At 51.0% G+C, this 57,671-nt stretch carries 53 protein-coding genes (2 of these 53 cut by a window edge); 30 read left to right on the forward strand and 23 right to left on the reverse strand.

What is annotated here, in order from left to right; all coding sequences use genetic code 11:
* A protein-coding gene (locus HGO41_RS17630; protein WP_013577609.1) for a hypothetical protein crosses the window boundary here: on the forward strand, window positions 1-586 show its 3' portion. 344 nt of this gene lie to the left of the window's left edge; the window shows 586 of its 930 coding nt (coding positions 345-930); its start codon lies off the left edge, out of view; the stop codon is at window positions 584-586.
* A 67-nt stretch (window positions 587-653) separates the two neighbouring features.
* Here the strand turns inward: HGO41_RS17630 and tdh are convergent, their stop codons facing one another.
* Together tdh and kbl are read right to left on the reverse strand one after the other, a co-directional pair.
* Window positions 654-1,676: an L-threonine 3-dehydrogenase gene (tdh, locus tag HGO41_RS17635; protein ID WP_013577610.1), complete on the reverse strand. Its 1,023-nt coding sequence runs from the start codon at window positions 1,674-1,676 to the stop codon at window positions 654-656.
* 9 nt (window positions 1,677-1,685) lie between these two features.
* Window positions 1,686-2,882: a glycine C-acetyltransferase gene (gene kbl, locus HGO41_RS17640; protein WP_013577611.1), complete on the reverse strand. Its 1,197-nt coding sequence runs from the start codon at window positions 2,880-2,882 to the stop codon at window positions 1,686-1,688.
* Between the two features lie 242 nt (window positions 2,883-3,124).
* Between kbl and rfaD the strand changes: the two genes are divergently transcribed.
* The 12 genes from rfaD (at window position 3,125) to coaD (ending at window position 15,609) form a co-directional block, all read left to right on the forward strand.
* Window positions 3,125-4,057, forward strand: coding sequence for an ADP-glyceromanno-heptose 6-epimerase (gene rfaD, locus HGO41_RS17645; protein WP_013577612.1), 933 nt, complete (start codon window positions 3,125-3,127; stop codon window positions 4,055-4,057).
* A gap of 30 nt (window positions 4,058-4,087) precedes the next feature.
* Window positions 4,088-5,137, forward strand: coding sequence for an ADP-heptose--LPS heptosyltransferase RfaF (rfaF, locus tag HGO41_RS17650; protein WP_037035337.1), 1,050 nt, complete (start codon window positions 4,088-4,090; stop codon window positions 5,135-5,137).
* Complete coding sequence (gene rfaC / locus HGO41_RS17655) at window positions 5,137-6,120, forward strand: lipopolysaccharide heptosyltransferase RfaC (protein ID WP_121020207.1); 984 nt, start codon at window positions 5,137-5,139, stop codon at window positions 6,118-6,120. Before rfaF ends, rfaC begins: the two co-directional genes overlap by 1 nt.
* A 2-nt stretch (window positions 6,121-6,122) precedes the next feature.
* Window positions 6,123-7,220: a glycosyltransferase family 9 protein gene (locus HGO41_RS17660; protein ID WP_126125269.1), complete on the forward strand. Its 1,098-nt coding sequence runs from the start codon at window positions 6,123-6,125 to the stop codon at window positions 7,218-7,220.
* Window positions 7,213-8,217, forward strand: coding sequence for a glycosyltransferase family 8 protein (locus HGO41_RS17665; RefSeq protein ID WP_112152578.1), 1,005 nt, complete (start codon window positions 7,213-7,215; stop codon window positions 8,215-8,217). The genes HGO41_RS17660 and HGO41_RS17665 overlap by 8 nt, the downstream gene beginning before the upstream one ends.
* On the forward strand, window positions 8,214-9,500 hold the full coding sequence (locus HGO41_RS17670; RefSeq protein WP_166861439.1) for an O-antigen ligase family protein: 1,287 nt from the start codon (window positions 8,214-8,216) through the stop codon (window positions 9,498-9,500). The genes HGO41_RS17665 and HGO41_RS17670 overlap by 4 nt, the downstream gene beginning before the upstream one ends.
* A 69-nt stretch (window positions 9,501-9,569) precedes the next feature.
* On the forward strand, window positions 9,570-10,577 hold the full coding sequence (locus HGO41_RS17675; protein ID WP_013577618.1) for a glycosyltransferase: 1,008 nt from the start codon (window positions 9,570-9,572) through the stop codon (window positions 10,575-10,577).
* A 160-nt stretch (window positions 10,578-10,737) separates the two neighbouring features.
* Window positions 10,738-11,820: a putative lipopolysaccharide heptosyltransferase III gene (rfaQ, locus tag HGO41_RS17680; protein ID WP_013577619.1), complete on the forward strand. Its 1,083-nt coding sequence runs from the start codon at window positions 10,738-10,740 to the stop codon at window positions 11,818-11,820.
* Window positions 11,813-12,958: a glycosyltransferase family 4 protein gene (locus HGO41_RS17685; RefSeq protein ID WP_119262201.1), complete on the forward strand. Its 1,146-nt coding sequence runs from the start codon at window positions 11,813-11,815 to the stop codon at window positions 12,956-12,958. The genes rfaQ and HGO41_RS17685 overlap by 8 nt, the downstream gene beginning before the upstream one ends.
* Window positions 12,959-13,078: 120 nt before the next feature.
* Complete coding sequence (waaA, locus tag HGO41_RS17690; protein ID WP_013577621.1) at window positions 13,079-14,353, forward strand: lipid IV(A) 3-deoxy-D-manno-octulosonic acid transferase; 1,275 nt, start codon at window positions 13,079-13,081, stop codon at window positions 14,351-14,353.
* On the forward strand, window positions 14,353-15,120 hold the full coding sequence (locus tag HGO41_RS17695; RefSeq protein WP_037035350.1) for a glycosyltransferase family 2 protein: 768 nt from the start codon (window positions 14,353-14,355) through the stop codon (window positions 15,118-15,120). Before waaA ends, HGO41_RS17695 begins: the two co-directional genes overlap by 1 nt.
* Before the next feature lie 6 nt (window positions 15,121-15,126).
* Window positions 15,127-15,609: a pantetheine-phosphate adenylyltransferase gene (gene coaD / locus HGO41_RS17700; RefSeq protein WP_013577623.1), complete on the forward strand. Its 483-nt coding sequence runs from the start codon at window positions 15,127-15,129 to the stop codon at window positions 15,607-15,609.
* Between the two features lie 8 nt (window positions 15,610-15,617).
* Here coaD and mutM read toward each other — a convergent pair whose 3' ends face one another.
* The 4 genes from mutM to radC all read right to left on the reverse strand — a co-directional run bounded on the left by mutM (window position 15,618) and on the right by radC (window position 17,930).
* Window positions 15,618-16,427, reverse strand: coding sequence for a bifunctional DNA-formamidopyrimidine glycosylase/DNA-(apurinic or apyrimidinic site) lyase (gene mutM, locus HGO41_RS17705; protein ID WP_250981271.1), 810 nt, complete (start codon window positions 16,425-16,427; stop codon window positions 15,618-15,620).
* Between the two features lie 140 nt (window positions 16,428-16,567).
* The gene (rpmG, locus tag HGO41_RS17710) at window positions 16,568-16,735 is read right to left on the reverse strand and encodes a 50S ribosomal protein L33 (protein WP_004392084.1); all 168 of its coding nucleotides are present in this window, start codon (window positions 16,733-16,735) and stop codon (window positions 16,568-16,570) included.
* A gap of 11 nt (window positions 16,736-16,746) precedes the next feature.
* The gene (rpmB, locus tag HGO41_RS17715; protein WP_004931195.1) at window positions 16,747-16,983 is read right to left on the reverse strand and encodes a 50S ribosomal protein L28; all 237 of its coding nucleotides are present in this window, start codon (window positions 16,981-16,983) and stop codon (window positions 16,747-16,749) included.
* 266 nt (window positions 16,984-17,249) lie between these two features.
* The gene (radC, locus tag HGO41_RS17720) at window positions 17,250-17,930 is read right to left on the reverse strand and encodes a RadC family protein (RefSeq protein WP_013577625.1); all 681 of its coding nucleotides are present in this window, start codon (window positions 17,928-17,930) and stop codon (window positions 17,250-17,252) included.
* Between the two features lie 184 nt (window positions 17,931-18,114).
* Here radC and coaBC point away from each other — a divergent pair, with 184 nt between their 5' ends.
* The 3 genes from coaBC (at window position 18,115) to slmA (ending at window position 20,536) form a co-directional block, all read left to right on the forward strand.
* Complete coding sequence (gene coaBC, locus HGO41_RS17725) at window positions 18,115-19,332, forward strand: bifunctional phosphopantothenoylcysteine decarboxylase/phosphopantothenate--cysteine ligase CoaBC (protein ID WP_013577626.1); 1,218 nt, start codon at window positions 18,115-18,117, stop codon at window positions 19,330-19,332.
* Window positions 19,310-19,768 carry a dUTP diphosphatase gene (gene dut / locus HGO41_RS17730; protein ID WP_013577627.1) on the forward strand — a complete coding sequence of 153 codons (459 nt, stop codon included), beginning with the start codon at window positions 19,310-19,312 and terminating at the stop codon, window positions 19,766-19,768. Before coaBC ends, dut begins: the two co-directional genes overlap by 23 nt.
* A gap of 171 nt (window positions 19,769-19,939) precedes the next feature.
* A complete protein-coding gene (gene slmA / locus HGO41_RS17735; RefSeq protein ID WP_013577628.1) occupies window positions 19,940-20,536 on the forward strand; it encodes a nucleoid occlusion factor SlmA in 597 nt (198 codons plus the stop codon).
* Between the two features lie 54 nt (window positions 20,537-20,590).
* Here slmA and HGO41_RS17740 read toward each other — a convergent pair whose 3' ends face one another.
* The 4 genes from HGO41_RS17740 to rph all read right to left on the reverse strand — a co-directional run bounded on the left by HGO41_RS17740 (window position 20,591) and on the right by rph (window position 24,794).
* Complete coding sequence (locus tag HGO41_RS17740) at window positions 20,591-21,127, reverse strand: GDYXXLXY domain-containing protein (RefSeq protein ID WP_112152587.1); 537 nt, start codon at window positions 21,125-21,127, stop codon at window positions 20,591-20,593.
* The gene (locus HGO41_RS17745; RefSeq protein ID WP_250981272.1) at window positions 21,114-23,321 is read right to left on the reverse strand and encodes a DUF2157 domain-containing protein; all 2,208 of its coding nucleotides are present in this window, start codon (window positions 23,319-23,321) and stop codon (window positions 21,114-21,116) included. The genes HGO41_RS17740 and HGO41_RS17745 overlap by 14 nt, the downstream gene beginning before the upstream one ends.
* A 31-nt stretch (window positions 23,322-23,352) precedes the next feature.
* Window positions 23,353-23,994, reverse strand: coding sequence for an orotate phosphoribosyltransferase (gene pyrE / locus HGO41_RS17750; RefSeq protein ID WP_037035354.1), 642 nt, complete (start codon window positions 23,992-23,994; stop codon window positions 23,353-23,355).
* A gap of 83 nt (window positions 23,995-24,077) precedes the next feature.
* On the reverse strand, window positions 24,078-24,794 hold the full coding sequence (gene rph, locus HGO41_RS17755; RefSeq protein ID WP_013577632.1) for a ribonuclease PH: 717 nt from the start codon (window positions 24,792-24,794) through the stop codon (window positions 24,078-24,080).
* A 248-nt stretch (window positions 24,795-25,042) separates the two neighbouring features.
* Between rph and HGO41_RS17760 the strand changes: the two genes are divergently transcribed.
* Complete coding sequence (locus HGO41_RS17760; RefSeq protein WP_013577633.1) at window positions 25,043-25,906, forward strand: YicC/YloC family endoribonuclease; 864 nt, start codon at window positions 25,043-25,045, stop codon at window positions 25,904-25,906.
* A 79-nt stretch (window positions 25,907-25,985) separates the two neighbouring features.
* On the opposite strand, the gene fabF is transcribed toward HGO41_RS17760, so the two are convergent.
* Both fabF and HGO41_RS17770 read right to left on the reverse strand, forming a co-directional pair.
* Complete coding sequence (fabF, locus tag HGO41_RS17765; protein ID WP_013577634.1) at window positions 25,986-27,260, reverse strand: beta-ketoacyl-ACP synthase II; 1,275 nt, start codon at window positions 27,258-27,260, stop codon at window positions 25,986-25,988.
* Between the two features lie 145 nt (window positions 27,261-27,405).
* Window positions 27,406-28,026, reverse strand: coding sequence for a TetR/AcrR family transcriptional regulator (locus HGO41_RS17770; RefSeq protein ID WP_013577635.1), 621 nt, complete (start codon window positions 28,024-28,026; stop codon window positions 27,406-27,408).
* Window positions 28,027-28,369: 343 nt separating this feature from the next.
* Here HGO41_RS17770 and HGO41_RS17775 point away from each other — a divergent pair, with 343 nt between their 5' ends.
* Window positions 28,370-28,987, forward strand: coding sequence for a trimeric intracellular cation channel family protein (locus HGO41_RS17775; RefSeq protein WP_013577636.1), 618 nt, complete (start codon window positions 28,370-28,372; stop codon window positions 28,985-28,987).
* A 20-nt stretch (window positions 28,988-29,007) separates the two neighbouring features.
* Here HGO41_RS17775 and ligB read toward each other — a convergent pair whose 3' ends face one another.
* Window positions 29,008-30,705: an NAD-dependent DNA ligase LigB gene (ligB, locus tag HGO41_RS17780; RefSeq protein ID WP_217192455.1), complete on the reverse strand. Its 1,698-nt coding sequence runs from the start codon at window positions 30,703-30,705 to the stop codon at window positions 29,008-29,010.
* 278 nt (window positions 30,706-30,983) lie between these two features.
* On the opposite strand from ligB, the gene gmk reads away from it, so the two are divergent.
* The 6 genes from gmk (at window position 30,984) to HGO41_RS17810 (ending at window position 38,404) form a co-directional block, all read left to right on the forward strand.
* A complete protein-coding gene (gmk, locus tag HGO41_RS17785; protein WP_013577638.1) occupies window positions 30,984-31,607 on the forward strand; it encodes a guanylate kinase in 624 nt (207 codons plus the stop codon).
* Window positions 31,608-31,661: 54 nt separating this feature from the next.
* On the forward strand, window positions 31,662-31,937 hold the full coding sequence (rpoZ, locus tag HGO41_RS17790; RefSeq protein WP_013577639.1) for a DNA-directed RNA polymerase subunit omega: 276 nt from the start codon (window positions 31,662-31,664) through the stop codon (window positions 31,935-31,937).
* Between the two features lie 19 nt (window positions 31,938-31,956).
* Window positions 31,957-34,065, forward strand: coding sequence for a bifunctional GTP diphosphokinase/guanosine-3',5'-bis pyrophosphate 3'-pyrophosphohydrolase (gene spoT / locus HGO41_RS17795; protein WP_013577640.1), 2,109 nt, complete (start codon window positions 31,957-31,959; stop codon window positions 34,063-34,065).
* Between the two features lie 5 nt (window positions 34,066-34,070).
* The gene (trmH, locus tag HGO41_RS17800) at window positions 34,071-34,769 is read left to right on the forward strand and encodes a tRNA (guanosine(18)-2'-O)-methyltransferase TrmH (RefSeq protein ID WP_013577641.1); all 699 of its coding nucleotides are present in this window, start codon (window positions 34,071-34,073) and stop codon (window positions 34,767-34,769) included.
* Complete coding sequence (recG, locus tag HGO41_RS17805; RefSeq protein WP_013577642.1) at window positions 34,766-36,847, forward strand: ATP-dependent DNA helicase RecG; 2,082 nt, start codon at window positions 34,766-34,768, stop codon at window positions 36,845-36,847. Before trmH ends, recG begins: the two co-directional genes overlap by 4 nt.
* A 231-nt stretch (window positions 36,848-37,078) precedes the next feature.
* Entirely contained in the window at window positions 37,079-38,404 is a 1,326-nt protein-coding gene (locus HGO41_RS17810; RefSeq protein ID WP_013577643.1) for a PTS cellobiose transporter subunit IIC, read from the forward strand.
* A gap of 54 nt (window positions 38,405-38,458) precedes the next feature.
* Here HGO41_RS17810 and gltS read toward each other — a convergent pair whose 3' ends face one another.
* Window positions 38,459-39,670, reverse strand: a complete 1,212-nt coding sequence (gene gltS / locus HGO41_RS17815) for a sodium/glutamate symporter (RefSeq protein WP_250981273.1) — start codon at window positions 39,668-39,670, stop codon at window positions 38,459-38,461.
* 238 nt (window positions 39,671-39,908) lie between these two features.
* Between gltS and HGO41_RS17820 the strand changes: the two genes are divergently transcribed.
* Window positions 39,909-41,300, forward strand: a complete 1,392-nt coding sequence (locus tag HGO41_RS17820; RefSeq protein ID WP_250981274.1) for a nucleobase:cation symporter-2 family protein — start codon at window positions 39,909-39,911, stop codon at window positions 41,298-41,300.
* 153 nt (window positions 41,301-41,453) lie between these two features.
* On the forward strand, window positions 41,454-43,148 hold the full coding sequence (locus HGO41_RS17825; RefSeq protein WP_112197357.1) for an AsmA family protein: 1,695 nt from the start codon (window positions 41,454-41,456) through the stop codon (window positions 43,146-43,148).
* Window positions 43,149-43,215: 67 nt separating this feature from the next.
* Here HGO41_RS17825 and fabY read toward each other — a convergent pair whose 3' ends face one another.
* The 5 genes from fabY to typA form a co-directional block, all read right to left on the reverse strand.
* The gene (fabY, locus tag HGO41_RS17830; protein ID WP_013577647.1) at window positions 43,216-44,148 is read right to left on the reverse strand and encodes a fatty acid biosynthesis protein FabY; all 933 of its coding nucleotides are present in this window, start codon (window positions 44,146-44,148) and stop codon (window positions 43,216-43,218) included.
* A 33-nt stretch (window positions 44,149-44,181) separates the two neighbouring features.
* The gene (gene dtd, locus HGO41_RS17835) at window positions 44,182-44,619 is read right to left on the reverse strand and encodes a D-aminoacyl-tRNA deacylase (protein ID WP_015699247.1); all 438 of its coding nucleotides are present in this window, start codon (window positions 44,617-44,619) and stop codon (window positions 44,182-44,184) included.
* Window positions 44,620-44,637: 18 nt separating this feature from the next.
* Window positions 44,638-45,507, reverse strand: coding sequence for a virulence factor BrkB family protein (locus HGO41_RS17840; RefSeq protein WP_013577649.1), 870 nt, complete (start codon window positions 45,505-45,507; stop codon window positions 44,638-44,640).
* An 11-nt stretch (window positions 45,508-45,518) separates the two neighbouring features.
* On the reverse strand, window positions 45,519-46,106 hold the full coding sequence (gene yihX, locus HGO41_RS17845; RefSeq protein ID WP_013577650.1) for a glucose-1-phosphatase: 588 nt from the start codon (window positions 46,104-46,106) through the stop codon (window positions 45,519-45,521).
* A gap of 164 nt (window positions 46,107-46,270) precedes the next feature.
* On the reverse strand, window positions 46,271-48,094 hold the full coding sequence (typA, locus tag HGO41_RS17850; protein WP_013577651.1) for a ribosome-dependent GTPase TypA: 1,824 nt from the start codon (window positions 48,092-48,094) through the stop codon (window positions 46,271-46,273).
* Between the two features lie 471 nt (window positions 48,095-48,565).
* Here typA and glnA point away from each other — a divergent pair, with 471 nt between their 5' ends.
* From glnA to glnG, 3 genes are all read left to right on the forward strand, one after another.
* Complete coding sequence (gene glnA / locus HGO41_RS17855) at window positions 48,566-49,975, forward strand: glutamate--ammonia ligase (protein ID WP_013577652.1); 1,410 nt, start codon at window positions 48,566-48,568, stop codon at window positions 49,973-49,975.
* A gap of 252 nt (window positions 49,976-50,227) precedes the next feature.
* The gene (gene glnL, locus HGO41_RS17860) at window positions 50,228-51,277 is read left to right on the forward strand and encodes a nitrogen regulation protein NR(II) (RefSeq protein ID WP_013577653.1); all 1,050 of its coding nucleotides are present in this window, start codon (window positions 50,228-50,230) and stop codon (window positions 51,275-51,277) included.
* 7 nt (window positions 51,278-51,284) lie between these two features.
* The gene (gene glnG, locus HGO41_RS17865) at window positions 51,285-52,697 is read left to right on the forward strand and encodes a nitrogen regulation protein NR(I) (RefSeq protein ID WP_013577654.1); all 1,413 of its coding nucleotides are present in this window, start codon (window positions 51,285-51,287) and stop codon (window positions 52,695-52,697) included.
* A 64-nt stretch (window positions 52,698-52,761) separates the two neighbouring features.
* On the opposite strand, the gene hemN is transcribed toward glnG, so the two are convergent.
* Both hemN and yihI read right to left on the reverse strand, forming a co-directional pair.
* Complete coding sequence (gene hemN, locus HGO41_RS17870) at window positions 52,762-54,135, reverse strand: oxygen-independent coproporphyrinogen III oxidase (RefSeq protein ID WP_013577655.1); 1,374 nt, start codon at window positions 54,133-54,135, stop codon at window positions 52,762-52,764.
* A 187-nt stretch (window positions 54,136-54,322) separates the two neighbouring features.
* Entirely contained in the window at window positions 54,323-54,874 is a 552-nt protein-coding gene (gene yihI, locus HGO41_RS17875; RefSeq protein ID WP_013577656.1) for a Der GTPase-activating protein YihI, read from the reverse strand.
* A 579-nt stretch (window positions 54,875-55,453) separates the two neighbouring features.
* Between yihI and yihA the strand changes: the two genes are divergently transcribed.
* The gene (gene yihA, locus HGO41_RS17880; protein ID WP_013577657.1) at window positions 55,454-56,104 is read left to right on the forward strand and encodes a ribosome biogenesis GTP-binding protein YihA/YsxC; all 651 of its coding nucleotides are present in this window, start codon (window positions 55,454-55,456) and stop codon (window positions 56,102-56,104) included.
* Between the two features lie 138 nt (window positions 56,105-56,242).
* Here yihA and spfP read toward each other — a convergent pair whose 3' ends face one another.
* Together spfP and polA are read right to left on the reverse strand one after the other, a co-directional pair.
* Window positions 56,243-56,290 (reverse strand): small protein SpfP, encoded by a 48-nt coding sequence (gene spfP, locus HGO41_RS25940; protein ID WP_071892919.1) that lies wholly within the window; start codon window positions 56,288-56,290, stop codon window positions 56,243-56,245.
* Window positions 56,291-56,454: 164 nt separating this feature from the next.
* On the reverse strand, window positions 56,455-57,671 hold the 3' portion of the coding sequence (gene polA, locus HGO41_RS17885) for a DNA polymerase I (protein ID WP_217243656.1). The gene runs 1,588 nt beyond the window's last position; 1,217 of the gene's 2,805 nt are visible here — the last part of the coding sequence; the start codon falls outside the window, past its right edge; the stop codon is at window positions 56,455-56,457.

Here is a 57,671-nt window from a genome sequence, read left to right on the forward strand (position 1 = left end):
GCAGGCCAGAACTGACGGTATTTTGATGATCGATTCCGATCTTAATTTGCTTAAAATGCCGGAAATTCAGTTACATGAAAATCATATTTATTCAAGTTTCCGTCAGGGCAAGATGATTGCCAAACTGGACGGTTGTGATCCTGAGATCATCCCGGCGTATTACAAAAACAGCGTGCGTCCTTATATTGTCGATCACGTGAACGGCGCTTTTTTAGCCGCCACGCGTAAAACCTGGGAGCGTTTGTGCCCGCTGTGGATTATGTTTTTCATCGATACATGGAACATTCTGCCAGACAACCAGCCCCCGACAGATCAACTGCCTCTGGCGGCCATGCTGGATACGCTGGACATCAAAAGCGTCAATCTGGGCGACTGGATGAACTGGCCGGTATCGAAAAAAATTGGCGGCACACCGTCGGTTATCCCTAAAGAAGTGATCGGCGCTCATGGCGGCTTCCCGCTGACAGAATGGCAAAAGTATCTGGCTTCACCGGATAATGAACTGTTATTCAAAGGTCAGGATTACACCCGTAAAGTGCGTTATCTGACGGATGACGAGAAACAAATGGCCGGTCCTGCGGCGTAAAGACTGCGCCCGCTATCAGCAAAAGCCCGCTATTTTCAGCGGGCTTTTGCATTTTCAGAGCGCCAGATTACCAGTTAAGTATCACTTTGCCGGAATGCCCGGAGCGCATCGCATCAAACCCTTTCTGGAATTCATCAATCGGAAAATGGTGCGTAATCAGAGGTGTAAGATCTAATCCTGACTGGATCAGGGCGGCCATTTTGTACCAGGTTTCGAACATTTCCCTTCCGTAAATCCCTTTAATAAACAGTCCTTTGAAAATCACCTGATTCCAGTCGATTGCCATCTCGGTCGATGGAATGCCCAGCATCGCAATCCGGCCGCCATGGTTCATGGCGTTAAGCATGCTGCGAAATGCCGCAGGTGCACCAGACATTTCCAGCCCGACGTCAAACCCTTCCGTCATGCCCAGCTCATCCATCACATTCTGCAAGCTTTGCTGGCTGACATTCACCGCCCGCGTCACACCCATTTTGCGCGCGAGTTCCAGACGGTATTCGTTCATATCCGTGATCACCACATGGCGGGCACCGACATGTTTGCAAATGGCTGCCGCCATGATGCCAATCGGCCCGGCACCGCTGATCAGAACATCCTCGCCGACCAGATCAAACGACAATGCGGTATGCACAGCATTACCAAAGGGATCAAAAATGGCAGCCAGATCATCAGAAATATTGTCCGGGATTTTAAACGCATTAAAAGCAGGTAATACCAGATACTCAGCAAAAGCGCCCGGACGGTTTACCCCCACGCCCTGTGCGTTGCGGCACAAATGCGTACGTCCTCCCCGGCAATTACGGCAGTGTCCGCAGGTAATATGCCCCTCGCCCGACACCCGGTCACCGATACTGAAACCTTTAACTTCCTGCCCGATGCCCACCACTTCGCCGACATATTCGTGTCCGACCACCATTGGTACGGGAATGGTTTTTTGTGACCATTCGTCCCAGTTGTAGATGTGCACATCGGTTCCGCAAATGGCGGTTTTACGGATTTTGATCAGCAAATCGTTGTGCCCTAATTCCGGCACGGCCACATCCGTCATCCAGATGCCTTCTTCACGTTTGAGTTTTGCTAAAGCTTTCATCGACATTCCTCAGGCGATCACGCCAAGTTTTTTGCCAATACGGGTGAAGGCTTCAACGGCCTTTTCGATTTGTTCCGTGCTGTGCGCTGCTGACATTTGAGTACGGATGCGCGCCTGCCCCTGAGGCACCACCGGGTAAAAGAAGCCGGTGACGTAAATCCCTTCCTGCTGCAAAAGCGACGCAAACTCCTGAGCCAGACGAGCCTCGCCAAGCATCACCGGGATAATGGCGTGATCAGCCCCCGCCAGCGTGAAACCCGCGGCGGTCATTTTCTCGCGGAACAATTTTGAATTGCTGAGCAAACGCTCACGCAGTTCGCTGCCTTCTTCGAGCATGGAAAGCACTTTCAGGGAGGCAGAAACAATCGACGGTGCCAGGGAATTAGAGAAGAGATAGGGCCGCGAACGCTGACGCAACCAGTCGATCACTTCCTGACGCGCAGCGGTATAACCGCCGGAAGCCCCGCCCAGCGCTTTGCCAAGCGTGCCAGTGATGATGTCCACGCGCCCCATCACATCGCAATATTCGTGCGTTCCCCGCCCTTCGGCACCGACAAAACCTACCGCATGGGAATCATCGACCATCACCAGCGCGTCGAACCGTTCGGCCAGGTCGCACACGCCCTTCAGGTTGGCTATCACGCCATCCATTGAAAATACGCCGTCAGTTGCCACCAGAATATGACGGGCACCCTCATCTTTTGCCTGCTGCAAACGGGTTTCCAGTTCAGACATATCGTTGTTGGCATACCGATAACGTTTCGCTTTGCATAAGCGAACACCATCGATTATTGAGGCATGATTCAGCGCATCCGAAATGATGGCGTCTTCTTCACCCAGCAGTGTTTCAAATAACCCACCGTTGGCATCAAAGCAGGAGGAATAGAGGATCGCATCGTCCATACCGAGAAAGTCAGCCAGACGATGTTCAAGTTCTTTGTGCGTATCTTGTGTGCCGCAGATAAAGCGGACCGAAGCCATGCCGAAACCGTGGCTGTCGAGACCGGCTTTTGCAGCACGGATCAGTTCGGGATGATTCGCCAGGCCAAGGTAGTTGTTGGCGCAAAAATTGATGACCGGACGGCCGCCAGCGACGGAGACTTCAGCCTGCTGGGGCGTGGTGAGAATGCGTTCTTCTTTAAACAGCCCTTCAACCCGGGCCTGCTCCAGCTGATCTTCCAGCTGGCGATAAAACGAAACAGACATACAGTATTCTCCTGAAATGACTCATTCACGGAATACCTTACTAATCTGCATATAAAATAACGATGGAAGTGCTCACAATATCTTTGTTTTGCAGCATAGTTCACGCCTTACGCTCTGAAACATAAGAATCCCTGTTATCGGACACCTTCCCAATGTGAGCTTCATAATGAAGTGTTATGATATTACCCAATATACAGGCTGTGCATGGTGCGCAGTTCTTCAAATGATTAAAGGTGAATCCCATGATAATCGTCACTGGCGGCGCTGGTTTTATCGGCAGCAATATTATTAAATCGCTCAATGATATGGGATACCGCGATATTCTGGTGGTGGATAATCTGAAAGATGGCACCAAGTTCGTCAATCTGGTGGATCTGGATATTGCGGATTATTGCGACAAAGAAGATTTTATCGCCAGCATCGTGGCCGGCGACGATCTGGGTGATATCGACGCCATTTTCCACGAAGGCGCATGCTCTTCCACTACCGAGTGGGACGGCAAGTACATGATGGATAACAACTATCAGTACTCTAAAGATGTCCTGCATTATTGTTTAGATCGCAGCATTCCCTTCCTTTATGCGTCTTCCGCAGCCACTTATGGTAGCCAGAGCACCAGCTTTGTTGAAGAGCGTAAATACGAGCAACCGCTGAACGTCTATGGTTACTCTAAGTTCCTGTTTGACCAGTATGTTCGCGAAATTCTGCCGCACGCTGAATCTCAAATTTGTGGTTTCCGTTATTTCAACGTTTACGGACCGCGTGAAGGCCATAAAGGCAGCATGGCGAGCGTAGCGTTCCATCTGAATAATCAGATCAAGGCCGGGGAGAACCCAAAACTGTTCTCGGGCAGCGAAGGCTTCAAACGCGATTTTATCTACGTGGGTGATGTGGCAGCCGTGAACCTGTGGTTCTGGCAAAACGGTGTTTCGGGCATTTTTAACTGCGGTACCGGACGTTCGGAATCCTTCCAGGCTGTGGCAGATGCTGTCGTGGCATACCACAAGTCGGGCGATATCGAATACATTCCATTCCCGGAAAAACTCAAAGGCCGTTACCAGTCCTTCACACAGGCCGACATGACAGCCCTGCGTAACGCCGGTTACGACAAACCGTTCAAAACGGTTGCCGAAGGTGTTACGGAATACATGAGCTGGCTTAACCGCACAGTTTAAGCCCTGCACATTGAGGAATGGATTAACGGTATGAAAATACTGGTAATTGGGCCGTCATGGGTCGGTGACATGATGATGTCACAAAGTCTTTATCGCACCCTGAAAGCTGCGCACCCCGACGCTCAGATTGACGTGATGGCACCTGCATGGTGCCGTCCTTTACTTGATCGCATGCCGGAAGTACATCAGGCGCTGGCCATGCCGCTGGGCCACGGTGCGCTGGAATTGGGCGAACGTCGTCGTCTGGGTATTTCATTGCGCAATGAGAAATATCAGCGTGCATTCGTTCTGCCTAACTCGTTTAAATCGGCGCTGGTTCCTTTCTTTGCCCGTATTCCGCAACGCACCGGCTGGCGTGGCGAAATGCGCTATGGTCTGCTCAATGATTTGCGGGTGCTGGATAAACCCGCTTTTCCACTGATGGTTCAGCGTTATGCTGCTCTGGGCTACGATGCCCGGCAAATCAAAACTGCCGCTGATCTTCCACAACCCATTCTCTGGCCGAAATTAGAGGTCGGCGACGCTGAAGTCACCGCGGTTAAAACCTCATTCTCTGTGGATAACACCCGGCCGCTGATTGGTTTCTGCCCTGGCGCAGAGTTTGGTCCGGCAAAGCGCTGGCCTCATTATCACTACGCGGTGTTGGCTGAAAAACTGATCAGCGAAGGCTATCAGGTGGTGCTCTTTGGCTCTGCAAAAGATAACGCAGCAGGTGAACAAATCCGCCTGGCACTGACAGAAAGCGCGCAACCTTTCTGTCTCAATCTGGCGGGGAAAACCTCATTGGATCAGGCGGTGGTGATGATTGCCGCCTGTCATGCGGTCGTCAGTAATGATTCAGGCCTGATGCACGTTGCCGCCGCGCTGGATAAACCGCTGATAGCACTTTACGGGCCCAGCAGCCCGGACTTCACACCGCCCCTCAGCCATCAGGCAAAAGTTATACGTCTGATCACTGGCTATCATAAAGTCCGTAAAGGCGATGCTGAAGAAGGCTATCACCAAAGTTTAATTGATATTCAACCCGGACAAGTTTATCAGGAACTCACCCAGTTGCTGAGCGCAAGGAAGGAGCTTTAATGCGGGTTCTCATTGTCAAAACGTCGTCCATGGGCGACGTTCTGCATACCCTTCCGGCGTTGACGGATGCTATGCAGGCCATTGCCGGGATCCGCTTTGACTGGGTCGTGGAAGAAGGATTTAGCCAGATCCCCGGCTGGCATCCTGCCGTTGATCGCGTGATACCTGTCGCCATCCGCCGCTGGCGTAAAAACTGGTTCGGCTCTGAAACCCGTCAGCAACGCTGCGACTTCAAACGCGAAGTTCAGTCTCAAACCTATGATGCGATCATTGATGCTCAGGGTCTGATTAAAAGCGCGGCACTGATCACCCGTGTCGCAAAAGGTGAAAAACACGGTCAGGATTGTAAAAGTGCCCGTGAACCATTCGCCAGCTGGTTCTACAATCAGCGTCATGAAATCGATAAAAAGCAGCACGCGGTAGAGCGTACCCGGGAATTGTTTGCGAAAAGCCTGGGCTATGAAAAGCCATCAGGCCAGGGAGATTATGCTATTGCAGCACGTTTCCTCTCCCATCTTCCTGCCGACGCGGGCCGGTATCTGGTGTTTCTTCATGCCACCACCCGCGCCGATAAACATTGGCCGGAAGAACACTGGCGTGAGCTGATCAGCATGTTCGGCGGGCAAGATATCCGCATCAAACTTCCGTGGGGGGCAGACCATGAACATCAGCGCGCATTGCGTCTGGCGGAAGGTTTCCCTTATGTCGAGGTGTTGCCTAAGTTGAGTCTGGAAAAAGTTGCTGAGGTTTTAGCCGGTGCGAAAGCGGTCATTTCTGTTGATACGGGGCTGAGCCATCTGACTGCCGCGCTGGATCGTCCAAATATCACGCTTTACGGACCGACCGATCCGGGATTGATTGGCGGGTATGGAAAGAATCAGTTTATCCTCAAAGCCGGGAACAATTCACTGGAAAACTTACCAGCCAAAACCGTCTTTGAGCGTCTGAGTGATCTGACCGCTGCGAAAGAGGAAGTGAACTGACCATGAGCTACGTGATTATTTTCATCTTGCTGTGGCCGTTCAAAATGCTGATGAAGCCTTTTCATCAGGGCAAAGGACGAAATCTGGTCATACAAACCGCCAAAATTGGTGATTTCGTCAATATCACGCCTTTACTGAAGCATTTAAAAAAATCAGATGTCTTGATCAGTAAAACGGTTTTGCCTTTGGCTGCACACGATTCGACGATCGATTCTATTTATCTCATTGAAGATTACAAAAAATCTTTAGTCAGTAAAATTGGTCTCGCCTTTCGCCTGCTCAACCGCTACGACAATATTTATCTGCTGCAACCTAACAGCGTTAACGGCTTCTATGCCGCCTTCTGTAATGCGAAGCATAAAGCCTTTCTGATCGCTTATACCCGCAAGTGGTATCACGGAATTTTTTATCAGACGGCCGACGTTGTTCGTTTGCATCAGAAAACCGATTTTACGCTGGAAAGTTATCTTAAGCTGGCAGACCCCAGCCTCAGTGCAGAAAGCTATACTAAACATGCCACCCTTCCCTTGTGGATACCTGAAAAAACCTTGCCGGAGCTGGCGGCAAGCAAGCAGGTCAAAATTGGTATCAGCATTTCGGCAGGCAATAAAGCTAAAACAATTCCGACAGCGGTATGGATTAAAATCCTTAATACCCTGGCTGGCCTTCCTTGTCAGTTTTATGTTTTTGGCCCGGAGAATGAGCAGAAATACCTTGATCAGTTGCTGGAAAAACTCAGTGCTCGCGAAAACATCATTAACCTGATCGGTAAGCTAAAATTGCATGAAGTCCCACATGCCATTTCTCAGATGGATATGTATATCGCCTCAGATTCTGGAAACGTGTATATCGCAGATGCGGTGAATATCCCAGTGGTATGTTTAGCGGGTCCTTGTGCCTTAACCGAGCAGCATCCAACCTATGCGCCACTCATCCTGACGCCTGAAGATAAAAAACTCGCGCCTGAATCTTTTATTTTCTCAGCACCTTATCAATTCCGGCACAGTGCTGAAGAACTTTTTTCACTCAGTGATGCTCAACTGGAGAAAATACGTTCATTTGTTATAAGCAAAACAAGTCAGGTACAACACTATGTCTGACCATGAATATATGAGCTATCTCGAGCATAAAGAAGAGCTCGTGAATAATTTAGGGGATTCATCACTCCCTGTGGTCCATATCGCATTCGGAATAAATAATGCCTATGCCCGTGGTATGGGGGTCACTGTCTTTTCTGTTCTGAAAAACAATCCTGACTTAGCTTTTCATATTCATATATTTGGCAGTGCGCTCGATGAAATATCAAAATCCCGGCTGCTTGAGCTGGCGGCAAATCATCCGCTGGCCATCACCTGTTACGTTTTTAAAGAATCTGCGTTCACTGCTTTACCGCTGATGGGGCGCTATCCTCAGGCTATTTATTATCGGTTATTCACTCCCTACATCCTTTCTGGCGTCACATCAAAATTACTCTACCTTGACGCGGACACATTATGTTTAGGCAGTTATAAAGAACTGAGCGAGATGGATATCAGCCCTTATACGCTGGCAGCCGTCAATGATACGCAACGGGCAAGAAATAAACTTTGTTCACAGTTAAGTCTGACAAAGGGAAATTATTTCAACTCAGGATTCTTATACATCAATATCCCTCAATGGCTTGAGAAAAATACAACTGAGCGGATCATCCGGACACTTAGCCTTCAGGAAAGTGAATTTAAATTCCCTGACCAGGACGCACTTAATATTGTCCTGGAACAGGAAGTTCTGCTGCTTCCTAAAAGATATAATTTTGTGTGTGACATCATTTTAAATAAAGTGGGAAAGAGAGTTGATATCCCGAAAGATACCATCCTGATTCATTATACGGGTAAATGTAAACCCTGGCACCTTTGGGGAATGGGAGAACTGGCCGATATTTATGATCAATATTATGCGCAATCCCCATGGCACGCAGTCCCACATGACGTGCCGGTTTCCTATAAAGAGATGAAACGCTATGCCCAGGCACTCTGGCATAAGGGTCGCTACCTGACCAGCTTGCGCTGGATGACCAAATATATGAATAATAAGATTTTCAGGAAAAGCTCTTTATGAAAAGTAATCTGATGGCACAGATAAAAAAATCGTCTTTTGACGATAAACTTGCATCTTTACTATTCTTATTGATTACCATTTCCATTTCTTTCTTTATGTACTCTGGTGAAATAACCCGGAATTTCTTTTATATCGCAACGTATATTGCTGTCCTGTATTTCATCTACGTCACCCTGCGTGTTGATAAGAAAATTAAATTCTACCCGGTTGCCTGCACAATTCTACTTCTGGGTATCAGCAAGTTGCTTTGGGTTATGCTCACCGTAAACCATCAATATCCGCTCATTGCCTATCATTACCAAATTAGCGGTAAGAGACTCATATTAGCTTCATTTATTCTGTATGCCATTGAACATAACATTCACAAATGGAAAATCCCTGCACTGACAGTGCGCACGGGGATAGCTATTATGACGATTCTTTTTATCGTTATATCCGTCATACGAATCATTGTTTATTTAAAGACAGGCGAAAGAATGAAAATAAATTCTGACGCTCCGACTTCCGGCGCCTATACATTTACTATTTTTTCTTTGCTGGTGATGTACAGTCTTAAATATCATGCGTTAAAGCATTACAGGCTCATTTGTCTGATTGTGATGACGCTGACTTTTGCGGTTCTCGCTGCCACAGAAACCCGCTCTGCAATAATACTCTTTATACTTATTAGTGCAGGCAGCATTATTTACGATTTCACCAAAAGCTCGCATACGTCTAAAATTATCTACGGTTTTGCCATTGCGGTCTTAATTATTGCCGCAGTGACTTCTGGTCATCCTTATTACAATAAAGTCCTCACCCGCTTCGATAATCTCCAAAACGAGGTTACCTCTTACAATGACGGGGAGCGTAATACTTCAGTCGGTGCGCGTTTCTCAATGTGGCGAGCCGGAGTGGATGCTTTCAAACATCACCCGTTTGGTCAGTCCGCCGACAGCCGCAATACACTTGCCACCACGTTCATCGATGAGCATGAAGGCGGAAACCCGGAAGCGTTACGCAATCTTCAGTTCCATTTGCACAATGATATTATCGATACAATGTCATTACAGGGAATTTTAGGCGCATTGATTATGGTACTTTTCTTCGCCGTATTATTGCTCTATCCCTTCAGGCTGGTGCCCAAGGGTTACGAATTTTTATTACTGTCGGTCCCGGTAATTTACTTCAGCATGGGTGATACCCAGTTTTACAATCGCGAATCACCGTATTTTATTGTGCTGGTATTTGCCTACCTGATGATGCTCAGGATGAGGCCACATCCCCCGATAGAAAAACAATGATTTTTTCCGGGCTGTGAAACTTACACCGGCCCGGTTGATTGCCCTCCTTATCAGTGGAAATTGTGTGATATGCCCCTTACAACGACATCCGACAACATTAAGCTCAGCGCGATTATCCCTCTGTATAACGCAGGGGAAATGTTCCGAAACTTTATGGATTCGCTCGTCGCCCAGACGCTGACAAACTTCGAGATCATTATCGTCAATGATGGTTCGACAGACGGTTCCGAGTGCGTTGCGCAAGAATATGCTGAGAAATACCCGCATATTCGCGTCATTCATCAGGCTAACGGCGGCGTATCGCGTGCGCGTAATGCTGGCCTGGATATCGCCAAAGGTCAGTACGTCACTTTTCCGGATGCCGATGACATACTCTATCCGAACATGTACCAAACGCTGATTGAACTGTGTGAACAGGATGATCTGGATGTCGCACAATGCAATGGTGAACGTTATTTTGTCGGCTCAGAAAAAGTTAAACCCATCATCCCCACCGATCGTTTAACGTCGACTGCCGTGCTGGATGGCCCGCACTGGCTTAAAATGGCGCTGGCAACAAACCGTTATTTGCACGTAGTGTGGTTAGGTGTCTATCGTCTGGAACTTATTAAAAAGCATCATCTGTATTTTGAACCCGGCCTGCATCATCAGGATATTCCCTGGACAACCGAATTCATGTTCAACGCACGCCGCGTGAAATACACCCAAGAGGTGCTTTATCGCTATTACATTCATGGTCAGTCAATCAGTAACCAAAAAAGAACCGGAATGAAAAACGTTGAATATCAACGGCATTACCTGAAAATCGCCAAAATGCTTGATGAATTAAATAAGCGATATAAAGACCGGGTAAAAATCTATGCGGAGTTTCCGAGACAGGTCACCCGGGAAGCCCTGACGGTTTGTCATTCTGTTCGCCGCGAGCCTGTTCAGGCCGCTCAGAAAGCCATGATCGACGATATTTACACCTCCGGCACACGCAGGATAATGCTGCGTAACGCACGCGGACCGAAACAATGGTGGCAACTGTTACTGTGGCTGTATCGTCTCCATAACCTGCGTAAAAAACTCGGTTAAGTTGTTTCAGAAAGAGACGATTCCTTTATTCGTTTAAGTGGAATCTAACTATTTCATAAATGAAGTTATTTATCTTTCTATATCAGGAAGATAAATAACTTCACAGCATACGATTCTTCACCTAAAATCAACTCACTATATTCTACTATCAGATAATAGAATGCCTAATTCAGAAGCCAAATACGCAGCGTTCAGACCCCAAAGAATTCTTCTGGTGAAACTCCGTCATCATGGAGATATGGTGCTGACCACGCCGGTGATAAACAGGCTACGCGAGCATTACCCCGATGCTGAAATTGATGTGCTTCTGTATAAAGAAACTCGCCCTATTCTCAGTGAACATCCAGCGCTATCTCATATCCATGTCATTGACAGAACATGGAAAAAACAAGGTGTCCGCTATCAGTTACAACAGGAATATCAGTTACTCAAAGCTGTTCGCGACCGACATTATGATCTGGTGATTAATCTTGCCGATCAATGGCGCAGTGCTTTGATTTCCCGATTTAGTGGCGCGAAAGTTCGTTTAGGATTCGACTATAAAAAACGACGTTCTGCTTTCTGGCGGGCAGGTCATACGCAGTTAGTGACGACCGAAAATCACAGCATTTTGCATACTGTCGAACAGAATATGTCGATTTTGTCACCGCTTGGTATTTCCACCGATAACGCTCTGACATCAATGCATTATTCAGAAAGTGACAAGTCATTTTGTCAGCAATTACTTCTGAAAAATCAGGTGTCCGGCGAATATATTGTGATTCAGCCAACGTCCCGCTGGACGTTCAAATGCTGGGATGATGACAAATTCGCCAATGTGATTGATGGACTTGCTGAAACCGGCCTGACGATCGTGATGACCTCCGGCCCGGATAAGAAAGAGCTGGATATGGTGAGCAAAATCCAGGATCTCACGCACAATCCGCAGGTGATCTCTGTCGCCGGTCAGTTATCATTGACCCAACTGGCTGCAATGATTGACGGTGCAAAACTCTTTATTGGGGTGGATTCTGCGCCGATGCATATGGCCGCCGCGCTTAATACGCCTTGCGTCGCCTTATTCGGCCCGACGAAAATGCAACACTGGCGTCCATGGGGCAAAAATAATACCACTCTCTGGGCGGGGGACTACGCGCCGCTACCCGCACCCGATTCGATCGATACGAAAACTCAACAACGTTATCTGCATGCAATCCCTGTCAGTGATGTGATTGATGCAGCCAGGAGTTATCTGCATGACTAATGCCGCCAGTGGGAAAAACATCCGTTTAGCGATTGTCAGACAAAAATATCGCCCGGATGGCGGCGCGGAACGTTTTATTTCCCGCGCCCTGGAGGCACTGGATGACCAAAATATTGATCTGAATATTATTACCCGCCAGTGGGAAGGCAAGCCAAATCCGCAATGGAAAATTCACCTGTGTAATCCGGCAAAGTATGGCCGTGTTTCACGTGAGAAGGGTTTTGCCGCTGCTGCGCAACAATGTTGGAAACAGGAACATTTCGACATAGTGCAAAGCCACGAACGTATTCCGGGTTGCGACATTTTCCGGGCCGGCGATGGTGCACATCGTGTCTGGCTGGAACAACGGGCGCGTGTCATTTCCCCTCTTCAGCGTTTTCTTACAAAAATCAGCCCCTACCACCGCTATGTCCTGCAAGCCGAAGAAGAGATGTTCCACTCCCCGGCATTGAAAAAAATCATCTGCAATTCTGAGATGGTAAAACGGGATATCATCCGCTGTTACGGAGTTGATGAGAGCCGTTTTGAAGTGATCTATAACGCCATTGATTCCCAAAAATTCGTACCGGCGACAGATGCACAGCGCCTTGCTGCGCGTGAAATGCTTTCAATTCCTGCGCAGGCCGTGGCACTGATTTACGTAGGTTCAGGTTTTGAACGCAAAGGGCTGAAGCCTGCCATTGAAGCGATCGCTTGTGGCGATCGCTACCTCATTGTCGTCGGACAAGATAAAGACCAGAAAAAATATGCGTCGCTGGCTCAGCAATCAGGGTGCGCAGACCGGGTCCGCTTTGTCGGCGTACAAAACAACGTACTCCCTTATTACCATGCGGCCGATGGCATGATTCTGCCGACATTATACGACCCGTTCCCGAACGTGATTCTTGAAGCCATGGCCTGCGGATTGCCCGTTATCACCAGCGAAACCTGTGGTGGCGCAGAGTTTATTATGCAGGGGCGCGAAGGCTTCGTTTGCGATGCGCTGGATGTGATAAGACTTAGCGAATACGTCAATAAAATTCCTTCCCGTCAGGAAAATGACCAGATGGGAAATGCGGCAAGAGACCGGATTTTACCTTACAGCCCTAAAAACCTTTCAAAACAGTTGGTTACACTTTATCACTCGTTACTGGTCTGAGGACGCAGGCGCTGACATGATGAGTCGATCACACTTATCTGATAACATGTGCCCATCTATCCGCCGGGACTATTTTCGCTCTATGAAATTGACTTTCCCTTATGCAACGCCTGATAAAAGATGAATATTTTTTATAATATAATCATATATTTAATTCAGCCATTGATTTGGATCCGTTTACTTTTGCGCAGCCGCAAGTCGCCCGCCTATCGTAAACGCTGGGCTGAACGTTATGGCTTCTGCAAAGGAAAGGTTGTCTCCGGCGGCATTATGCTGCATTCCGTTTCCGTTGGAGAAACGCTGGCAGCGATCCCTTTAGTCCGCGCATTACGCCACCGTTATCCTTCTCTGCCAATTACCGTCACCACCATGACACCGACAGGCTCAGAGCGTGTTCAGTCCGCTTTTGGCAAGGGTGTGCACCACGTCTATCTGCCTTATGATCTGGCCGGATCCGTAAATCGTTTCCTGGATGAGGTTAACCCCAAGCTGGTCATCATTATGGAAACCGAGCTTTGGCCGAACCTTATCAGTGCATTGCATCGTCGCAAAATTCCACTGGTTATCGCCAATGCCCGTCTTTCTGCCCGCTCAGCGAAGGGATACCAGAAGCTAGGCAAATTCATTCGCACCATTTTGCAACGCATTACACTGATCGCCGCACAGAATCAGGAAGATGGTGAACGCTTCTTGTCTTTAGGACTCAAACGCAACCAGCTTGCGGTGACCGGTAGCCTGAAATTCGATATCTCGGTCACCCCCGAGCTCGCGGCAAAAGCCATTGCACTGCGCAGCCAGTGGGCATCACGCCGTCAGGTGTGGATCGCTACCAGTACGCATGAAGGCGAAGAAACTTTACTGCTGGAGGCGCACAAAGAGCTGCTGAAAGCGCATCCGAACTTGCTGCTTATTCTGGTGCCGCGCCATCCTGAACGTTTCCCGGTAGCTTGTGAGCTGACGCGCAAAGCTGGCCTCTCTTTCATTCAGCGCAGCTCAGGGGAAGTTCCTTCTTCGGCCACTCAGGTCGTGATCGGCGATACGATGGGCGAATTAATGTTGCTGTATGGCATTGCTGACCTGGCGTTTGTCGGTGGCAGTCTGGTCGATCGCGGAGGCCATAATCCCCTGGAAGCGGCAGCCCACGCAATTCCGGTGCTGATGGGACCCCATACCTTCAATTTCAAAGACATCTGCGCCAAGCTGGCTCAGGACGACGGTCTGATCACGGTCACTGATACTGCATCGCTGGTGAAAGAAATTTCTACACTGTTGACCGATGAAGACTACCGTTTGTATTACGGTCGCCATGCCGTTGAAGTTCTGCATCAAAATCAGGGGGCGTTACAGCGCCTGCTGCATTTACTGGAGCCTTATCTGCCCATCCGGAGTCATTAATGGCTGATAAAAAACGTTTATCCGTCGTGCTGATTGCCCGTAATGAGGCGGATTTATTGCCGGAATGCCTTAAGTCAGTAGACTGGGCAGATGAAATAATTCTGCTCGATTCCGGCAGCAACGATGCGACGCAGGATGTTGCCCGCCACTTCGGCGCTAAAGTATTCCAGAACACAGAGTGGCCGGGTTTTGGCAAACAGCGCCAGCTGGCGCAAAGTCATGCCACCGGTGACTACATTTTGATGATCGATGCCGACGAGCGTGTCACCCCTGAATTACGCCAGTCGATTGAAACCGTGCTGAATTGCCCGCAGGAAAATACCGTTTATAGCCTCGGACGCAGTAATCTGTTCCTCGGAAAATTCATGCGCCACAGCGGCTGGTATCCTGATCGGGTCAACCGCCTGTACCCTGCTACATTCTGCTACAACGACGATCTGGTGCATGAATCACTGAACACAGGCAATGCGACTGTCGTTGCTTTGCAAGGTGACCTGTTGCATCTCACCTGTCGCGACCTTTTCGCTTTCCAGCGTAAACAACTCAGCTATGCGCAGGCATGGGCAGAGCAACGCCATCAGCAAGGCCGCCGTTGCAGTTTTTCCTCAATTCTTTCGCATACGCTGGGCGCATTCGTCAAAACCTGGATCCTGCGGGCCGGTTTTATGGATGGAAAGCAGGGGTTGATCCTGGCAGGCGTCAATGCACAATATACGTTCAATAAATATGCCGCCCTGTGGGCACTCAGCCACCAACTGCAAAAGTGAGCCGTCATGAGCACTAAGGCAATTTATCCCGGCACTTTCGACCCGATGACCAACGGGCATCTCGATATCGTCACCCGTGCGGCGCTGATGTTCGACCAGGTCATTCTTGCGATTGCGGCCAGCCCGAGCAAAAAACCGATGTTTTCGCTGGATGAACGCGTGGCGCTGGCGACCCAGGTCACATCCCATCTGGATAATGTTGAAGTCATTGGTTTCAGCGATTTGATGGCGAATTTCGCCAAAAATCAGGGCGCAAACGTGCTGGTACGGGGATTACGTGCGGTGTCTGATTTTGAATATGAGATGCAACTGGCAAACATGAACCGACATTTGCTGCCAACGCTGGAAAGCGTGTTCATGATGCCCTCAAAAGAATGGTCGTTTATTTCTTCTTCGCTGGTCAAAGAAGTCGCCCGCCACGGTGGGGATATCACGCCTTTCCTGCCGCAAATCATTACTCAGGCACTGATGGAAAAAATCAGCGCCTGAATCATGCGTTAGCGCTGACAGCGCGGGCAGAAAAACGTGGTGCGCTGAGCGTGTTTCTTACTCTCAATGGGCGTACCACATGCGCGGCAAGGCTCGCCCGTTCTGCCGTATACCTGCAGTTCTTGTGCAAAATATCCTGGCTTCCCATCTGACTGTAGAAAGTCTTTCAGCGTCGTCCCGCCCTGTTCAATAGAGCGCAGCAATACCGCTTTGATGGTTCTCACCAGCAATTCCGTCTCATCACGTTTGAGCGAATGTGCAGGTCTGTCAGGTGAAATACCGGCAACAAACAGGGATTCACTGGCATAGATATTCCCGACGCCGACTACCAGTTTGTTATCCATCAGCCAGGGTTTGATTGGTGATTTCTTCGTACGGGATTTATCAAACAGATAATCTGCGTTGAAATCCTCGCTCAGCGGTTCCGGCCCCAGATGGGCTAAGACATTACTGGCCGCCAGATCAGAAGACCATAACCAGGCACCAAAACGTCGCGGATCGGTATAACGCAGCACATGGCCGGTATCCATCACCAGATCAACGTGGTCATGCTTACCTGCTTCAGTTTCTTCCGGCAATACCCGCAAACTGCCGGACATGCCCAGATGAATGATAATCCATCCGGTTTGCAGCTCAACCAGCAGATATTTTGCCCGACGCTGCACACTCAGAACCGGCTGATCGCTTAATGCTAAGATCTCCGCCGAGACAGGCCAGCGCAGGCGCGGATTACGCACAATGGCATGCAGTATCGTGTGACCTTTCAGATAGGGTTCAATCCCTCTGCGGCTGGTTTCAACCTCAGGTAATTCCGGCATAATTTCCCCTTGAGCAAAATCGTGTTCAGAGTGTGTCGCAGACACCGACATCAGGCAAATAAAAGTCGTACTAAATGGAAATCACGAAATTCAGGCAATAAAAAACCCGGCCGGAGCCGGGTTTTAGCAATCCACCAAAATTATTTAATTTTAGCTTCTTTATAGATCACGTGTTGACGGACAACTGGATCGAATTTCTTCAGTTCCAATTTTTCCGGCTTAGTACGCTTGTTCTTCGTGGTGGTATAGAAGTGACCAGTACCAGCAGAAGAAACCAGCTTGATCTTCTCGCGAACACCTTTAGCCATGATGCAGTTCCTTAATACTTCTCACCGCGGGCACGCAGATCGGCCAAGACCGTCTCAATACCCTTCTTATCAATAACACGCATACCTTTAGCAGATACACGCAGAGTTACAAAGCGCTTCTCAGCCTCAACCCAAAAACGGTGGGAGTGCAGGTTCGGCAGAAAACGGCGTTTGGTCGCGTTCATTGCGTGGGAACGGTTGTTACCGCTCACCGGGCGCTTGCCAGTAACTTGGCAGACTCGGGACATGTCTATTCTCCAAAAATCAAATCAGCTCGAGCTTCGTATAGGGTATGGCCGCCTCGTCAGGCTTTTAGAGCCCATCTCAGCAAACTCCACTGAGAACCGACTCACTGTCGTCGGGTAAAAAACCAATTCATCAGGTCAGAAACCTGCTGAGATAGGCTCTTAACGCCAAACCCAAGATTCTCAAAGGTGGCGTAGTATACGCTCTGTAGCGTAAGTGCTCAAGTCCCGAACAGCTAAAGATCCCTAAGGATCTTCAAAAAACGAAGTTAAATCCAGCCGCGTTCGGCAAAAGATACCGTTTCTCCGTGGCCTACAACCAAATGGTCAAGGACACGAATTTCCAGCAACTGGCACGCTCGAATAATCTGTTCAGTCACTTTTCTGTCCATCAGACTGGGCTCAGCCCGACCGGATGGGTGATTATGCGCCAGAATTAGGGCTGCCGCATTAACCTTCATCGCACCACGAACAATTTCGCGGGGATACACTTCTACGTGCCCAATAGTACCAGCAAACATCTCCTCATGGCGAATAACGCGATGCTGGTTGTCGAGAAAAAGTACCAGGAACACCTCTCTTTCCCGAAAAACGAGTAAATTCTGCAAATATTCACGGATAACTTTGGGGCTGAGCATCGCATTTTCGGCACTCAGGTGGCGCAGATAAGCGCGGCGGGATAATTCGGACACCGCCACAAGTTGCGAAAACTTGGCAACCCCCATTCCTTTCGTGCGCGCCATGGCGTCAAAATCCGCCATCAGTAACTGATGCAATGAACCGAACTCTTCCAGCAGATTCTTTGCCAGGTCCATCACATGCAATCCCCGGCATCCTGTACGCAGGTAAATCGCCAGCAATTCCTGATCCGTCAGCTCTTTTGCCCCTTGCTGCAATAATTTTTCGCGCGGTGGCATCACTCCCGGCCACTGGTTTTGCTGTTTCGTCATCCTGACTCCTTTTTTGCGGCGATTGTGTCACAGCATTCTCCCTGTCATAACGTCCGGTATGTCAGCTTGCGAGATGTTACGCAGAATTTTTATTCCTCAACTTTCGACGCATCGCCAATAGCTGTCATCATTCCACGTTATGCTAAAATGTCGCTTCTTTCAGCTTTCAACCAATCGGACAATGATGATGACGGGACTTTCCGGCAAACATATTGTGCTCGGTATCAGCGGTGGTATCGCTGCCTATAAAGCACCAGAACTGGTACGTCGCTTACGTGAAAGAGGCGCTGAAGTTCGCGTCGTCATGACAGAAGCGGCGAAATCTTTCGTGACTCCGCTGAGCCTGCAGGCTGTTTCTGGCTATCCGGTTTCTGACGACCTGCTTGATCCGGCGGCCGAAGCGGCAATGGGACATATCGAGTTAGGGAAATGGGCAGATTTAGTCATTATCGCGCCTGCCACAGCGGATTTGCTGGCTCGCATGAATGCTGGCATGGCAAATGATCTGCTGACGACGGTGTGTCTGGCGACAGCGGCACCGGTCGCGGTACTTCCTGCGATGAACCAGCAAATGTATCGTGCGGCCATCACGCAAGAAAACCTGCAAAGCCTGGCAGCACGGGGCACATTGTTGTGGGGGCCGGACAGCGGCAGTCAGGCCTGCGGCGATGTTGGCCCGGGACGTATGCTGGACCCGCTGGTGATTGTGGATATGGCCAATGCGCATTTCTCTTCGCGCAAGGATCTGGCGCATCTGAATATTATGGTGACCGCAGGCCCCACCCGTGAGCCGCTGGATCCTGTCCGCTTCATCAGTAATCACAGTTCCGGCAAAATGGGTTTTGCCATTGCCAAAGCCGCCGCTGAACGTGGTGCCAAAGTAACGCTGATCGCCGGGCCGGTGACGCAACCGACGCCTGCCCGTGTTCATCGTATTGATGTGGAAAGTGCGCTGGAAATGGAGCAAGCCGTCCAGCTTTCGGCAGCTTCTCAGCATATTTTTATTTCCTGCGCTGCCGTGGCAGATTATCGCGCAGAACGTATTGCTGATGAGAAGATCAAAAAGCAAGGCGATGAAATCACTGTAAAAATGATTAAAAACCCTGACATCGTCGCTGGCGTCGCGGCCATGACAGAAAACCGTCCTTACGTCGTGGGGTTTGCCGCTGAAACCCAGAATGTGGAAGAATACGCGCGGCAAAAAAGGATCCGTAAGAATCTGGATCTGATCTGCGCCAACGATGTTTCACTTGCCGGGCAAGGTTTCAACAGCGATTCCAATGCCTTGCATCTTTTTTGGCAGGACGGGGATAAAATCTTACCACTCAGCGATAAGTCCCTGCTTGGCCAACGTTTATTAGAAGAGATTGTCAGCCGTTATGATGAAAAAAATCGACATTAAAATTCTCGACCCGCGCATCGGTTCGACTTTCCCTTTACCGGCTTACGCGACACCGGGGTCTGCGGGTCTGGATTTACGCGCCTGTCTGGATGCTTCTGTAGAACTGAAACCGGGCGAAACCACACTGCTGCCAACAGGTCTGGCTATCCATATTGGTGATGCTAATCTGGCGGCGGTGATTTTGCCACGTTCCGGTCTGGGTCATAAACACGGCGTTGTACTGGGCAATCTGGTTGGCCTTATCGATTCAGATTATCAGGGCCAACTTATGGTGTCCGTCTGGAACCGTGGTCAGACAACATTTGTTATCGAACCGGGCGAGCGCATTGCTCAGATGGTGTTTGTGCCTGTCGTTCAGGCAGAATTCAATCTGGTGGAAGATTTTGACGCCAGTGAACGCGGCGAAGGGGGCTTTGGCCACTCAGGTCGCCAATAAGAACCTGTTCAGCACCGCTGATTTTGACGCGATATTGAACAGATCCTTATCACTATCAGACCGTAACAACGCGAAGGGAACGAAATAAGCCGCAGGATCACAGCGATTCATGCGGCAGTTGTGCGGTTTCTCCATGATTTTAGCCGTTTTTTAGCAAGGGTCTATTCAGACATGGCAGAGAAAGAAACGACAAAAAGGAACAGGCGCGAAGAGATTTTGCAGGCATTAGCGCAAATGCTTCAGTCCAGCGACGGCAGCCAGCGGATCACGACTGCAAAGCTCGCCGCCAGCGTGGGGGTTTCAGAAGCAGCTCTTTATCGTCATTTTCCCAGTAAAACGCGGATGTTTGACAGCTTAATTGAGTTTATCGAAGACAGTCTGATCACCCGTATCAATCTCATCCTGCAGGATGAAAAGGATACGCTAAACAGAATACGTCTGATTTTGCTGCTGATTTTAGGGTTTGCCGAGCGTAATCCGGGATTGACCCGTATTATGACCGGCCATGCCCTGATGTTTGAACAGGACCGTTTGCAGGGCCGCATCAACCAACTTTTCGAGCGGATTGAAGCGCAACTGCGTCAGGTACTGCGGGAAAAGAAAATGCGTGAAGGCAGCGGATTCATCAGCGATGAAACTCTACTCGCCAGCCAGTTACTGGCATTTTGCGAAGGGATGCTGTCACGTTTTGTACGCTCTGAATTCAAGTACAAACCGACTCAGGACTTCGATACCCGCTGGCCACTTATCTCTGCTCAGCTGCAATAAACGCGCAGGGACAAACGTCAAATCTAAAAAGGGCCGAAAGGCCCTTTTTTCATATTATGGCTGAATCATTTTCCCATTTTCATCCAGCATCGCGGTCAGTAACGCTGTGCCGTCATCACCTACCCGAAATGCACCATAACGTGCACGGGCGAAACGTTCACCTTGTCCTTCCTGGAAAAAATACGCATTAGTTCCCACCATCAGCGTTCCGGCATTCATATGATAGTTAACCCGTAATTCATTGGGCTTCAGCAGGTCACCACTATCAAACCGCGCCTGAGTGACCTGCCGGTGTTCATTAACTGCCACAATAATTTTGCCACTAACAGGAAAACAAGGCGCCTGTGGAAGAGAATTACAACCCTGACGTTGCTGGTATAACTCCTCTTGCAAAGATCGCGTGATGGCATAATTGAGAGCCATGTAATCCCCCTGCATCAAAGAACGCGGATCAACCGGCGCAAGCTGCAATATCATTACCGCACCCTGTTTAAGCACCTGCTCTTTTTGCCAGATACCCGCATTCACTGCGATCAGTGCCAGCAGTATCACTACTCCTGACAGCCATTTCCTCAGATTACGGGTTTGCATAAGCTTCCTCCTTACGCACGGGGATCAGTTTTTTGGCTGCAAAGGCCAGCGCCAGCAACACCACGCCTGTGACAAACATCAGAAGGGATTTCTGCAATAAGCTGACGCCGAGGAAGTAATACCAGTCGATAACATACAGCGCGAGGAAACAGCCGCTCGCGGCTAAAACCCCCTGATTTCCCTGATAACGCGCCATCAGTAATAGCCACAGCCCCAGGCCAATTCCCGGCGCATAAAAGGCTGCGACGCCACACACAACCGCCGCCACCAGATACAGCATTGCTGATGGCGTCTTTTTCACCACAGTCTGATACAAACACACCAGTACTAAACCTGCGGCAATGCCTGCGCCAGTTCCTCCCGAAAGAGGAAAATACCCCGCTGGCCGCCAGAAAACATCGAAGAGAAGCGAGGTGTTAATGGCGGAAAAACACTGCAATATCAGGCCGGAAGGAATACCCCAGAGGAGGGGGAAAACAGCCTCAGCCCATGATGTGGCTTTTAAGTTAATTTGTTCTCTGATAATCCACAGCCAGAAAATCACAATGACAGTAACCAGCGCGGAAACCGCCCAAAAACGGGTGACCGGCGGTAAATACATCCCTGTCAGCAAATTGCCGGAAAGGATCAGCAAAAATGTCAGCGCCGTTATCGCCATAAAGCGGAAAGTACGATCGCGCATTGCCAGCGCCATCAACGTAAGCACCGGTAATGAACAGAGCGAGCCCACCAGGAAGGACATTTCCCAGTCGGGTTCAAAGAGAAGATAGAAACCAAAACAGAGGCCGCAGGTCGCGGCTATCGCCCATGCCAGCCCGATATGATGCTTACTCACGCCCTGCATGCGCAAAAGCCCACCCGCGACAATTGCAAGGAGCAGAGAAGGGATAATCACCGTGGCTGCATTGGGGTCATTGAGCAGGTCGACAACATACAGCACCAGAATCAGCAGAAATAAAATAATCATCGCGGCGACCCAGCCACCGATACCCAGTGTCAGTCGCAGGTACCAGGGAAGATGAGAGGAGTGATCGTATTGCTGAATCTCTTCAATTTGCACCTGACTAAGCAAATCATTTCGGCGTAGTTGTTCCGTCAGCACTGCCATTTCCGTGGAAGAAACCTCGACCGGCTGGCTCTCATAGAGTTTACGCCGCCAGTAGAGCATCAGGGCGCCACATCCCGCCAGCCATAAAGCCATCAGGGAGCCCAGCATAAACAGGCCGCCAATATCGTAAGAACTGTCGAACATCTGCACGATCAGCACACATCCCACTGCCGCTGCGCTGGCGGTTCCCAGAGTCAGCATGCAGAGATCAGGATAGCGATAACGATAAAAGAAGTAACTCACCACTAAGACTGCCAGCCATAAGGCGGTGACAAAGGGGTGAGGGGTATCGTATCCCCAACCGGATATATTTTCGGCAACAATGCAAGTCAGCACTAACAGCAGGAAACCAGCCATCACCCGGGAAAACCAGCGGCTGGCAAGCCAGGAGTGGGGATTGTGCTTAATGACCCGCATGGCCAGAACTTCGCGAATGATCATGCACAACGTCTGCGCAATCAGATAGCTGTAGAGCGCAGTTGTGGGGAAATAGTCGAGACCGTCGAATACGGCGCTGTCCATCAGGGACATAGACACCGTGGCGTAATAGAGCTGAAACGTCAGATTGGCAAGTAACCAGGAGCAGAACCACAGACTGTTCTGTCGGGCGATTAAGGCTAAAGGCAGGAAAACAAACAGCCAGGCCCTGAACAGCTCCCAACTGTCGGCACCCGTCTGATAAATCTGGCCATAAAGGGCAAACAGAGCACCAAAGCCGAGACCCGCAGCCAGCAAGGCACTGCGTGCAATCCCGTCATACCAGCGCCACCAGACGACGACGGCAAGCGCAACGATCAGTAACTCGGCCAGCGCAAATTTTGCCATCTTTGGCATATCTGCCCAGTTCCAGGCTACAAAGAATACGGCACCGGCCACCAGTGATAACAGACCCAGCAGGGAGAGTAAGGGAACCAGAAATTTCTGCCATTCGGGATAACCCGGCCGGACGCCACAAAAGTCATAAATACGCTGACATGCGGCCGGCGTCAGGCTACCGCTTTTGACCAGACGCTCCGTCTGGCGACAGAAAAACTCTGCCGCCCGCGAAGGCATCCATTCTTTGCTGCCGGCTTCAGTTTGTGTCATGACATCCCTGCCTTTGAGGTTTTACCCGATATTAAACACCATACTCCTGCCGGTAAGCCCGCACAGCAGCCAGATGGTCAGCCATTTCCGCCTTTTCTTCCAGATACTCAATCAGGTCGGCCAGCGTAATAATTGAAATCACTTTGCAATGATAGTCGCGCTCAACCTCCTGAATAGCGGAGATATCTGCGCGTCCACGTTCCTGACGGTCCAGAGAAATCAATACGCCAGCCAGAGTGGCTTTGTTCGCGTTGATGATTTCCATCGATTCACGGATGGCAGTACCGGCGGTGATCACATCATCGACCAGCATGACACGCCCCTGCAAAGGGCTGCCGACCAGCAAGCCGCCTTCACCATGGTCTTTGGCTTCTTTGCGGTTAAAGCAGTATGGCACATCGCGCTCATGATGCTCAGCCAGTGCAACCGCGGTGGTCGTCGCGATTGGAATACCTTTGTAAGCCGGGCCAAACACTAAATCGAAATCAATTTTGGAATCCACCAATGCTTCGGCATAAAAACGTCCCAGTAACGCCAGATCACGGCCAGTATTAAATAGACCAGCATTGAAGAAGTAAGGGCTGATGCGCCCGGACTTCAGGGTAAATTCACCGAATTTCAAAACCTGTTTGTTCAGTGCGAACTCAATAAACTGGCGCTGATAGGCTTTCATTGATGGTCTCCTCTATAACGTCTTATTTCTTATTGTCAGCCCGCAGGCCATAAAAAAGGCGACTTCTCAGTCGCCTTAAAAAATTATTCCGCCAGCGCCGCTTTCTGCGCCTGGAAGATAGTGTCGATGCCCCCTCTGGCGAGAGCAAGTAAACCGAGTAACTCTTCGTGGCTGAATGGCTCACCTTCTGCGGTGCCCTGCACCTCAATCATGCGGCCATCTTCCATCATCACCACGTTCATGTCGGTTTCTGCCGCTGAGTCTTCGACATACTCGAGATCACACAGCGCTTCGCCTTTCACGATGCCTACGGAAACCGCTGCAACCATGCCTTTCATCGGATTAGCTTTCAGTTTACCTGCAGCTACCAGCGCATTCAGTGCATCCGCCAGAGCAACGCAAGCACCAGAAATGGACGCAGTGCGCGTGCCGCCGTCCGCCTGCAACACATCACAGTCGAGCGTAATGGTGAATTCACCCAGCTTTTTCAGATCCACCGCAGCACGCAGGGAACGGGCAATCAGACGCTGAATTTCCAGAGTACGACCGCCTTGCTTGCCTTTTGCGGCTTCACGCGCATTACGCGTATGGGTAGAACGCGGCAACATGCCGTACTCTGCGGTGATCCAACCTTGTCCCTGACCTTTCAGAAAACGCGGAACACCTTCCTCCACCGTCGCGGTACATAGCACTTTAGTATCACCAAACTCCACCAGCACGGAACCTTCAGCGTGTTTAGTGTAATGGCGGGTCAGTGTTACGGGGCGCACTTGTTGTGCATTTCGGCCTGCTGGACGCATGGATACTTCTCCGGGTCACGAATCATGTTTGGCTGCGCATTATACCCAAAAACATTCAGGTTGCATCAAGGCGGCAAGTGAATGAACTCCGCGAGCTTACTCAGGTAAGCGACCGGAATGAGTAAACGACGCCAACGCAGAGGCAGCCTGAAGGGTGACGGGGATACGGACTTCAGGAGGTTATACCTATCATGACTGGCATGGCACGGCTATAATCGCTGCATCTTTACATTAACAGGTACGCATACATGATCAGAAGTATGACCGCTTATGCCCGACGCGAAATTAAGGGTGACTGGGGCAGCGCAGCGTGGGAACTCCGCTCGGTAAACCAACGTTATCTCGAAACCTACATCCGTCTGCCCGAGCAATTCCGCAGCCTGGAGCCGGTTGTCCGTGAGCGCATTCGCGCCCGGCTTACCCGCGGTAAAGTCGAATGTAATCTGCGTTTTGATCTCGATCCGGGCGCACAAAGCACGTTGCAGCTCAATGAAAAACTGGCGAAACAGCTGGTTGAAGCCGCGCAATGGGTGAAAATGCAAAGTGATGAAGGCGAAATTAATCCGCTGGAAGTCCTGCGCTGGCCGGGCGTGATGCTGGCTGAAGAACAGGATCTGGATGCCATCAGCACCGAGTTGCTGCTGGCGCTGGAAACAGCACTGGACGATTTCATCAGCGCACGCGAAAGCGAAGGTGCCGCACTGAAAACGATGATCGAACAGCGTCTCGACGGTGTGAGTGCAGAAGTGGTAAAAGTCCGCGCCCAGATGCCAAATATTCTGCAATGGCAGCGCGAGCGCCTGGTCAGCAAACTGGAAGATGCGCAGGTTCAGCTGGAAAATACCCGTCTGGAGCAGGAACTGGTTCTAATGGCGCAGCGTGTCGATGTAGCTGAAGAGCTGGACCGACTTGAAGCGCACGTCAAAGAAACACATAAAATCATGAAGAAAGAAGAAGCCGTGGGCCGTCGTCTTGATTTTATGATGCAGGAATTTAACCGCGAATCGAACACACTGGCATCTAAATCTATCAATGCTGATGTCACGACGTCAGCCATCGAGTTGAAAGTGTTGATCGAACAAATGCGCGAGCAGATTCAGAACATCGAGTAAATCCTCTCCCCCGCATAATAAAAAACGCCTCCGGTCATAAAACCCGAGGCGTTTTTTTATGCGTCAGCGAAGAAAGAAATTAGTCTTCCCAGCGTTTCAACAATACACAGGCATTAACGCCACCGAAGCCGAAACCGTTTGATAAGGCATAGGTGATGTCATGTTTCTGCGCAGTATTACCGACGATGTTCAGACCGGCAGCCGCTTCGTCTTTGTTTTCCAGATTCAGCGTCGGAGGAACGATTTGGTCACGTACGGCAAGAATGGTGAAGATCGTCTCCAGCCCGCCAGCCGCGCCCAACAAGTGTCCGGTCGCAGATTTGGTAGACGTAACAGCCAGTTTGCCGTCAGTGCCAAACAGGGTTTTAATCGCATTGATTTCACCCAGATCACCCACCGGCGTAGACGTGGCATGAGCATTCAGATGTTGCACGTCTGATGGCTGAATACCCGCCTGACGCAGGGCGATTTTCATCGCGCGGCCCGCACCGTTGCCATCTTCCGCACCGGACGTCATGTGGTAGGCGTCACCGCTGGTGCCGTAACCGACAATCTCAGCCAGAATTTTGGCGCCACGTGCCTTCGCATGTTCCAGCTCTTCGATCACCAGCATGCCTGCGCCTTCGCCCATGATGAAACCATCACGCGCGCTGTCAAACGGACGGGAGGCTTTTTCCGGATGATCTTCATGACCGGTAGACATGGCCTTCGCTGCAGCAAAACCGCCCAGGCTCACGGTATCAATCGCCGCTTCTGCGCCGCCACAAAGCGCAACATCGGCTTCGTCATTGCGAATCAAACGCACTGCATCACCAATCGCCTGAACACCTGCCGCGCAAGCCGTTACCGGTGCGCCAATCGGGCCTTTGAACTGATGTTTAATCGAAACCTGGCCAGACGCCAGATTCACCAGGAATGAAGGTATAGTGAAAGGCGACAAACGCTTAGCGCCACGGCTGTCATTGGTGCGCACGGCATGGGCAATAGCCGGGAAGCCGCCGATACCAGAACCGATGATAGTTGCGGTACGTTCCTGTTGTTCCTGCGTTTCTGCTTTCCAGCCAGCGTCAGCAATAGCCATATCCGCAGCAGCCATCGCAAACAGAATGAAACGGTCCATTTTTTTCTGGTCTTTCGGTACCACGAACATATCCGGATCGAATCCTGACTCAGGGTCCTGTTCTTTAGTTTGTACCTGACCACCAATTTTCACAGTCAACGTTTCAACAATCTCTTCCGGCAAAACTCGGATACCAGACTGACCGGCCAGCAGACGCTTCCAGATAGTTTCGATATCACAGCCCAGAGGACTCACAGCCCCCATGCCGGTAATAACCACTCGACGATGAGTCATAAAACATTCCTCTCTGTCTGTATAAGACGTAAGTTTCTGCAGGCGATTACATGAACCGGCCAGAAACGGGTTTCTGGATAATAAAGCCTGACAGTATGTGACGAATTACGTTTTTGTAAACCCGTAACCCAAAATTTTATTGTGCCTACTTTGCGAGGCTACGCAACACCAGGCTGGTGATTGCCTGAACGCGTTCTTCCAGTTGTTCAGGTGTTTTTTGTTCCAGCAATAACGGATGCGAGAAGGGGGTTGTCACCGTGGTGATCGCCATACAAACCTCATCCAGCGGCGTTTTACGCTCAAATTCACCGGATTCCCGGCCGTCGGCAACCACTTTCTCAACAATGCTGTATATCATAGCACGATGATTTAATGTGGATTTCCATCGCTGAGCTGAGGCTATCGCGGCCAGATCATGTAATTTCCTGTCCAGGAAAAAGAGATCCAGACTACGTGTCAGCAGCGTTTTAAAAATAGATCTCAGGCGCAGAGTCGCACTTTGGTCACTTTGCGCAATCACCATGAGCGCTTCATCTATCTGCCCCACCCGCTGCGAGCAAATGGCTTCGCCAATAGCTTGTTTAGACTCAAAAAACTTATAAATATAAGCACTTGAAACGCCAATCGACTTGGCAAGATCCGCCACCGACGTTTTGGCATAGCCATAAAGACGAAAGTGCTCGAATGCCGCATCTATAATTTGTTCACGCCGTTCGTGCTCGGCAGGTCCACGCTGTGTTAACGCAACCGGAATATCGGGCTTCATACACTCCTCCGGGCAGATTAAACAATTAAGCCGTGCGTCAATGAGTGACGATTTTAATTAATCGTAACCTATAAGCGAAGAAAATTCACCTCTGATAAAAAACGGCGTCATGGATAAATGGAAAAGCACCGTCAAAACAAACGAGTAATCACCAATTTTCTAATCTAAAATAATGCAACATTTTCTCTTACCCTTTAGTAATGGCTGACACGAGAGAAATCAGCATTAGATAAAGTAATGTTAAAAGCCATGTAAAAGAAAAACTCAGTCGCCAGCTAATGGGAAACTCATTACTCTACGCGGCTACCGTTTCCTCACTGACTGATTTGTCTGGCGCACATCCATGTTACTCACCGTTCTTTATATTATTGGGATCACCGCAGAAGCCATGACCGGTGCTCTGGCTGCCGGACGTCGGAAAATGGACTCCTTTGGCGTCATTATTATTGCTGCAGCGACGGCCATTGGCGGCGGTTCTGTTCGCGACATGCTTTTAGGGCATTACCCATTGGGATGGGTTAAGCATCCGGAGTACATCGTGATTGTGGCTGTGGCCGCGCTAATGACCACCTGGCTGGCTCCTTTAATGCAACATCTGCGAAAGCTCTTTTTAGTGCTTGATGCCGTGGGGCTGGTGGTGTTTTCCATTATCGGGACACAAGTGGCCCTCGATATGGGACATGGCGCTATCATTGCTTCGGTTTGTGCGGTCATTACCGGTGTTTTTGGCGGCGTGCTGCGGGACATGATGTGTAATCAGATCCCGCTGGTCTTTCAGAAAGAAATTTATGCCGGCGTGTCATTTGCCTCAGCCTGGGTTTACATCGGGCTACAATATTTCTCACTGCCCCACAATCTGGTGGTTATTATCACGTTACTGATCGGCTTTACCGCGCGTCTTATTGCGCTGCGTTTTCGCCTTGGATTGCCTGTGTTTAATTACCCGCATTCGGACCACTAATGCGTCCTTCCTGTAGCCCGTTAGCGGAATGCAGGCAATTGCGCCTGCCTCAGAGCTTCGGTCAAAATCTCAACGTCCGGATGATGAATAAAATCAAAAACCTGAGCGGCCCGCTTTCTCCCGATCCCCTCAGTCATTTCCCAGTCGCGAGACGTCAGCTGTTTCAACCTGTTCCAGCTTTGCTGGCGTTCTGCAAATCCCAGGGCAAAAGAAGGAAATCCTATTGCTGACAGCCAGCGCCGGAAGCTCTTTTCGCGTGCAAGATGAATTTGCGCCATCAGTTTTTGCGCCTGTTTAACACCGATCCCCGGAACCGCAGCCAGCTCTTTCTCGTTAAAGCTTAACCAACTGATCAGAGAATCCGCCGGGGAAGCATCGAGTAACTTTTGCCATGTGGCCCCGCCGAACCCCGCCATATCTAACGCTTCCGGCCCGCTAAGCCAGATCAGACGTGAGAGAAACTGCTGCATACAGCCCGGTTCAGGCGTAAAGCAGGAAAGTGCGTTATAGCGCGTTGGTTCAGGCAAAGGCATTTCCGTACGCTTACTTACCCGCCATGTCACTTCATCAAGGCGCGGGATCCCCTGTCCGGCCAGCGCGACAGCGACCTGGTCGCCAGGAAGAACATCCCATTGTCTGAACCGGCTAACCGATCCCACACTCACCTTACTGACTAACTTATCGTCCAGCCTCAGGGGCTTCAGGTTGAGGATAACGGTCACTTTCCCGCTTCGTCCTGTGGTGGTGGTGATACCCGTGACATCGGTGAGCTGTCTGGCGGGCGGATATTTCCAGGCAACCGCCCAGACTGCGGGTTTATTTTGCCAGTATTTCCCGGCAGGCTCTTCTTGCTGACGAACAACCACACCATCCGTCGCAAAAGGCAGAGGCTGGTAAAACCAGTCTTCACGCCATTTTTCCACATCTTCGACAGCGCTCACCGCATGCGTGAACTGAGCCACAACCGGAAAACCGAACTGGCTCAGCTTCTCCAGGTGGTCAGCCATAAGCGTGGGTCCATCCGGCCATGACCAGATAAAAATACCCGTCTGCTTCAGCAGGTCAGAAGCAGAAGCACGCATCATTGCACCCGCAACTTTTGATCTTGCATTCATCCCGCCATCAGCACTTTGTTGATGACCGGTCATCAACAGATAAAGCTCGCCCTGTAATATCAACTCAGGGCTCATGTCCGGGATATGCAACGGGATCGCCGGAGTTGACGCGGCTTTTACCGTCCAGTTTTGTCCTTTCTCACCATCGCCACGACTTACCAGTGCGGCCAGCTGCCCATAACGGTAAATCAGCGACACCGCCACGCCATCGATTTTGGGCTGCACCCACAGATTCTTTCGCCCTTGCATCCAGTTTGCGACAGCATGTTTATCTTTCATTTTATGCAGGCCGGTATGAGCCACCGGATGCGTAAATTCAGCATCATCACTCGCTGGCACTGTTAGTTCAGGCACCGGCTGGCTGGCACACTGTAGCCAGAGACGTTGTTTCTGACGCAAATGATCATAGACCGAATCTTCTATCGGGCTGCTGCCAGACTGATGGTAGGCTGCATCCCACTGGGTCAGCTGAGCGGTAAGATGGTGGGTTTCCTGTGTCAGGCGTTCTGATGGCCAGACAGGGCAGTCTGGCGACGGCATATTCTTACCGTAAGCAGAGAAAGCAAAAGGGAACAGGCAGATAAGAAAAATAAACTGGCGCATTGGCACCTCCTTGTGAAGGCCAGTAAACGCCGGTGTAATTTTTCCTGCCAGTGGCATAACCCCTTCTTGCGAGATACCTTCCTGGTTATTTCATCTGTTGCTGCAACGAAGAAAAAATTTGGAATGCGGCACGTAAATCTGTCAGGAAAGGCTATTTTCTCTGGCAAAGTTGCGATGAAATACGTCTGGGCGCTGCACCGAATGCAGCGAGCGTGTATACTGTGCGAGAGATCACTCTTCGCATACTTCCTATCAACCCATTCAGTTGAAACGTCATCATGGTTCAAGGCACGCTATATATTGTCTCCGCCCCTAGTGGAGCAGGCAAATCAAGTCTGATTCAGGCTTTACTTAAAACACAACCGCTCTACGACACACAGGTTTCTATTTCTCATACGACCCGAGCTATACGTCCGGGCGAGAAAGATGGCGAGCATTACTTCTTTGTCGACAAAGAAGCGTTTCGCGAGATGATTGAACGTGATGCCTTTTTAGAACACGCAGAAGTTTTTGGTAACTATTACGGGACTTCGCGTGAAACCATTGAGCAGGTTTTAGCGTCGGGTGTGGATGTTTTTCTGGATATCGACTGGCAGGGCGCGCAGCAAATTCGGAAAAAAATGCCGCAGGCACGCAGTATTTTTGTCTTACCGCCATCGAAAGATGAGCTAGACCGTCGCCTGCGTGGCCGCGGGCAAGACAGCGAAGCCGTTATCGCAAAACGTATGGCACAAGCCGTAGCTGAAATGACACACTTTGCCGAATACGACTATTTAATTGTGAATGATGATTTTGATCTGGCTTTATCGGATTTAAAAACCATTATTCGCGCTGAACGTCTGCGTCTGAGCCGTCAGCGGCTCCGTCATGACGGATTAATCACCAAACTATTGGCAGACTGAAGTCACTTTCAGTATTATGCCCAGTCTTTCGTCACCCTGTGGAGTAGCACATATATGGCACGCGTAACTGTTCAAGACGCTGTTGAAAAAATTGGTAACCGTTTTGACCTGGTGTTGGTGGCTGCTCGTCGCGCACGCCAGCTGCAATCTGGTGGTAAAGATCCACTGGTCGCTGAAGAAAACGATAAAGTCACTGTAATTGCCCTGCGCGAAATCGAAGAAGGCCTGATCACCAATCAGATCCTCGACGTTCGTGACCGTCAGGAGCAACAGGAGCAGGAAGCCGCAGAGATTCAGGCAGTGACTGCCATCGCTGAAGGCCGTCGTTAATTAACGAAACGGATCTCACTTGTATATCTTTGAAAGCCTGAATCAACTGATTCAAAAATACCTGCCGGAGGAGCAAATTAAGCGCCTCGTGCAGGCTTACCTCGTGGCGCGGGACGCGCACGAGGGGCAAACACGTTCCAGCGGTGAGCCGTATATTACTCACCCGGTGGCCGTGGCATGTATTTTGGCTGAAATGAGGCTCGATCATGAGACTCTGATGGCGGCGTTATTACACGACGTTATCGAAGACACGCCTGCAACTTACCAGGACATGGAACAACTGTTTGGCAAAAGCGTTGCTGAGCTGGTTGAAGGCGTTTCAAAGTTAGACAAGCTGAAATTCCGTGATAAGAAAGAAGCGCAAGCGGAAAACTTCCGCAAAATGGTCATGGCGATGGTGCAAGATATCCGCGTCATTTTGATCAAACTCGCTGACCGTACTCATAACATGCGCACGCTGGGCTCTTTACGCCCGGACAAACGTCGCCGCATTGCCCGTGAAACGCTGGAAATTTACAGCCCGCTGGCACACCGTTTGGGTATTCATCACCTGAAAACCGAGCTCGAAGAGCTGGGCTTCGAAGCCCTTTATCCAAACCGTTATCGCGTCATCAAAGAAGTGGTGAAAGCTGCGCGTGGTAACCGTAAAGAGATGATCCAGAAAATCCTCTCTGAGATTGAAGGCCGTTTAACCGAAGCCGGCATTCAGTGCCGTGTCAGTGGTCGCGAAAAACACCTGTATTCTATCTATTGCAAAATGCACCTGAAGGAACAGCGTTTCCATTCTATTATGGATATCTACGCCTTCCGGGTGATCGTTAAAGAACTCGATACCTGTTATCGCGTGTTAGGACAGGCACATAGCCTGTACAAACCGCGTCCGGGTCGGGTTAAAGATTACATCGCCATCCCAAAAGCCAACGGCTATCAATCTTTGCATACATCACTAATCGGTCCGCATGGTGTGCCGGTTGAAGTACAGATCCGTACGGAAGATATGGATCAGATGGCGGAGATGGGGGTTGCGGCTCACTGGGCTTATAAAGAGAACAGTGAAACCAGCACCACCGCACAGATCCGTGCTCAGCGTTGGTTACAGAGTCTGCTTGAGCTGCAACAAAGTGCAGGCAACTCCTTTGAATTTATTGAGAGCGTGAAATCGGATCTGTTCCCGGACGAGATTTACGTCTTTACGCCGGAAGGTCGTATCGTCGAATTGCCTGCGGGCGCGACACCGGTCGACTTTGCTTATGCTGTGCATACCGATATCGGCCATGCCTGCGTTGGCGCGCGCGTTGACCGCCAGCCGTATCCGCTCTCGCAACCGCTGACCAGCGGACAAACTATCGAAATCATTACCGCACCGGGCGCCCGCCCGAATGCTGCCTGGCTGAACTTTGTCGTCAGCTCACGTGCACGCGCCAAAATCCGCCAGATGCTGAAGAACCTGAAACGTGATGATTCGGTTTCACTTGGCCGTCGCCTGCTGAATCATGCGCTGGGTGCCGGTAAAAAACTGTCAGATATTCCGCCGGAAAACATCAAAAACGAGCTGGATCGTATGAAGCTCGCCGCGATGGATGACCTGCTGGCGGAAATCGGTCTCGGCAATGCCATGAGCGTTGTGGTTGCCAAAAACCTGATGGGTGACCAGTCTTCAATGGCATCGTCAGGTACCCGTAATCTGCCGATTAAAGGCGCAGATGGCGTGCTGATCACCTTCGCGAAATGTTGCCGTCCGATTCCGGGTGACCCGATTATTGCCCACGTCAGTCCGGGCAAAGGGCTGGTGATCCATCATGAATCCTGCCGTAATATTCGCGGTTATCAGAAAGAACCTGAGAAATTCATGGCCGTTGACTGGGATAACCACCAGGAAACTGATCAGGAATTTATCGCTGAAATCAAAGTTGATATGTTCAACCATCAGGGCGCACTGGCGAACCTGACCGCTGCAATTAATGCCGCGCAGTCGAACATTCAGAATCTGAGCACCGAAGAAAAAGACGGTCGCGTCTACAGCGCCTTTATCCGCCTGACGACCCGCGATCGCGTTCATCTGGCGAATATCATGCGTAAAATCCGTATCATGCCGGACGTCATCAAAGTTACCCGCAACCGAAACTGATTGTTATGACCCCAGAACGTTATGCCCGCATCCGCGAAATGCTTGCGGCCCGACAGCCAGACCTGACGGTCTGTATGGAACAGGTGCATAAACCACATAACGTTTCTGCCGTCATCCGTACGGCAGACGCCGTCGGCGTTCACGAAATCCACGCTGTCTGGCCTACAACCAGAATGAAGACACTGGTCTCTTCGGCGGCAGGCAGCAACAGCTGGGTTCAGGTCAAAACACACAAAACCATTCAGGATGCCGTCGCCAAAATGAAGGCGAAGGGCATGCAAATCCTGGCAACCAACTTGTCAGAGAAAGCCGTCGACTTCCGCGCGATTGATTACACCCGCCCGACCTGCATTTTGCTGGGTCAGGAGAAAACCGGTATCACACCTGAAGCGTTAGCGCTGGCTGACAGCGATATCATCATTCCGATGATCGGTATGGTGCAATCTCTGAACGTCTCCGTTGCCTCGGCGCTTATCCTGTACGAAGCCCAGCGCCAGCGCGAAAACGCCGGTATGTATCGCCGCGACAGCAGTCTGCTGAGCGAGAAGGAACAGCAGCGACTGCTGTTTGAAGGCGGCTATCCCGTTCTGTCCAATGTGGCGAAGCGAAAGAAGCTTCCCCGCCCTTTCATTGACGATCACGGGCAAATCATTGCCGATGATGAATGGTGGTCGGCGATGCAAATGACGGTCAAAAAAAGATGAAAGGCCGCCTGCTCGACGCCATCCCGCTGACGTCGCTTTCCGGCGTCGGAGCCAGTCAGGCAGACAAGCTCGCCAAACTCGGCCTTGAAACTATTCAGGATTTACTGCTTCATCTTCCTTTACGCTATGAAGATCGTACCCGCCTTTACACCATCAATGATTTACAGCCCGGCATTTTCGCCACCATAGAAGGCGAAGTGTTGCGTAGTGATATCAGTTTTGGCCGCCGCAGAATGCTGACCTGTCAGATAAGTGACGGCACTGGCATGGCGACGTTGCGCTTCTTCAACTTTAACGCCGCGATGAAAAACAGCCTGGCAACAGGTCGCCGTGTTACCGCTTATGGTGAAATCAAACGCGGCACGATCGGTGCTGAAATCATTCATCCGGAATACCGCATTCAGGGTGAAAACAGCGAAGTCGTTCTGCAGGAATCACTGACGCCGGTTTATCCGACAACGGAAGGTATCCGCCAGGCGACCTTGCGTAAACTGACGGATCAGGCACTTGAACTGCTCGACACCGTACCTGTCGCCGAACTGTTGCCAGAGGAACTGAGTCGTTCGCTGATCCCGCTTCCTCAGGCGCTGCATTTGCTGCACCGCCCGCCGCCAGATATCCAGCTTGCAGACCTTGAAAAAGGTCATCATCCGGCTCAACGCCGCCTGATTATGGAAGAACTTCTGGCACATAATCTCAGTATGCTGGCTGTCCGCGCCGGTACGCAGAGTTATAAAGCTCTGCCGTTGCATCATGACGACCGCCTGAAAAATCAGTTCCTCGCGTCGCTTCCTTTCAGCCCGACCGGTGCGCAAGCACGGGTTGTGGCAGAAATTGAACAGGACCTGGCAAAAAGTTATCCCATGATGCGTCTGGTGCAGGGCGACGTGGGATCAGGTAAAACGCTGGTAGCCGCCCTCGCCGCACTTTGCGCTATTGCTCAGGGCCAACAGGTCGGATTAATGGCGCCGACAGAATTGCTGGCCGAACAGCATGCCAATAATTTCCGTCAGTGGTTTGAGCCACTGGGTATTCAGGTCGGCTGGCTGGCGGGCAAACAAAAGGGTAAAGCCCGGCAGGCACAGCAGGATGCGATCGCCAGCGGACAGGTGTCGATGGTGGTGGGAACGCACGCTATCTTCCAGGAACAGGTTTTGTTCTCGTCACTGTCGCTGGTCATTATCGATGAACAGCACCGTTTCGGTGTGCATCAGCGTCTGGCGTTGTGGGAAAAAGGTCTGCAACAGGGCTTCCATCCACATCAGTTGATCATGACCGCCACGCCGATCCCACGCACACTGGCAATGACGGCTTACGCTGATCTTGATACCTCTGTGATCGACGAACTCCCGCCAGGCCGCACGCCGGTGACTACTGTCGCCATTCCGGACACCCGCCGCAGTGACATTATCAGCCGTGTCAAAAGTGCCTGCGAGCAGGAAAATCGTCAGGCTTATTGGGTGTGTACGCTGATTGAAGAATCGGAAATGCTGGAAGCGCAGGCCGCTGAAGCCACATGGGAAGGCCTGAAGGAGGCACTCCCGGCGCTGAATATTGGACTGGTTCACGGTCGTATGAAAGCCCAGGAAAAGCAGGCCGTTATGCAGGCATTCAAACAGGGTGAAGTGCAGCTTCTGGTGGCAACGACTGTCATTGAAGTCGGCGTTGACGTACCGAATGCCAGCCTGATGATTATCGAAAACCCGGAGCGTTTAGGGCTGGCGCAGTTGCACCAGTTACGTGGGCGCGTTGGACGTGGTGCCGTTGCTTCTCACTGTGTACTGCTCTACAAAACGCCGCTCAGCAAAACAGCGCAGAAACGTTTGCAGGTTTTACGCGACAGCAACGATGGCTTTGTTATCGCACAGCAGGATTTGGAAATCCGCGGGCCGGGTGAACTACTGGGCACGCGCCAGACCGGCAGCGCTGAATTTAAAGTCGCTGATTTATTACGTGATCAGGCGATGATCCCGGATGTACAGCGCATTGCGCGTTATCTGCAGCAACAATTCCCTGATCATGCCAAAGCCCTGATTGAGCGCTGGCTGCCAGAAAGAGTCCGTTACACCAACGCCTGATCTCTCTTTTCGCTCATTCACTTCATCAAATCATTATTAAAAATGATGTTTTGTTTCCAACATATTCTCTTCTCTTTTCCCTATTGTGCCCCCAAAACCACTCTCCGCACTGGTTATTTGATAACCTTCACAGAGTGGGGAAAAGCCGGTAACCGGTTTCACCTCCCGTCACTACACTGATGATAATTAAGGCAACCCTGTCTGATGTCCTCAACATAAGGCCAAATCATCATGAGTATCAGCCAATCCCTCTTCACTTTTATAGAACAGAAAATCAGCCCCTTCGCCGCACGATTATCCTCACAGCGACATGTCATGGCAGTGCGTGATGGCTTCATCTCAGCAATGCCCTTTATGATTGTTGGTTCGTTTTTACTGGTTTTTGTTCACCCGCCATTTTCGCCCGAATCTTCATGGGGCTTCGCCAGAAGCTGGCTGGCGCTCTCGGCAAAATATGAAGTGCAGATCCTGACGCCGTTCAATATGACGATGGGCATTATGTCCATCTACATCTCGGCATCGATTGCCTACAATCTGGCAAGAAGTTACAAGCTAGACCCGTTCATGACCGCAATGCTGGCGCTGATGTCTTTCCTGCTGGTCGCAGCACCGCAGATTGATGAAAAGATGTCGACGACGGCGCTGGGCGGCGTGGGAATCTTTACGGCTATTCTGGTGGCGATTTATGTCACCGAACTGACGCGGTTATTGAAAAAATACAATATCGGTATCCGTTTACCCGAACAGGTACCTTCAAACATTAAGCATTCGTTTGATTTACTGATCCCGATTGTGGCCGTGGTGATTACACTTTTCCCGCTGAGCTTACTGGTCCAGTCAGGGTTTGATATGTTGCTGCCACAGGCGATTATGGCGCTGTTCGAACCCCTGATTTCTGCCGCAGACTCACTGCCTGCTGTACTTCTCGCCGTGCTGATTTGCCACCTGTTGTGGTTCGCCGGCATTCATGGCTCGGCCATTGTATCTGGCATGTTGCAGGCTTTTTGGTTAACCAATCTCGGCCTGAATCAGACAGATCTCGCTGCCGGTTTACCCATGACGCACATCATGACCGAGGCATTCTGGAATTTCCTGATCGTGATTGGCGGGTCCGGCGCGACAATGGGACTGGTCCTGCTGTTTTGTCGCAGTAAGTCAGCGCATCTGCGCACCATGGGGAAACTCAGTCTGGTGCCAAGCTGTTTCAATATCAATGAGCCGGTGATTTTTGGCACACCTATCGTCATGAATCCGGTATTTTTCATCCCCTTCCTGCTGGCACCGATGGTCAATGCCGTTATCGCCTATCTGGCCGTATCGACGGATCTGCTCCCGCATATGATTTCACTGGTCCCCTGGACATCACCGGCACCGATCGGGGCGGCCTGGGCGATGGGCTGGGATTTCAAAGTGTCGGTTCTGGTTATCCTGCTGATGGCACTGTCGATGGTAATTTATTATCCATTCTTCAAAGTCTACGAGAAGCAGTTACTGACGCAGGAAAAAGCCGCTGAGGCCGAACAGGTGTTCACTGAGAAGGCGGACGCGGCACAATAAACCCGACGGGAAGGAATAGTCAGGCACAGAAGCGATGTTTCTGTGCCTGTTTTTTTAGCTGATAGCCGGGAATACAGGCAGCATCAGGTAGAGTTTAATCACAATCGCATTGGCGATATCGATGAAGAATGCGCCCACCATCGGCACCACCAGAAACGCCAGATGCGAAGGGCCAAACTGGTTGGTGATCGCCTGCATATTGGCAATGGCCGTCGGGGTGGCACCCAGCCCGAAACCACAGTGTCCTGCCGCCAACACCGCCGCATCGTAGTTTTTCCCCATCACGCGATAAGTCACGAAAATCGCATAAAGTGCCATTGCGAGGGCTTGAACGATAAGAATTGCCATCATCGGCAAGGCGAGTGCCGCCATCTCCCACAACTTAAGGCTCATCAATGCCATGGCAAGGAACAGTGACAAACTGACGTTACCCAGCACGGATACCGCACGGTCGAAGACACGATAAAAACCGAGCCATGCCAGCATATTACTCAGGATCACACCAACGAAGAGCACGCAGACAAAGGTTGGGATTTCAAATGCCGAGCCTTGCAACAGACTGGCGGCATATGTCCCTGCCATCAGGCAAATCGCGATCAGGGCAATGGTTTCAACCATCACCAGTGGCGTGATCATCCTGCCAATCGACGGTTTCTCAAATGCGCTCGGATCGACCATATCCTCGGGGTTTCCGTTGGGGGTGGAAGAATGGCTGACCAGATAGCGCGCTACCGGCCCCCCAATAATACCGCCGAGCACCAGACCAAAAGTTGCGCAAGCCATCGCGACTTCCGTCGCATTTTCAAAGCCATAACGCTCGATAAACAGCTTGCTCCATGCCGCGCCGGTGCCGTGGCCACCTGAAAGGGTAATCGACCCCGCCAGCAACCCCATCAGCGGATCCAGCCCGAGCATTTTCGCCATTCCGATACCGATGGCATTTTGCAAAAGCAGTAAGCCCACGACGACAAACACCAGCAGAAACAGCGAGTTACCGCCTGCCCGCAGACTTGCCAGATTGGCGTTAAGACCGATCGTGGCAAAAAATGCCAGCATCAGTGGCTCTTTTAAAGACATGTCGAAACCGACTTCCCAGCCGAATATCTGGTTGGCGATCAGTAACAATAAAGCGACCAGCAAACCACCGGCAACGGGTTCAGGAATGGTGTATTTTTTGAGGAATTTGACCGACTGGACGCATTTCCGTCCTAAAAGGAGTACCAACGTGGCGGCAACCAGGGTGCCGTAGGTATCGAGTTGAATCATTGACGAACTCCATTTTAAAATAAATCCAATAAAATTATCGAGTTATAAAAACTTCACTGACATGTTTTTTCCCAGAAGCTGAATTAGAAGTCATTCAAGCTGCGTCAGGCAAGAAAAACAGGCCATAAATCCCGTCCAATCCAAAACCAGTCGAGGAATATTGCCATTAGCAAACGATTGCTTTTGTCGTTAATTTCAATAAAAATGCCCGCTTTGCCGCTTATTGGAATGCCACAGCATGAGTTCGCAAACCGCAGAACAAGAAACACAGCAACCCGATCTTTCCCGCCAGCAAAAAAGTGAACTGATTTACCGGCTCGAGGACCGCCCGCCATTACCTCAAACGTTATTCGCCGCCTGTCAGCATTTGCTGGCGATGTTTGTTGCGGTAATCACACCAGCACTACTGATTTGCCAGGCGCTGGGTTTGCCTGCGCAGGACACGCAGCACATCATCAGCATGTCGCTGTTCGCCTCCGGCCTGGCTTCTATTTTGCAGATTAAAACCTGGGGACCGGTCGGCTCGGGTTTACTGTCGATTCAGGGCACCAGCTTTAACTTTGTTGCGCCGCTGATCATGGGCGGAATGGCGCTGAAAAATGGCGGTGCGGATGTGTCGACCATGATGGCGGCGCTGTTCGGCACCCTGATGCTGGCTTCCTGCACTGAAATCATTCTTTCCCGTTTCCTGCATCTCGCACGTCGCATCATTACGCCGCTGGTTTCCGGCATCGTGGTGATGATTATCGGGCTGTCGCTGATTCAGGTCGGTCTGACGTCTATCGGCGGCGGTTATGCGGCCATGAGCGATCACACATTCGGGGCACCGAAAAATCTGCTGCTGGCTGCCGTCGTGCTGGTAGTGATTGTTCTGCTGAACCGTCAACGTAACCCTTACCTGCGTGTCGCCTCTCTGGTTATCGCCATGGCGGTGGGTTATCTGGTGGCCTGGATGACGGGCATGTTGCCAACCGTTGCGCCAGCCGCGCAAAGCAACTGGATAACATTACCAACGCCGCTGTATTACGGACTGGGTTTTGACTGGAATTTGCTGATCCCGCTGATGCTGATTTTCATGGTGACATCGCTGGAAACCATCGGTGATATTACCGCAACCTCGGACGTTTCTGAGCAACCGGTCAGCGGCCCGCTGTACATGAAGCGCATCAAAGGCGGCGTTCTGGCCAATGGCCTGAACTCGATGCTTTCTGCTGTATTTAACACCTTCCCGAATTCCTGCTTCGGGCAGAACAACGGCGTCATTCAACTGACCGGCGTTGCCAGCCGCTATGTCGGTTTTGTGGTCGCGCTGATGCTGATCATCCTCGGGCTGTTCCCGGCTGTTGCGGGATTTGTGCAGCATATTCCTGAACCGGTACTGGGCGGCGCGACCATCGTGATGTTCGGTACCATTGCCGCTTCGGGTGTGCGCATTGTTTCCCGCGAGCGTCTGAATCGCCGCGCGATTATGATCATGGCGCTTTCTCTCGCCGTCGGTATGGGTGTTTCTCAGCAGCCGCTGATCCTGCAATTCGCACCGGACTGGCTGAAAACCCTTCTCTCTTCTGGCATTGCAGCGGGCGGCATTACTGCGATTGTTCTGAATCTGGTTTTCCCTCACGAGAAGTAAACGCAGGATGTAATCCGCGTGCAACAGCGGCAGAGGGTCTGGAACCTCTGCCGCTTTTTATTACCTCCATTTGGCTAACCTGTTGAGAAAATTCGCTGTTTGCGGCATAAACAAAGAATCTTTTTCCATTTTCCCGTTACAGGGCTCCAGACGATGAGATTTATCGGTAAAATTTTGCTGACGTTCGCCTTACTTCTGGTGCTGGCGATCGTGCTGGTGTACGTCCTATTACAAACCCGCTGGGCTGCTGGCTGGGTCAGCCGCTGGGTCAGCAATAACAGCGAGTACCGTCTCTCCGTGGAGAAACTCGACCATAACTGGTCGTCGCCGGGTCGGGTGACGTTAACCAATGTCATCTTCGGGCAGAAGAATCAGCCGGAAGTGCTGAATGCCGGTGAAGTTGATCTGGATTTAAGCTGGCGTCAGATCACCGAACCACGCTTTTTCGATCGCGTCGTGCTGGTCAGCGGACGCCTCAATGTCAGTCCTTCGTCAATGAATTTGCCATTGCAGGCCAATACCCTGCAACTGAGTAAAATGGCGCTCACCGGCAATACCGCTGGCTTAGACATTCAGGGTCAGCAGATTAACGCCGGTATTTCGCCGTGGCAGCCAAAACCCAATCAGCTTTTAGGCGATAAAGCTGACTTCCAGCTGAGCGCCGCCAGCCTGACGGTCAACGGACTGCCGGCCGAAAATGTGCTGATTCAGGGCAACATCAATAATAAGAATCTGACGCTGAGTAATTTTGGCGGCGATCTGGCTCGCGGTCAGTTAACGGGTAAAGCGACGCAGGCCGCCGATGGCAGCTGGAACATAGAAAACCTGCGACTGAGCAATGTGCGTCTGCAAACCTCGAAACCGCTTTCTGCTTTCTTCGACGACTTCCAGACCCTGCCAAAAGTGACTATTCAGCGACTTGATCTGATCGACGCGCGTTTGCAGGGAACAGACTGGGCATTCAGCGACGTTGATTTGTCCGTGCAGGATCTGACGCTCGAAAAAGGCGACTGGCAAAGTGATGACGGCGAAATCACCCTGAATGCGACGGATATGATTGATGGAAACCTGCATATTCAGGATCCGATCATCAGCCTCGACCTTTCGCCGCAGGGCATTGCGATCAAACAAGCTACGGCGCGCTGGGAGCGCAGTTTATTGCGCACGACCGGCAACTGGCTGCGCGCCAACAAACGCCTTCAGCTTGATGAAGTGTCTGTTGCGGGGCTGGAATACACCTTGCCGGAAAACTGGAAACAACTCTGGAATCAGGCACTGCCGGATTCGCTGTCTGAAGTCTTTATCAGCCGGTTCATTGCTAACCGGAACCTGATTATTGATATCAATCCGCAGTTCCCCTTCCAGCTGACTGCACTTGATGGCCTCGGCAACAATCTGTTGCTGGCGCGTAATCATCAGTGGGGGATCTGGAGCGGTAAGCTGAATCTGAATGCAAGTGAAGCCACATTTAACCGCAATGATGTGCGCCGTCCTTCCATCACCCTGGAGGCGAACGACCGTCAGGTGAATATTTCTGAGCTGAGCGCCTTTACCAAAGAAGGATTGCTGGAAGCCAGTGCGACGGTTGATCAGCAGCCGCAGCGCCATTTCTCTGTGAAGATGACCGCCCGCTCAGTACCGGCAAATCAGCTGGAAAACTGGGGATGGCCACATGTGGCGCTGGAAGGTAACGCTAATATGCAGCTGAATCTGCAAGGACAGATGCCGGCAAACGTGGATTACAAACCCACGCTCAGCGGGACATTGCAGATAAACGGCAGCCAGACAATTGACCAGAGAATGGTAAACGGGTTGGTTTCCGGTACGCCAGCATCTGCTACTCCTTAATCCAGGCATCACCAAAAATGCAAAAGGCACCGCAATGGCGGTGCCTTTTATTTTGGGTAGAAACCAATCAGTTAATTTCAGGCTCCAGCGGTGCGCCGGGCGCGGCGGGCAATACCAGATAGGTGCCTTCAAACACCGCGCCGTCTGTCTCATCGCCGTATAAATTCACTTCAAGTTGCACGCGTGCTTTCCGCCCGCGAGCCAGACGGTCGAGATCACCGCGGACAGAGCCCAGGTCGGCAACGGCACGCGGCCTGCCGGTCACCGGCATGCTGTAACGGATATGCGCATCCGCCAGCACAATGGTGCCGCCCAGATGGCGCTCACGCAGCAGCAGCCAGATCAGCCCCCAGCCGGTCAGCGTTGCCAGCGAAAACAAACTGCCAGCGAACAATGTATGGTGCGGATTCTGGTTGCCCGTTTCCGGCATCGTGGTGACAAATCGCTGGCCGGTGTACTGACTGATACGCACGCCCATTTTTTCGCTGAGCGGGATGTGGTCATACCAGGCCTGCTGAAGCTGACCGCACCAGTCAGGGCGATGCAGAATATCATCCAGCGTTTCGATGGGTTTTATCATCAGGAAGTGGCGAACCGGCGTTGTTTGCGGCGTGGTGATTTCGCCCTGATTCACAAAGCCCAGTTTGGCAAAGAAATCCACGGCATCTTCGCGGGCGCTACAGACCACTCGTTTCACCCCTTCCTGACGCGCCACAGACTCCAGGGTCATCGCGACCAGCGTTCCCAGCCCTTTGTCTTGTACATTTGGATCAACCGCCAGAAAGCGGATAGAGGCTTCATTATCGGCATTGATATATAAACGGCCAACCGCCACCGGTTCGCCCTCCTCATCAACCACCATCTGGTGATGTGCGATGGAATCGTAGGCATCACGCTCTGAACCCTCCGGCTGATGCAACGGTTTACGCAGCATTTCCCAACGGAATCGGTAATAGGCGGCCAGTTCTTTTTCGGTCGTTGGTACTCTCAGATGATACATAGATGCTTTCTCTCCGGCGTTATGCCTTATAGATCAGACTTGTAGCCAGAAGGTCACCGGCCCGTCGTTCACCAGTGCCACTTTCATATCCGCTGCAAAGCGTCCGGTTTCGGTAGCAATGCCCTTTTCCCGGCACTGCCCGCAAAAATACTGATATAACCGATCCGCTTCCTGTGGCTCAGCCCCGCGCGAGAACCCAGGACGCATGCCTTTTTGTGTGTCCGCCGCCAGCGTGAACTGCGACACCACCAGCAGGCTGCCACCGGCCTGCTGCACGTTCAGATTCATCTTGTCATTTTCGTCACCGAAGATTCGGTACCCGATCACCCGTTCACAAAGGCGTTTGGCTTTTTGTTCGTCATCGCCCTGTTCAACGCCCAGTAAAACCAGTAACCCCGGTCCTATCTGGCCACAGATTTCGCCATCGATCGTAACGCTGGCATTCAATACCCGCTGAATTAACGCAATCATACAAATCCTTCGGACTGATTATTCTTCTGCCCTATGTTGAGCAGACTGCAATTTTCTTAGAGAACGGTACTCGCCCAGCGTGACGGTAATTTCCGCCCCAAGAAGAACGATACACCAGCTGACATAGACCCAGAGAAATAAAATGGGGATCACCGCCAGTACACCGTAAATCAACTGATATGACGGGAAAAGCTGAATGTATAAGGTGAAGATTTTTTTACTCAACTCGAATAATACGCCGGAGACCAGTGCGCCGATCAGGGCATCTTTTGCCGGCACTCTGACCGTCGGGACTACCTGATAGAGCAGCCAGAATGTCACCCAGGAGATCAGCAAGGGCAGAATGCGCAGCGCGTGGTCGATCACCGAATGCACACCGCTGATGTTCAGCCAGTTCAGGGAGAGCAGATATGAGCTGACAGCCACGCTGGCCACCAGCAGAATTGGCCCGAGCGTTAACACCATCCAGTACACAGCGAAAGAAAACACAATCGGACGCGTGGTTTTGCTGTCCCAGATTTTGTTCAGCACGCTGTCTACCGAGGCTATCAGAAGTAGCGCGGTGACGATTAATCCACAGGTGCCCACGGCCGTCATTTTGCTGGAGTTGGCAACAAACTGTTCCAGATAGCGCTGGATAGTATTACCGGTCGCGGGCATGAAATTGGAAAAAATGAATGTTTTCAGCTGCATGCTGATTTCTGAAAAAACAGGGAATAATGCAAAAAGTGAAAATACCACGGCGATCAGTGGCACGAGCGATAGCAAAGAGACATAGGCCAGATGGCCCGCCAGAAGCGTCAGGCCATCTTTATCCGAACGCTTTAAAAGCAGGCGCGTAAATTTCCACAACGATTTTAGGTAGTGGCTCAGTGCCCTTTTCTGCATCCTTACATCCTTCAGGAAAAGTATTTCGGTACCGTCTGGTTATCTTCTACCCATACAGCCTCAATGCCAGCATTCCGGGCGGCTTCGATATTTTCAGCAACATCATCAAAGAACACGGCCTGATCGGCGGTGAATCCTTCTTTCTCCAGAACATGCCGGAAAATTTCGGGCTCCGGTTTGCGCATACCCAAATTTTGCGAGAGGTACATCGCGTCGGTATTGGCTTCGATTTCAGGATAATGATGAGGCCAGAAATCCAGATGTAAGCGGTTGGTATTAGAAAGCACGACGACACGATGACCTTCTTCGCGCAGTTTCTGAAACAGGGCAATGACCTCAGGACGCAGACCAACAAACACCGCATGCCAGCCCGCACTGAATTGTTCAAAGCTTAGTGCGATACCCATTTCATGACATAAATCGGCAGCAAACTGTTCGTCGCTGATTTCACCACGCTCGTGTTTCTGGAACACCTCGCCCATTGAAAACCGCTCGGTCAGCGTCGCCAGCGGGGTGCCACTCAGATGGCTCCACACCCCCAGCACTCGTTTGAAATCAATATCAATAATGACGTTTCCCATATCAAAAATGTACAGCATTGCACGCTCCTGATTTCAAAGATGACAGTTAACTTTAGCGGTAAAACGTACAAGTGAACAGGGGCAACGCCACGAGGCGTAACGAACGGGGGAGAAAAAAACATAAAAAAAACAGGGTACCCGAAGGCACCCTGTTTCTGTGTAACGGCAAACGTTAAAGAAGATTAACCTTCTTTAGGACCACGCATTGCACGTTTACGATCGTTCTCGGTCAGGTGACGTTTACGGATACGCACAGACAGAGGAGTCACTTCGACCAGTTCGTCATCATCGATGAATTCCAGAGCTTGCTCCAGAGACATTTTGATAGCAGGAACCAGAGTCGTTGCTTCGTCAGTACCGGACGCACGCATGTTAGTCAGTTTCTTACCGGTCAGGCAGTTCACGGTCAGGTCGTTAGAACGTGAGTGAATCCCGATGATCTGGCCTTCATACACTTCTGCGCCGTGGCCCAGGAACAATTTACCGCGGTCTTGCAGGCTGAACAGTGCGAACGCAACGGCTTTACCCTGACCGTTGGAGATCAGCACGCCGTTCTGACGCTGGCCGATTTCGCCCGGACGAACGTCATCGTAGTGGCTGAACGTGGAGTACAGCAGACCGGTACCGGAAGTCATGGTCATGAATTCGGTACGGAAGCCGATCAGGCCACGTGCAGGGATCAGGTAATCAAGACGGATACGACCTTTGCCGTCTGGGATCATGTCTTTGACATCGCCTTTACGCTCACCCATGGCCTGCATAACAGAACCCTGGTGTTGCTCTTCGATATCCAGTGTCACGTTCTCGAATGGCTCTTGCATGCGGCCATCGATTTTACGGTTGATTACTTTAGGACGGGAAACCGCCAGCTCGAAACCTTCACGACGCATATTTTCGATCAGAACCGACAGGTGAAGTTCACCACGGCCTGAAACACGGAATGCATCAGCATCTTCAGTTTCTTCAACACGCAATGCAACGTTGTGCACCAGCTCTTTGTTCAGACGGTCAAGGATCTGACGTGAAGTCACATACTTACCTTCTTTACCACAGAACGGAGAGGTGTTTACGTTGAAGTACATGGTTACTGTTGGTTCATCAACGCTCAGCGCAGGCAGAGCTTCAACATTCGCCGGATCACAGATTGTGTCGGAAATGTTCAGTTCGCCCAGGCCGGTGATTGCGATGATGTCGCCCGCTTCAGCAACGGTGGCTTCGATACGCTCAAGACCCATGTGGGTCAGAACTTTACCGACTTTACCGTTGCGGGTTTTGCCTTCGCTGTCGATGACAGTGATTTGCTGGTTAGGCTTAACGGTACCGCGTTTGATGCGGCCGATGCCGATGACGCCAACATAGTTGTTGTAGTCCAGCTGAGAGATTTGCATCTGGAACGGTGCTTCCATCTCAACTTGTGGCGGAGATACGTGGTCAACGATCGCCTGGTACAGCGGGGTCATGTCTTCGGCCATATCGTTATGGTCGTTACCCGCGATACCCATCAATGCTGATGCATAGATGATTGGGAAATCGAGTTGTTCGTCGGTTGCGTCCAGGTTTACAAACAGGTCGAAGACCTGATCGACAACCCAGTCAGGACGCGCGCCAGGGCGGTCAACCTTGTTGATTACCACGATCGGTTTCAGACCATTAGCGAAGGCTTTTTTGGTCACGAAACGGGTTTGCGGCATTGGGCCATCCATTGCATCCACAACCAGCAGCACCGAGTCGACCATTGACATCACACGCTCTACCTCACCGCCGAAGTCGGCGTGTCCTGGGGTATCCACGATGTTGATGCGGTAGTCTTTCCAATTAATGGCGGTGTTTTTTGCGAGGATGGTAATCCCACGCTCTTTCTCCAAATCGTTGGAGTCCATTACGCGTTCAGTGGCTTCTACACGCTCTCCGAAAGTACCGGATTGTTGCAGCAGCTTGTCGACCAGGGTGGTTTTACCATGGTCAACGTGGGCAATAATGGCGATGTTACGCAAATTTTCGATCACAGCTTTGCCTCAGGCATTAGAAATAGCGCGCTATTGTACACGTATTAAGCGAGGTTCTAAACAAGATCACAAGGATCTTGTTGAAACAACTTATGGATGGCTACTTTGTGATCCCTTTCACGGTGCAAAAAGACCACTGAACCATTATGACGCACCATTATAGTGCTTTCACTCTCACAGTTAGCACCATTTTAGTGCGAGAATTCCGTTATGGTGCATACTTGTCGAGTGCAAAAGCCCTGTAAAATGGCGTTGTTTGCATTTTCTCAAAGTTGGCACAGTTTTCGCTAATAGTTTTTAGAGTAAAAGTTTTTTAGGGTAAAAAATTTTTTACAGGGTGAAGAGCCTGACCAGACAAATAATAGCGCTGTTCAGTCTACACGCCAGTTCCAGTAAGGCTGTTATTTCCAACTAAAGACCAAAAATGGTTATTCGTTCCACGACGATAATGAGAAATTCGGGAGAACTAGTATGTCCGCTGAACACGTTTTGACGATGCTGAATGAGCATGAAGTGAAATTCGTAGATTTACGCTTCACTGATACCAAAGGCAAAGAACAGCACGTCACCATTCCTGCGCACCAGGTTAGCGCTGACTTCTTCGAAGAAGGCAAAATGTTTGACGGCTCTTCAATCGGTGGCTGGAAAGGCATTAACGAATCTGACATGGTCTTGATGCCAGATGCGAGCACTGCTGTTCTTGACCCATTCTACGAAGAAACTACCCTGATCATTCGTTGCGACATCCTTGAGCCAACCACGCTGCAAGGTTATGACCGCGATCCACGTTCTACCGCAAAACGTGCAGAAGATTTCCTGCGCTCTTCCGGTATCGCGGACACCGTTCTGTTCGGGCCAGAGCCAGAATTCTTCCTGTTTGATGATGTGCGCTTCGGCAGCAGCATCTCCGGTTCTCACGTCGCTATCGATGATATCGAAGGCGCATGGAACTCAAGCACCAAATACGAAGGCGGCAACAAAGGCCACCGTCCTGCAGTAAAAGGCGGTTACTTCCCGGTTCCTCCGGTCGACTCCTCTCAGGATCTGCGTTCTACCATGTGTCTGACCATGGAAGAAATGGGTCTGGTTGTTGAAGCTCACCACCACGAAGTGGCAACCGCTGGTCAGAACGAAGTGGCAACCCGCTTCAACACCCTGACTAAAAAAGCTGACGAAATCCAAATCTACAAATACGTGGTTCACAACGTGGCTCACGCATTTGGCAAAACTGCGACCTTCATGCCAAAACCAATGTTTGGCGATAACGGTTCAGGTATGCACTGCCACATGTCTCTGTCCAAGAACGGTAACAACCTGTTCGCTGGCGACAAATACGGCGGCCTGTCTGAAATGGCACTGTTCTACATCGGCGGTATCATTAAGCACGCTAAAGCAATCAACGCCTACGCTAACCCGACCACCAACTCCTACAAGCGTCTGGTCCCGGGCTACGAAGCGCCAGTAATGCTGGCTTACTCTGCGCGTAACCGTTCTGCATCCATCCGTATTCCACACGTATCAACGCCTAAAGCGATGCGTATCGAAGCACGTTTCCCTGATCCAGCGGCTAACCCATACCTGGCGTTTGCTGCACTGATGATGGCTGGCCTGGACGGTATCATCAACAAGATCCACCCTGGCGATGCGATGGACAAAAACCTGTATGACCTGCCACCGGAAGAAGAAGCAGAAATTCCAAAAGTTGCAGGTTCACTGGAAGAAGCCCTGAACGCACTGAACGAAGACCGCGAGTTCCTGACCCGTGGTGGCGTGTTCACTGACGACGCTATCGATGCTTATATCGGTCTGCGTAAAGAAGAAATGGACCGCGTGCGCATGACTCCGCATCCGGTTGAGTTCGAACTGTACTACAGCGTTTAATTTTTCGATTAAACCGGACTCAGCGCTCGTCTTCGGGCTGGCGCTGAGGGTAATACCCGACTGAAGGCCTGTGTTCACAAACCCTTCAGCGTCAAAATTAAGTAAGACGATTTATATTTGTTGCCGTGGAAACTTTCAGCCCATCTCCGGATGGGCTTTTTTCTCCACACTCTTTCCTGCTCAACCCCTCTGACCCGTGATTTCACCGGGTAGCGAGATAAAATGCACCAATCAGGTGCGGGAGACTGCGGTATGGCAACTGGCAAACTGCCCGATGCTGGGCAGATCCTGAATTCCTTAATCAACAGCGTTCTGCTGTTAGACGACGAATTGGCTGTGCATTATGCCAATCCGGCAGCTCAGCAGTTACTGGCGCAAAGTTCCCGAAAGCTTTTTGGCACCCCTTTGCCAGAACTGGTGGGATATTTTTCGCTGAACATCGAATTAATGCGTGAAAGTCTGACAGCCGGACAGGGCTTTACAGACAGTGAAGTGACGCTGGTCGTAGACGGCCGCGCGCATGTGTTGTCGCTGACCGCACAGATGCTGCCAGAAGGTTTCATTCTGGTGGAACTGGCGCCGATGGATAATCAGCGCCGCCTGAGCCAGGAACAATTACAGCACGCTCAACAGGTTGCTGCGCGTGATTTGATCCGCGGTCTGGCACATGAAATCAAGAATCCGCTCGGCGGGTTGCGTGGCGCAGCACAATTATTATCCAGAGCGCTGCCCGATCCGGCCTTGCTGGAATATACGAAAGTCATTATTGAGCAGGCTGACCGTCTGCGTAATCTGGTCGACAGATTGCTGGGCCCGCAACGTCCGAGCCAGCATGTGACACAAAGTATTCACCAGGTTGCGGAACGGGTTTGCCAACTGGTCTCGATGGAGAAGCCGGATAACGTTCAGCTGGTGCGGGACTATGATCCGAGCCTGCCTGAACTGGCGCACGACCCCGATCAGATAGAACAGATTTTGTTAAACATCACCCGCAACGCATTACAGGCGCTGGGGGAGGAAGGCGGCACAATTACATTACGCACGCGTACTGCTTTCCAGATTACGTTACACGGCGTGCGTTATCGTCTGGTGGCCCGTATCGATATTGAAGATGATGGCCCCGGCGTACCGGCGCATTTGCAGGACACCCTTTTTTACCCCATGGTCAGTGGCCGCGAAGGGGGCACCGGTTTGGGCCTGTCCATCGCGCGCAGTTTGATTGATCAGCATTCGGGTAAAGTTGAATTTAACAGTTGGCCAGGACATACCGAATTCTCGGTATTCCTGCCTATTCGCCAGTGAGGTTCTTATGCAACGAGGGATAGTCTGGATCGTCGATGACGATAGCTCCATCCGCTGGGTACTTGAACGTGCGCTCACTGGAGCCGGTTTAACGTGCACCACGTTTGACAGCGGCAATGAAGTGCTTGATGCCATTGCGACTCAAACCCCTGACGTTTTGTTATCAGATATCCGTATGCCCGGGATGGACGGTTTAGCGCTGTTAAAGCAGATTAAACAACGTCACCCGATGCTTCCGGTCATCATAATGACAGCACACTCCGATCTGGATGCTGCAGTCAGCGCCTATCAGCAAGGTGCGTTTGATTATCTGCCAAAACCGTTCGACATTGATGAAGCCGTGGCACTGGTTGAACGAGCCATCAGTCATTATCAGGAACAACAGCAACCGGCACGCAGCCAGCCTGCGAGTGGCCCGACCGCAGACATTATCGGTGAAGCGCCCGCTATGCAGGACGTATTTCGCATCATCGGCCGTTTGTCCCGTTCTTCAATCAGCGTGCTGATTAATGGGGAATCCGGTACCGGTAAAGAGCTGGTCGCTCACGCCTTACACCGCCACAGCCCGCGCGCCAAAGCGCCCTTTATCGCGCTGAATATGGCTGCTATCCCGAAAGACCTGATTGAGTCCGAATTATTCGGCCACGAGAAAGGGGCGTTTACCGGCGCCAACACCGTCCGTCAGGGACGTTTTGAACAAGCCGATAACGGCACGCTGTTCCTCGATGAAATCGGGGATATGCCGCTTGATGTGCAAACCCGTCTGCTTCGCGTGCTGGCAGATGGCCAGTTCTATCGTGTTGGCGGTTATGCGCCGGTGAAAGTGGACGTGCGTATTATCGCTGCGACTCACCAGAATCTGGAGCTACGGGTTCAGGAAGGGAAATTCCGCGAGGATTTATTCCACCGCCTGAACGTTATCCGCGTCCATCTGCCGCCGCTGCGTGAACGTCGTGAAGACATCCCGCGTCTGGCGCGTTACTTCCTGCAAGTCGCGGCTAAAGAGCTGGGTGTGGAAGCAAAAAACCTGCATCCGGAAACAGAAACGGCACTGACGCGATTGCCATGGCAGGGCAACGTGCGCCAGCTGGAAAACACCTGCCGCTGGCTCACCGTCATGGCGGCGGGTCAGGAAGTGCTGATTCAGGATTTACCCAGCGAACTGTTTGAGACCTCGGCCCCTGAAACCGGTGGTCAGAGTCTGCCAGACAGTTGGGCGACATTGCTGGCACAATGGGCAGACCGTGCGCTGCGTTCCGGTCATCAAAACCTGCTGTCAGAAGCGCAACCTGAAATGGAACGTACATTACTGACCACGGCGCTGCGCCATACACAGGGACATAAACAGGAAGCGGCACGGTTGCTGGGCTGGGGGCGAAATACCCTGACCCGCAAACTGAAAGAACTGGGCATGGAATAAAAGTCCTCGCACCAGACAGCAAAACAGCCGCTTATGCGGCTGTTTTTATTTGCAGAGCAGACTGTCAGATAACGCGGGAGAATTGTTGCTGGCGCACCTGACGTCGCAGATAAATATCAAAGCACATACAGATATTACGGATCAGCAAACGCCCGCGCGGTGTCACCTGAATATGCGTGCCACTCACCTCAACCAGCCCGTCTTCAGCCAGCGGCTTCAGCAGTGCCAGATCATCAGCAAAATAATCGGTAAAACGAATGTCGTAACGCTGTTCGATATCAGCAAAATTCAGCTCAAAATGGCAGATCAGAGATTTAATGACATCGCGACGAAGGCAGTCATCATTCGTCATTTCCAGACCGCGCCATAAGGCATGTCCCTGCGCTTCCACATGAGCGTAATAGGTTTTGATATCTTTTTCGTTCTGCGCGTAGGTATCGCCGAGCATGCTGATGGCCGAAACGCCCATTCCCAGCAAATCACTGTCGCCCTGCGTGGTGTAGCCCTGGAAATTGCGGTGCAATTTGCCTTCGCGCTGGGCGATCGCCAGTTCGTCATCAGGGCGAGCAAAGTGATCCATCCCGATAAAGCGATAGCCGAAACCGGTCAGTGAAGCGATGGTTTCCTGCAAAATTTTCAATTTCTCTTCCGCACCAGGCAAATCAGCATCTTTGATTTTGCGCTGAGCGGCGAACAATTTTGGCATGTGCGCATAATTGAACACACTCAGACGATCAGGGTTGAGCTCTGCCACACGCTGCAGCGTGTAAGCAAAACTTTCTGCCGTCTGTTTCGGCAGACCGTAAATCAGATCGATATTAGTCGAGTTGAAACCCAGCGCCCGGGCGCGTGCAATGAGGGCAAAGATGAAATCTTCATCCTGCTCACGGTTAACCAGAAGCTGCACTTCTTTGTTGAAATCCTGGACCCCCATACTCAGGCGGTTAAAGCCTTCGCTGCGCAGATGGTCAAGCACATCAAGCTCAATTTCACGTGGATCTACCTCCAGTGACATTTCTGCGTCGGGCAGGATATCAAAGTGTGCCCGCAGAAGGCCCATCAGACGGCTTATCTGCGCTTTATCGAGGTAAGTCGGAGTACCACCGCCCCAATGCAGCTGACTGACCTGACGACCTTTAAAGAGCGGTGCACGGTGACTGATCTCTTTTTCAAGCACGTTGAGATATTCTTCGGCTTTATGCTGCTGGCGGGTCACCAGTTTATTGCAGCCGCAGAAGTAGCAGAGCTTATGGCAGAAAGGAATGTGCACGTACAATGAGAGCGAGCGTGCCGGATAACGGGCAGCCGCATTTTCGAAAGCGGTATTATCGTAGCGTTCACTGAACTCAAGTGCTGTTGGATAGGATGTGTATCGCGGACCCGAATAATTGTATTTCTGGATCAGCGCTAAATCCCAGACGGTAGTCTGTTCTGACATGGGGTACTCACTCCTTCCGGCGTCGGATGCGACCGGTTCGCTTTACAGGCAGGCTTTGAGCCTGCCGTGCAAAGGTCGCTCTGCGCAAACGTGCTTTGGTTTTCGATAACCGGCGTAGTTTACCGAATAACCAAAGCAGATAACATGCAAAGAGTAAGGCTATTGCCGGGATGACCCAGCGCATGGATTAGAAACCCTCTTTTGGATTTCCGCGCTTGAGCAACTGCATCATGTCTTCGTTTTTCACTTCTTCTTCGTCATCTTCATCTTCGCCGAGTTCGATGCCGAGGATTTCCATCAGAACATCGATGCGATCAAGTGTCTGATCAACATAAGCCTGATCTTCTGCGCTTAATGCTTTGCCATCGTCGATGAGATCCAGCAAAGAATCCAGACGCTCATCATTTTCGAGTAACGTCAGTTCTTCTTCCGGTGTCATCTTAGGTTTTGCATCTTGCTTCGGCTGTGCGGCTTTTTTAGCTTTCGCTGCATTGTTCGTAACGGTCTCAACGATCAAAGGCACGGCTTTTTTGCTACCGATACGCGGATCGGCTTTTTTCGTGCCCGCGCCGCTTTGGTTCTGGGCCGCATCCGGATTGGCGCGTGAGCCTGCTTTATGGCCACGGCGCTTGTTGTCACGCTTGCGTTCGCGCGCTTCGATATCAAGCTCGACACGACTTTTCTTCTTCGTTTTAGCTGTCGCGGTATTGGCGCGCGGTGCTTTCGCTGGCTGTTTCATGGCATCTGCTCTTAGGTGTGTACATTTAGTATAGATTTGCGCCGGAATCTAGCAGAAAGCGGGCAAAGAAAAAAGGCAGCAAGGTAACCTTGCTGCCTTTTTCTTTCCTTCCTCAGAAGGATATTCATCAAATACTTTCCCTGTATAGCATCAACGTCCCGGTTTTTCCTTTGCCTTTCAGAGCCTCCGGCTCCGTTCATCCTTAAATCGCGATGCATTTCCCGTGATCCCTGAATGCAATTTTCGTCCCTGTTTCCGTTCTCGCCTTCACCGCGTAAGAAATACTTTACCCGACTGGCACAAAGGCTCAAGATACCCGCCAGCCGTCTTGTCGATTTCATAACGACATCAATTTTATCTTATTGAAATTGAATAACATTAAAAAATTCGGCGACAAAACAAGCGAAATAACCCGCATCATGAATAGCAAATGTCTTACATCATGAAGGCAATTTCCCCCGCCTTCATCTCTGTGGTCCCTTCGCCTCATCATTCGGATTTTAAAAACACGAACGCATCTCGGCTGTGTTGCAGTTATAATCGCCAGCCAGATACTCATGCCTCACGGAGACGCACGCTTTGACCAGCCAAACTTACAACTATCATATGACCCATTTCGTCATGAGCGCCCCGGATATCCGGCATTTGCCATCTGACGCAGGCATTGAAGTCGCATTTGCTGGTCGTTCAAACGCCGGCAAATCCAGTGCGCTGAATACCCTGACACAGCAGAAAAGCCTCGCGCGTACCAGTAAAACGCCTGGCCGTACTCAGCTCATCAACCTGTTCGAAGTGAAGCCGGGCATCCGCCTGGTCGACTTGCCGGGTTATGGCTACGCGGAAGTACCGGAAGAAATGAAGCGCAAATGGCAGCGCGCGCTGGGCGAATATCTGCAAATGCGTAACTCCCTCAAAGGTCTGGTTGTGTTGATGGATATCCGCCATCCGCTTAAAGATCTCGATCAACAAATGATTCAGTGGGCAGTTGATGTGGGTACGCCGGTCATGTTGCTGCTGACTAAAGCCGACAAACTGGCTTCAGGCGCACGTCAGGCGCAGATAAAAATGGTCCGTGAAGCGGTGAAAGAATTCATGGGTGATATTCAGGTAGAGGCATTTTCCTCACCGAAGAAAATGGGCGTGGATAAACTGAGTGACAAACTGAACACCTGGTTCAGCGAAATCCCGCCGGAAGTGCAGGAAGAAGAGCTTTCTAACGAAGGCGAATAGTAGCGCCCCGGGAACGGGGAAATGTAAGTAAAGAACAGAAAGGGGTGACCGCAAGGTTGCCCTTTTTTATGGGTATAACGCTATGAAAAATCCAATAAAAAACGCCCCAGACATAAATGCCTGGGGCGGCTAAAATATTCAGCCAAATCCGATTACGTGAAGTAAAAGGTCTGAAAGATAGAACATCTTACCTCTGTACCCTACGAGAGAAACTTTACCCTATTTTCTGACGGGGAAAAAGAACTTTTTGTAGTTTACTTACACAAAAATCGCGGATTATGCGATCACTCGCATGGTATGAGCACATAATCCTGTAGCTTAATTACAAAAAAAGCTTAATAACTATTCACTTAGTGAGCCTGATCCCAGTTTTCGCCAGTGCCCACATCTACTTTCAGTGGAACGGCCAGCGTCATGCTTGCTTCCATAAGATTGCGGATTTTTTCGCTTGCCACTTCCACATCATCTTTATGCACTTCAAACACCAGTTCATCGTGTACTTGCATGATAATGCGGGCACGCGGCGCATCCGGTTGTTTCAGCCAGTCAGCGACGTTTATCATCGCACGCTTGATAATATCCGCAGCCGTTCCTTGCATCGGGGCGTTGATCGCTGCACGCTCCGCACCTTTACGGCGCATGGCGTTACTGGACTTAATGTCTGGCAGATACAGACGGCGACCATCCAGCGTTTCAACGTAACCCTGCTCAGACGCCTGAGTGCGGGTGCGTTCCATGTATTCCAGCACGCCCGGATAGCGCTCAAAGTACAAATCCATATAACGCTGGGATTCTTTGCGCGGAATATTTAGCTGGCGCGACAGACCAAAGGCGCTCATGCCATAAATCAGGCCGAAGTTAATCGCTTTCGCACTGCGGCGTTGCTCACCGGATACTTTCTCCAGCGGCGTACCGAAGACTTCTGCGGCAGTCGCGCGGTGGATATCTTTCCCCTCGGCGAACGCTTTCAGCAAACCTTCATCCTTGGATAAATGCGCCATGATACGCAGTTCAATCTGCGAGTAGTCGGCAGCGAGAATAATGTAGTCTTTCGGCGCGATAAACGCCTGACGGATGCGGCGACCTTCGTCATTACGCACCGGAATATTTTGCAGGTTTGGATCACTGGAAGATAGACGCCCGGTGGCAGTCACTGCCTGATGATAAGACGTGTGCACACGTCCGGACTGCGGATTGATCATCAATGGCAGTTTATCGGTATAGGTCGATTTCAGTTTTGCCAGACCACGATATTCAAGAATGACTTTTGGCAGCGGGTAATCCAGAGCCAGCTCAGCCAGAACTTCTTCATTAGTCGATGGCGCGCCACCCGGCGTTTTCTTCAGAATCGGTAATTTCTGTTTTTCATACAGAATGGCCTGCAATTGTTTGGTCGAAGACAGGTTGAAAGGTTCTTCTGCCAGTTCATGTGCCTTGTTTTCCAGCTCATTCAGACGGATAGCCAGTTCTTTTGAGTGGGCGGCGAGGATATTCTGATCAATCAGAACGCCAGTGCGCTCGATATGAGACAGCACAGGTACCAGCGGCATTTCGATATCCGTGAAAA

Origin of the sequence: Rahnella sp. CG8, from assembly GCF_023701875.1 — a bacterium.
GTDB classification, from domain to species: Bacteria; Pseudomonadota; Gammaproteobacteria; order Enterobacterales; family Enterobacteriaceae; genus Rahnella; species Rahnella aceris.

What these genes read in the sequence shown, in the direction of transcription:
- yihI (WP_013577656.1), bottom strand. Translation starts at nt 54,874, where the DNA reads ATGAAACAGCCAGCGAAAGCACCGCGCGCCAATACCGCGACAGCTAAA.
- HGO41_RS17740 (WP_112152587.1), bottom strand. Translation starts at nt 21,127, where the DNA reads ATGCAAACCCGTAATCTGAGGAAATGGCTGTCAGGAGTAGTGATACTG.
- coaBC (WP_013577626.1), top strand. Translation starts at nt 18,115, where the DNA reads ATGATGACGGGACTTTCCGGCAAACATATTGTGCTCGGTATCAGCGGT.
- HGO41_RS17675 (WP_013577618.1), top strand. Translation starts at nt 9,570, where the DNA reads ATGCCCCTTACAACGACATCCGACAACATTAAGCTCAGCGCGATTATC.
- rfaC (WP_121020207.1), top strand. Translation starts at nt 5,137, where the DNA reads ATGCGGGTTCTCATTGTCAAAACGTCGTCCATGGGCGACGTTCTGCAT.
- coaD (WP_013577623.1), top strand. Translation starts at nt 15,127, where the DNA reads ATGAGCACTAAGGCAATTTATCCCGGCACTTTCGACCCGATGACCAAC.
- glnG (WP_013577654.1), top strand. Translation starts at nt 51,285, where the DNA reads ATGCAACGAGGGATAGTCTGGATCGTCGATGACGATAGCTCCATCCGC.
- gltS (WP_250981273.1), bottom strand. Translation starts at nt 39,670, where the DNA reads ATGATTCAACTCGATACCTACGGCACCCTGGTTGCCGCCACGTTGGTA.
- HGO41_RS17820 (WP_250981274.1), top strand. Translation starts at nt 39,909, where the DNA reads ATGAGTTCGCAAACCGCAGAACAAGAAACACAGCAACCCGATCTTTCC.
- slmA (WP_013577628.1), top strand. Translation starts at nt 19,940, where the DNA reads ATGGCAGAGAAAGAAACGACAAAAAGGAACAGGCGCGAAGAGATTTTG.
- waaA (WP_013577621.1), top strand. Translation starts at nt 13,079, where the DNA reads ATGAATATTTTTTATAATATAATCATATATTTAATTCAGCCATTGATT.
- dtd (WP_015699247.1), bottom strand. Translation starts at nt 44,619, where the DNA reads ATGATTGCGTTAATTCAGCGGGTATTGAATGCCAGCGTTACGATCGAT.
- glnL (WP_013577653.1), top strand. Translation starts at nt 50,228, where the DNA reads ATGGCAACTGGCAAACTGCCCGATGCTGGGCAGATCCTGAATTCCTTA.
- pyrE (WP_037035354.1), bottom strand. Translation starts at nt 23,994, where the DNA reads ATGAAAGCCTATCAGCGCCAGTTTATTGAGTTCGCACTGAACAAACAG.
- HGO41_RS17670 (WP_166861439.1), top strand. Translation starts at nt 8,214, where the DNA reads ATGAAAAGTAATCTGATGGCACAGATAAAAAAATCGTCTTTTGACGAT.
- dut (WP_013577627.1), top strand. Translation starts at nt 19,310, where the DNA reads ATGATGAAAAAAATCGACATTAAAATTCTCGACCCGCGCATCGGTTCG.
- rpmG (WP_004392084.1), bottom strand. Translation starts at nt 16,735, where the DNA reads ATGGCTAAAGGTGTTCGCGAGAAGATCAAGCTGGTTTCTTCTGCTGGT.
- HGO41_RS17775 (WP_013577636.1), top strand. Translation starts at nt 28,370, where the DNA reads ATGTTACTCACCGTTCTTTATATTATTGGGATCACCGCAGAAGCCATG.
- mutM (WP_250981271.1), bottom strand. Translation starts at nt 16,427, where the DNA reads ATGCCGGAATTACCTGAGGTTGAAACCAGCCGCAGAGGGATTGAACCC.
- rfaQ (WP_013577619.1), top strand. Translation starts at nt 10,738, where the DNA reads ATGCCTAATTCAGAAGCCAAATACGCAGCGTTCAGACCCCAAAGAATT.
- rpoZ (WP_013577639.1), top strand. Translation starts at nt 31,662, where the DNA reads ATGGCACGCGTAACTGTTCAAGACGCTGTTGAAAAAATTGGTAACCGT.
- rfaD (WP_013577612.1), top strand. Translation starts at nt 3,125, where the DNA reads ATGATAATCGTCACTGGCGGCGCTGGTTTTATCGGCAGCAATATTATT.
- rph (WP_013577632.1), bottom strand. Translation starts at nt 24,794, where the DNA reads ATGCGTCCAGCAGGCCGAAATGCACAACAAGTGCGCCCCGTAACACTG.
- HGO41_RS17840 (WP_013577649.1), bottom strand. Translation starts at nt 45,507, where the DNA reads ATGCAGAAAAGGGCACTGAGCCACTACCTAAAATCGTTGTGGAAATTT.
- HGO41_RS17685 (WP_119262201.1), top strand. Translation starts at nt 11,813, where the DNA reads ATGACTAATGCCGCCAGTGGGAAAAACATCCGTTTAGCGATTGTCAGA.
- fabY (WP_013577647.1), bottom strand. Translation starts at nt 44,148, where the DNA reads ATGTATCATCTGAGAGTACCAACGACCGAAAAAGAACTGGCCGCCTAT.
- HGO41_RS17760 (WP_013577633.1), top strand. Translation starts at nt 25,043, where the DNA reads ATGATCAGAAGTATGACCGCTTATGCCCGACGCGAAATTAAGGGTGAC.
- HGO41_RS17825 (WP_112197357.1), top strand. Translation starts at nt 41,454, where the DNA reads ATGAGATTTATCGGTAAAATTTTGCTGACGTTCGCCTTACTTCTGGTG.
- HGO41_RS17770 (WP_013577635.1), bottom strand. Translation starts at nt 28,026, where the DNA reads ATGAAGCCCGATATTCCGGTTGCGTTAACACAGCGTGGACCTGCCGAG.
- trmH (WP_013577641.1), top strand. Translation starts at nt 34,071, where the DNA reads ATGACCCCAGAACGTTATGCCCGCATCCGCGAAATGCTTGCGGCCCGA.
- HGO41_RS17660 (WP_126125269.1), top strand. Translation starts at nt 6,123, where the DNA reads ATGAGCTACGTGATTATTTTCATCTTGCTGTGGCCGTTCAAAATGCTG.
- radC (WP_013577625.1), bottom strand. Translation starts at nt 17,930, where the DNA reads ATGACGAAACAGCAAAACCAGTGGCCGGGAGTGATGCCACCGCGCGAA.
- ligB (WP_217192455.1), bottom strand. Translation starts at nt 30,705, where the DNA reads ATGCGCCAGTTTATTTTTCTTATCTGCCTGTTCCCTTTTGCTTTCTCT.
- rfaF (WP_037035337.1), top strand. Translation starts at nt 4,088, where the DNA reads ATGAAAATACTGGTAATTGGGCCGTCATGGGTCGGTGACATGATGATG.
- hemN (WP_013577655.1), bottom strand. Translation starts at nt 54,135, where the DNA reads ATGTCAGAACAGACTACCGTCTGGGATTTAGCGCTGATCCAGAAATAC.
- HGO41_RS17695 (WP_037035350.1), top strand. Translation starts at nt 14,353, where the DNA reads ATGGCTGATAAAAAACGTTTATCCGTCGTGCTGATTGCCCGTAATGAG.
- recG (WP_013577642.1), top strand. Translation starts at nt 34,766, where the DNA reads ATGAAAGGCCGCCTGCTCGACGCCATCCCGCTGACGTCGCTTTCCGGC.
- HGO41_RS17665 (WP_112152578.1), top strand. Translation starts at nt 7,213, where the DNA reads ATGTCTGACCATGAATATATGAGCTATCTCGAGCATAAAGAAGAGCTC.
- rpmB (WP_004931195.1), bottom strand. Translation starts at nt 16,983, where the DNA reads ATGTCCCGAGTCTGCCAAGTTACTGGCAAGCGCCCGGTGAGCGGTAAC.
- fabF (WP_013577634.1), bottom strand. Translation starts at nt 27,260, where the DNA reads ATGACTCATCGTCGAGTGGTTATTACCGGCATGGGGGCTGTGAGTCCT.
- tdh (WP_013577610.1), bottom strand. Translation starts at nt 1,676, where the DNA reads ATGAAAGCTTTAGCAAAACTCAAACGTGAAGAAGGCATCTGGATGACG.
- HGO41_RS17745 (WP_250981272.1), bottom strand. Translation starts at nt 23,321, where the DNA reads ATGACACAAACTGAAGCCGGCAGCAAAGAATGGATGCCTTCGCGGGCG.
- kbl (WP_013577611.1), bottom strand. Translation starts at nt 2,882, where the DNA reads ATGTCTGTTTCGTTTTATCGCCAGCTGGAAGATCAGCTGGAGCAGGCC.
- yihX (WP_013577650.1), bottom strand. Translation starts at nt 46,106, where the DNA reads ATGCTGTACATTTTTGATATGGGAAACGTCATTATTGATATTGATTTC.
- HGO41_RS17810 (WP_013577643.1), top strand. Translation starts at nt 37,079, where the DNA reads ATGAGTATCAGCCAATCCCTCTTCACTTTTATAGAACAGAAAATCAGC.
- glnA (WP_013577652.1), top strand. Translation starts at nt 48,566, where the DNA reads ATGTCCGCTGAACACGTTTTGACGATGCTGAATGAGCATGAAGTGAAA.
- gmk (WP_013577638.1), top strand. Translation starts at nt 30,984, where the DNA reads ATGGTTCAAGGCACGCTATATATTGTCTCCGCCCCTAGTGGAGCAGGC.